At 64.1% G+C, this 56,894-nt stretch carries 52 protein-coding genes, 1 tRNA gene, 2 rRNA genes and 4 pseudogenes (2 of these 59 running past the window's edge); 19 read left to right on the forward strand and 40 right to left on the reverse strand.

Annotated features, from left to right (window positions below; all coding sequences use genetic code 11):
* From AC3D24_RS14605 to AC3D24_RS14620, 4 genes and pseudogenes are all read left to right on the forward strand, one after another.
* Positions 1–1,301, forward strand: a 23S ribosomal RNA gene (locus AC3D24_RS14605); it begins 1,495 nt to the left of the window's first position.
* Between the two features lie 217 nt (positions 1,302–1,518).
* A 5S ribosomal RNA gene (gene rrf / locus AC3D24_RS14610) occupies positions 1,519–1,633 on the forward strand.
* A gap of 83 nt (positions 1,634–1,716) precedes the next feature.
* Positions 1,717–1,793 (forward strand) — tRNA-Met (locus AC3D24_RS14615).
* 194 nt (positions 1,794–1,987) lie between these two features.
* Positions 1,988–2,155 (forward strand): annotated as a pseudogene (locus AC3D24_RS14620) (IS3 family transposase); the annotation flags it as partial.
* A 178-nt stretch (positions 2,156–2,333) separates the two neighbouring features.
* Here the strand turns inward: AC3D24_RS14620 and AC3D24_RS14625 are convergent.
* From AC3D24_RS14625 to AC3D24_RS14670, 10 genes are all read right to left on the reverse strand, one after another.
* Positions 2,334–3,032 (reverse strand): YoaK family protein, encoded by a 699-nt coding sequence (locus AC3D24_RS14625; protein ID WP_489031724.1) that lies wholly within the window; start codon positions 3,030–3,032, stop codon positions 2,334–2,336.
* Positions 3,033–3,077: 45 nt separating this feature from the next.
* Entirely contained in the window at positions 3,078–4,424 is a 1,347-nt protein-coding gene (locus AC3D24_RS14630; RefSeq protein ID WP_489031726.1) for an alginate export family protein, read from the reverse strand.
* Complete coding sequence (locus tag AC3D24_RS14635) at positions 4,417–4,845, reverse strand: DoxX family protein (protein WP_489031728.1); 429 nt, start codon at positions 4,843–4,845, stop codon at positions 4,417–4,419. Before AC3D24_RS14635 ends, AC3D24_RS14630 begins: the two co-directional genes overlap by 8 nt.
* Positions 4,842–5,741 (reverse strand): glyoxalase, encoded by a 900-nt coding sequence (locus tag AC3D24_RS14640; protein ID WP_489031731.1) that lies wholly within the window; start codon positions 5,739–5,741, stop codon positions 4,842–4,844. The genes AC3D24_RS14635 and AC3D24_RS14640 overlap by 4 nt, the downstream gene beginning before the upstream one ends.
* A 20-nt stretch (positions 5,742–5,761) precedes the next feature.
* A complete protein-coding gene (locus AC3D24_RS14645; RefSeq protein ID WP_489033170.1) occupies positions 5,762–7,606 on the reverse strand; it encodes an amidohydrolase in 1,845 nt (614 codons plus the stop codon).
* 80 nt (positions 7,607–7,686) lie between these two features.
* The gene (locus tag AC3D24_RS14650; RefSeq protein ID WP_107955928.1) at positions 7,687–7,938 is read right to left on the reverse strand and encodes a XapX domain-containing protein; all 252 of its coding nucleotides are present in this window, start codon (positions 7,936–7,938) and stop codon (positions 7,687–7,689) included.
* Between the two features lie 4 nt (positions 7,939–7,942).
* Positions 7,943–8,614 carry a hydrolase gene (locus AC3D24_RS14655; RefSeq protein ID WP_489031733.1) on the reverse strand — a complete coding sequence of 224 codons (672 nt, stop codon included), beginning with the start codon at positions 8,612–8,614 and terminating at the stop codon, positions 7,943–7,945.
* Between the two features lie 24 nt (positions 8,615–8,638).
* The gene (locus AC3D24_RS14660; protein ID WP_489031735.1) at positions 8,639–9,169 is read right to left on the reverse strand and encodes a helix-turn-helix domain-containing protein; all 531 of its coding nucleotides are present in this window, start codon (positions 9,167–9,169) and stop codon (positions 8,639–8,641) included.
* 117 nt (positions 9,170–9,286) lie between these two features.
* Entirely contained in the window at positions 9,287–9,889 is a 603-nt protein-coding gene (locus AC3D24_RS14665; RefSeq protein ID WP_489031737.1) for a response regulator, read from the reverse strand.
* Positions 9,890–9,993: 104 nt separating this feature from the next.
* Positions 9,994–10,587, reverse strand: a complete 594-nt coding sequence (locus AC3D24_RS14670) for a M17 family peptidase N-terminal domain-containing protein (RefSeq protein ID WP_489031739.1) — start codon at positions 10,585–10,587, stop codon at positions 9,994–9,996.
* A gap of 226 nt (positions 10,588–10,813) precedes the next feature.
* Here AC3D24_RS14670 and AC3D24_RS14675 point away from each other — a divergent pair, with 226 nt between their 5' ends.
* A complete protein-coding gene (locus AC3D24_RS14675) occupies positions 10,814–13,825 on the forward strand; it encodes a sensor histidine kinase (protein ID WP_489031741.1) in 3,012 nt (1,003 codons plus the stop codon).
* A gap of 46 nt (positions 13,826–13,871) precedes the next feature.
* On the opposite strand, the gene AC3D24_RS14680 is transcribed toward AC3D24_RS14675, so the two are convergent.
* Both AC3D24_RS14680 and AC3D24_RS14685 read right to left on the reverse strand, forming a co-directional pair.
* On the reverse strand, positions 13,872–14,714 hold the full coding sequence (locus tag AC3D24_RS14680) for an alpha/beta fold hydrolase (protein ID WP_489031743.1): 843 nt from the start codon (positions 14,712–14,714) through the stop codon (positions 13,872–13,874).
* Positions 14,715–14,883: 169 nt separating this feature from the next.
* Positions 14,884–15,666, reverse strand: a complete 783-nt coding sequence (locus AC3D24_RS14685; RefSeq protein ID WP_489031745.1) for an alpha/beta fold hydrolase — start codon at positions 15,664–15,666, stop codon at positions 14,884–14,886.
* 184 nt (positions 15,667–15,850) lie between these two features.
* Here AC3D24_RS14685 and AC3D24_RS14690 point away from each other — a divergent pair, with 184 nt between their 5' ends.
* Positions 15,851–16,447: a TMEM175 family protein gene (locus AC3D24_RS14690; RefSeq protein ID WP_353444099.1), complete on the forward strand. Its 597-nt coding sequence runs from the start codon at positions 15,851–15,853 to the stop codon at positions 16,445–16,447.
* Between the two features lie 9 nt (positions 16,448–16,456).
* Here AC3D24_RS14690 and AC3D24_RS14695 read toward each other — a convergent pair whose 3' ends face one another.
* From AC3D24_RS14695 to AC3D24_RS14740, 10 genes and pseudogenes are all read right to left on the reverse strand, one after another.
* Positions 16,457–16,723 (reverse strand): hypothetical protein, encoded by a 267-nt coding sequence (locus AC3D24_RS14695; RefSeq protein ID WP_489031747.1) that lies wholly within the window; start codon positions 16,721–16,723, stop codon positions 16,457–16,459.
* A gap of 377 nt (positions 16,724–17,100) precedes the next feature.
* The gene (gene hemA, locus AC3D24_RS14700; protein ID WP_489031749.1) at positions 17,101–18,177 is read right to left on the reverse strand and encodes a 5-aminolevulinate synthase; all 1,077 of its coding nucleotides are present in this window, start codon (positions 18,175–18,177) and stop codon (positions 17,101–17,103) included.
* Between the two features lie 37 nt (positions 18,178–18,214).
* Positions 18,215–18,601: pseudogene (locus tag AC3D24_RS14705) on the reverse strand (isochorismatase family protein); the annotation flags it as partial.
* 40 nt (positions 18,602–18,641) lie between these two features.
* Positions 18,642–18,785, reverse strand: a complete 144-nt coding sequence (locus tag AC3D24_RS14710) for a hypothetical protein (protein ID WP_489031751.1) — start codon at positions 18,783–18,785, stop codon at positions 18,642–18,644.
* A gap of 228 nt (positions 18,786–19,013) precedes the next feature.
* The gene (locus AC3D24_RS14715; protein ID WP_489031753.1) at positions 19,014–19,844 is read right to left on the reverse strand and encodes an alpha/beta fold hydrolase; all 831 of its coding nucleotides are present in this window, start codon (positions 19,842–19,844) and stop codon (positions 19,014–19,016) included.
* Entirely contained in the window at positions 19,841–20,827 is a 987-nt protein-coding gene (locus AC3D24_RS14720; protein ID WP_489031755.1) for a fatty acid desaturase family protein, read from the reverse strand. The genes AC3D24_RS14715 and AC3D24_RS14720 overlap by 4 nt, the downstream gene beginning before the upstream one ends.
* Positions 20,828–20,895: 68 nt before the next feature.
* Positions 20,896–21,558 carry a 2-dehydro-3-deoxy-6-phosphogalactonate aldolase gene (locus AC3D24_RS14725; RefSeq protein ID WP_489031757.1) on the reverse strand — a complete coding sequence of 221 codons (663 nt, stop codon included), beginning with the start codon at positions 21,556–21,558 and terminating at the stop codon, positions 20,896–20,898.
* A gap of 52 nt (positions 21,559–21,610) precedes the next feature.
* Positions 21,611–21,733, reverse strand: a complete 123-nt coding sequence (locus AC3D24_RS14730; RefSeq protein WP_489031759.1) for a DUF2474 domain-containing protein — start codon at positions 21,731–21,733, stop codon at positions 21,611–21,613.
* Positions 21,733–22,734: a cytochrome d ubiquinol oxidase subunit II gene (gene cydB, locus AC3D24_RS14735; protein ID WP_489031761.1), complete on the reverse strand. Its 1,002-nt coding sequence runs from the start codon at positions 22,732–22,734 to the stop codon at positions 21,733–21,735. Before cydB ends, AC3D24_RS14730 begins: the two co-directional genes overlap by 1 nt.
* A 5-nt stretch (positions 22,735–22,739) precedes the next feature.
* Positions 22,740–24,131, reverse strand: coding sequence for a cytochrome ubiquinol oxidase subunit I (locus AC3D24_RS14740; protein ID WP_489031763.1), 1,392 nt, complete (start codon positions 24,129–24,131; stop codon positions 22,740–22,742).
* Positions 24,132–24,439: 308 nt separating this feature from the next.
* Here AC3D24_RS14740 and AC3D24_RS14745 point away from each other — a divergent pair, with 308 nt between their 5' ends.
* Together AC3D24_RS14745 and AC3D24_RS14750 are read left to right on the forward strand one after the other, a co-directional pair.
* Positions 24,440–24,991, forward strand: coding sequence for a DUF983 domain-containing protein (locus AC3D24_RS14745; protein WP_489031765.1), 552 nt, complete (start codon positions 24,440–24,442; stop codon positions 24,989–24,991).
* A gap of 135 nt (positions 24,992–25,126) precedes the next feature.
* Positions 25,127–25,558, forward strand: coding sequence for a DsrE family protein (locus AC3D24_RS14750; RefSeq protein WP_489031767.1), 432 nt, complete (start codon positions 25,127–25,129; stop codon positions 25,556–25,558).
* A gap of 38 nt (positions 25,559–25,596) precedes the next feature.
* On the opposite strand, the pseudogene AC3D24_RS14755 reads toward AC3D24_RS14750, so the two are convergent.
* From AC3D24_RS14755 to AC3D24_RS14785, 7 genes and pseudogenes are all read right to left on the reverse strand, one after another.
* Positions 25,597–26,207, reverse strand: a pseudogene (locus AC3D24_RS14755) (pirin family protein); the annotation flags it as partial.
* Between the two features lie 295 nt (positions 26,208–26,502).
* The gene (locus tag AC3D24_RS14760) at positions 26,503–27,078 is read right to left on the reverse strand and encodes an NADPH-dependent FMN reductase (RefSeq protein ID WP_489031769.1); all 576 of its coding nucleotides are present in this window, start codon (positions 27,076–27,078) and stop codon (positions 26,503–26,505) included.
* Between the two features lie 76 nt (positions 27,079–27,154).
* Entirely contained in the window at positions 27,155–28,024 is an 870-nt protein-coding gene (locus AC3D24_RS14765) for an SDR family oxidoreductase (protein ID WP_489031771.1), read from the reverse strand.
* 198 nt (positions 28,025–28,222) lie between these two features.
* Entirely contained in the window at positions 28,223–28,807 is a 585-nt protein-coding gene (locus AC3D24_RS14770; protein ID WP_489031773.1) for an MBL fold metallo-hydrolase, read from the reverse strand.
* Between the two features lie 24 nt (positions 28,808–28,831).
* Positions 28,832–29,137 (reverse strand): hypothetical protein, encoded by a 306-nt coding sequence (locus tag AC3D24_RS14775; RefSeq protein WP_489031775.1) that lies wholly within the window; start codon positions 29,135–29,137, stop codon positions 28,832–28,834.
* A gap of 254 nt (positions 29,138–29,391) precedes the next feature.
* On the reverse strand, positions 29,392–30,219 hold the full coding sequence (locus tag AC3D24_RS14780; protein ID WP_489031777.1) for an alpha/beta fold hydrolase: 828 nt from the start codon (positions 30,217–30,219) through the stop codon (positions 29,392–29,394).
* Between the two features lie 267 nt (positions 30,220–30,486).
* Positions 30,487–31,383 carry a helix-turn-helix domain-containing protein gene (locus AC3D24_RS14785; protein ID WP_489031779.1) on the reverse strand — a complete coding sequence of 299 codons (897 nt, stop codon included), beginning with the start codon at positions 31,381–31,383 and terminating at the stop codon, positions 30,487–30,489.
* Between the two features lie 388 nt (positions 31,384–31,771).
* Here AC3D24_RS14785 and AC3D24_RS14790 point away from each other — a divergent pair, with 388 nt between their 5' ends.
* Positions 31,772–33,187 (forward strand): aminotransferase-like domain-containing protein, encoded by a 1,416-nt coding sequence (locus AC3D24_RS14790; protein WP_489031781.1) that lies wholly within the window; start codon positions 31,772–31,774, stop codon positions 33,185–33,187.
* Between the two features lie 63 nt (positions 33,188–33,250).
* Here the strand turns inward: AC3D24_RS14790 and AC3D24_RS14795 are convergent.
* The 7 genes and pseudogenes from AC3D24_RS14795 to AC3D24_RS14825 all read right to left on the reverse strand — a co-directional run.
* Positions 33,251–33,550: pseudogene (locus AC3D24_RS14795) on the reverse strand (transposase); the annotation flags it as partial.
* Positions 33,551–33,580: 30 nt separating this feature from the next.
* Entirely contained in the window at positions 33,581–34,522 is a 942-nt protein-coding gene (locus tag AC3D24_RS14800) for a bifunctional helix-turn-helix transcriptional regulator/GNAT family N-acetyltransferase (RefSeq protein WP_489031782.1), read from the reverse strand.
* A 529-nt stretch (positions 34,523–35,051) separates the two neighbouring features.
* A complete protein-coding gene (locus tag AC3D24_RS14805) occupies positions 35,052–35,930 on the reverse strand; it encodes a hypothetical protein (protein ID WP_489031784.1) in 879 nt (292 codons plus the stop codon).
* Between the two features lie 61 nt (positions 35,931–35,991).
* Positions 35,992–36,177: a hypothetical protein gene (locus AC3D24_RS14810; protein ID WP_489031785.1), complete on the reverse strand. Its 186-nt coding sequence runs from the start codon at positions 36,175–36,177 to the stop codon at positions 35,992–35,994.
* Entirely contained in the window at positions 36,174–37,703 is a 1,530-nt protein-coding gene (locus AC3D24_RS14815; RefSeq protein ID WP_489031787.1) for a PAS domain S-box protein, read from the reverse strand. The genes AC3D24_RS14810 and AC3D24_RS14815 overlap by 4 nt, the downstream gene beginning before the upstream one ends.
* Before the next feature lie 4 nt (positions 37,704–37,707).
* Complete coding sequence (locus tag AC3D24_RS14820) at positions 37,708–38,073, reverse strand: CsbD family protein (RefSeq protein WP_489031789.1); 366 nt, start codon at positions 38,071–38,073, stop codon at positions 37,708–37,710.
* A 37-nt stretch (positions 38,074–38,110) separates the two neighbouring features.
* Positions 38,111–38,440 carry a hypothetical protein gene (locus AC3D24_RS14825; protein ID WP_489031791.1) on the reverse strand — a complete coding sequence of 110 codons (330 nt, stop codon included), beginning with the start codon at positions 38,438–38,440 and terminating at the stop codon, positions 38,111–38,113.
* A 339-nt stretch (positions 38,441–38,779) separates the two neighbouring features.
* Here AC3D24_RS14825 and rsgA point away from each other — a divergent pair, with 339 nt between their 5' ends.
* From rsgA to AC3D24_RS14840, 3 genes are all read left to right on the forward strand, one after another.
* Entirely contained in the window at positions 38,780–39,778 is a 999-nt protein-coding gene (gene rsgA / locus AC3D24_RS14830) for a ribosome small subunit-dependent GTPase A (RefSeq protein WP_489031792.1), read from the forward strand.
* Between the two features lie 33 nt (positions 39,779–39,811).
* A complete protein-coding gene (locus AC3D24_RS14835; RefSeq protein WP_489031793.1) occupies positions 39,812–40,489 on the forward strand; it encodes a spermidine synthase in 678 nt (225 codons plus the stop codon).
* Between the two features lie 70 nt (positions 40,490–40,559).
* The gene (locus AC3D24_RS14840) at positions 40,560–41,327 is read left to right on the forward strand and encodes a ThuA domain-containing protein (protein ID WP_489031795.1); all 768 of its coding nucleotides are present in this window, start codon (positions 40,560–40,562) and stop codon (positions 41,325–41,327) included.
* 16 nt (positions 41,328–41,343) lie between these two features.
* Here AC3D24_RS14840 and AC3D24_RS14845 read toward each other — a convergent pair whose 3' ends face one another.
* Both AC3D24_RS14845 and AC3D24_RS14850 read right to left on the reverse strand, forming a co-directional pair.
* Positions 41,344–42,657, reverse strand: a complete 1,314-nt coding sequence (locus AC3D24_RS14845) for a metal-dependent hydrolase family protein (protein WP_489031797.1) — start codon at positions 42,655–42,657, stop codon at positions 41,344–41,346.
* A 104-nt stretch (positions 42,658–42,761) separates the two neighbouring features.
* Positions 42,762–43,295: a hypothetical protein gene (locus tag AC3D24_RS14850; protein ID WP_489031799.1), complete on the reverse strand. Its 534-nt coding sequence runs from the start codon at positions 43,293–43,295 to the stop codon at positions 42,762–42,764.
* 227 nt (positions 43,296–43,522) lie between these two features.
* Here AC3D24_RS14850 and AC3D24_RS14855 point away from each other — a divergent pair, with 227 nt between their 5' ends.
* On the forward strand, positions 43,523–46,762 hold the full coding sequence (locus tag AC3D24_RS14855; RefSeq protein WP_489031801.1) for a TonB-dependent receptor domain-containing protein: 3,240 nt from the start codon (positions 43,523–43,525) through the stop codon (positions 46,760–46,762).
* A gap of 190 nt (positions 46,763–46,952) precedes the next feature.
* On the opposite strand, the gene AC3D24_RS14860 is transcribed toward AC3D24_RS14855, so the two are convergent.
* Entirely contained in the window at positions 46,953–48,014 is a 1,062-nt protein-coding gene (locus tag AC3D24_RS14860) for a hypothetical protein (RefSeq protein ID WP_489031803.1), read from the reverse strand.
* Between the two features lie 129 nt (positions 48,015–48,143).
* On the opposite strand from AC3D24_RS14860, the gene AC3D24_RS14865 reads away from it, so the two are divergent.
* Together AC3D24_RS14865 and AC3D24_RS14870 are read left to right on the forward strand one after the other, a co-directional pair.
* Positions 48,144–48,401 carry a hypothetical protein gene (locus AC3D24_RS14865; protein ID WP_489031804.1) on the forward strand — a complete coding sequence of 86 codons (258 nt, stop codon included), beginning with the start codon at positions 48,144–48,146 and terminating at the stop codon, positions 48,399–48,401.
* Positions 48,402–48,419: 18 nt separating this feature from the next.
* Entirely contained in the window at positions 48,420–49,709 is a 1,290-nt protein-coding gene (locus AC3D24_RS14870) for an aspartyl/asparaginyl beta-hydroxylase domain-containing protein (RefSeq protein ID WP_489031806.1), read from the forward strand.
* Between the two features lie 75 nt (positions 49,710–49,784).
* On the opposite strand, the gene AC3D24_RS14875 is transcribed toward AC3D24_RS14870, so the two are convergent.
* Positions 49,785–50,963: an aspartyl/asparaginyl beta-hydroxylase domain-containing protein gene (locus AC3D24_RS14875; protein ID WP_489031807.1), complete on the reverse strand. Its 1,179-nt coding sequence runs from the start codon at positions 50,961–50,963 to the stop codon at positions 49,785–49,787.
* A gap of 223 nt (positions 50,964–51,186) precedes the next feature.
* Here AC3D24_RS14875 and AC3D24_RS14880 point away from each other — a divergent pair, with 223 nt between their 5' ends.
* The 4 genes from AC3D24_RS14880 to AC3D24_RS14895 form a co-directional block, all read left to right on the forward strand.
* Positions 51,187–51,519 carry a hypothetical protein gene (locus AC3D24_RS14880; RefSeq protein ID WP_489031809.1) on the forward strand — a complete coding sequence of 111 codons (333 nt, stop codon included), beginning with the start codon at positions 51,187–51,189 and terminating at the stop codon, positions 51,517–51,519.
* A 126-nt stretch (positions 51,520–51,645) separates the two neighbouring features.
* Positions 51,646–54,480 carry a M16 family metallopeptidase gene (locus AC3D24_RS14885; RefSeq protein WP_489031810.1) on the forward strand — a complete coding sequence of 945 codons (2,835 nt, stop codon included), beginning with the start codon at positions 51,646–51,648 and terminating at the stop codon, positions 54,478–54,480.
* A gap of 17 nt (positions 54,481–54,497) precedes the next feature.
* Positions 54,498–54,797, forward strand: a complete 300-nt coding sequence (locus AC3D24_RS14890) for a hypothetical protein (protein ID WP_489031812.1) — start codon at positions 54,498–54,500, stop codon at positions 54,795–54,797.
* A gap of 232 nt (positions 54,798–55,029) precedes the next feature.
* Positions 55,030–56,894 carry the 5' portion of a CocE/NonD family hydrolase gene (locus AC3D24_RS14895; protein ID WP_489031814.1) on the forward strand. Its footprint extends 43 nt past the window's final position, so 1,865 of the gene's 1,908 nt are visible here — the first part of the coding sequence; its start codon is at positions 55,030–55,032; the stop codon falls past the right edge of the window.

The following is a 56,894-nucleotide window of genomic DNA, read 5'->3' on the forward strand; positions in this document are numbered from 1 at the left end:
CTTCGAAATGGTTCCAGGAAATAGCCCCACCGTATAGACCGTACCCGAAACCGACACAGGTGGTCAGGTAGAGTATACCAAGGCGCTTGAGAGAAGTGTCCTGAAGGAACTCGGCAAATTGCCTCCGTACCTTCGGAAGAAGGAGGCCCTCACTATGCGCAAGCACTTTGAGGGGGCACAGGCCAGGGGGTAGCGACTGTTTAGCAAAAACACAGGGCTCTGCTAAGTCGGCTTCAAGACGACGTATAGGGCCTGACGCCTGCCCGGTGCCTGAAGGTTAAGTGGAGGGGTGCAAGCTCTGAAATGAAGCCCAGGTAAACGGCGGCCGTAACTATAACGGTCCTAAGGTAGCGAAATTCCTTGTCGGGTAAGTTCCGACCTGCACGAATGGCGTAACGACTTCCCCACTGTCTCCAGGACATGCTCAGCGAAATTGAATTCTCCGTGAAGATGCGGAGTACCCGCGGTTAGACGGAAAGACCCCGTGCACCTTTACTGCAGCTTCAGAGTGGCATTAGGAAGAAACTGTGTAGCATAGGTGGGAGGCTTTGAAGCATCGGCGCCAGCTGATGTGGAGCCATAGGTGAAATACCACCCTGTTTGTTTCTGATGTCTAACCTCGTTCCGTAAGCCGGAACAGGGACCCTCTGTGGCGGGTAGTTTGACTGGGGCGGTCGCCTCCTAAAGAGTAACGGAGGCGCGCAATGGTGGGCTCAGGACGGTCGGAAACCGTCTGTTAGAGTGCAATGGCATAAGCCCGCCTGACTGCGAGACTGACAAGTCGAGCAGAGACGAAAGTCGGTCATAGTGATCCGGTGGTCCCTCGTGGAAGGGCCATCGCTCAACGGATAAAAGGTACGCCGGGGATAACAGGCTGATAACCCCCAAGAGCTCATATCGACGGGGTTGTTTGGCACCTCGATGTCGGCTCATCACATCCTGGGGCTGGAGCAGGTCCCAAGGGTTTGGCTGTTCGCCAATTAAAGTGGTACGTGAGCTGGGTTCAGAACGTCGCGAGACAGTTTGGTCCCTATCTGCCGTGGGCGTCGAAATTTGAGAGGAGTTGACCCTAGTACGAGAGGACCGGGTTGAACATACCTCTGGTGTACCAGTCGTTCCGCCAGGAGCGCAGCTGGGTAGCTATGTATGGACGGGATAACCGCTGAAAGCATCTAAGCGGGAAGCCTCCCTCGAGATAAGATTTCATAGAGCCGTCGGAGACCACGACGTTGATAGATCGGATGTAGAAGTGCGGTAACGCATGGAGCTAACCGATACTAATTGCTCTATTCGCGCTTGAGAGTCTCACACCATCAATGACAACACTGGGCAACCAGCTAGCCATCAGATGCGTGCGGATGATTAAGACGACGCCAGATTGCCAATCCCCTCGCCGTCGAGGGATTGGTCACAAATACCACTAACCTTGCACGGTATCGATTTTAAGCCCCCTCACCGCGAAAGCGGTGACGGGGTACCCAAAGCATTCCCCAACGTATCGTCGCACCGGCTCCATTGCCTGGTGGCTATAGCGTCGGTGTCCCACCCGATCCCATTCCGAACTCGGCCGTGAAACCCGACTGCGCCAATGGTACTATCGCTCAAGCGATGGAAGAGTAGGTCGTCGCCAGGCATTGAAGCCCGTGCGACAATACGTACAAGGAACGCTAAAACCCATTCACCATGTCATCTACCCTCAGTCCCTAACAGGACCGTCGCGGGGTGGAGCAGCCCGGTAGCTCGTCAGGCTCATAACCTGAAGGTCACAGGTTCAAATCCTGTCCCCGCAACCACCTTGATTTGCAACACCTCCTTGGTCACCACCGCGGGGGCTTTTTGCGTTTCCACTCCAGCACATAGCGACAGCACCGAGGCGAACTCGCCATGAACCGCCCCGGGTTTGTCGGAGGATCCAACTCCCGACAAGGTGGAGCCACAACGAGCAAGACGACGAACAAGTTTGCGCCCGAGGTCCGCGAGAGGGCGGTATCGCCATGGACCCTGGCGATCTTTCGAAGCGGTGGAATACGCGGCCCTCGAATGGGTCGACTGGTTCAACCATCGCCGGCTGCTGGAGCCCATCGGCAACATCCCGCCCGCCGAAGCCGAAGATCAGTATTATGCTGCTGCGGACAACATCGATATGGCAGCATGACTCACAACCCAAGGCCTTCGGTAGACCGGGGCGGTTCAACCTATGACCTGGACGCACAACGTCTAAACCTCATTGTCATCTGTGTTCGTGATGCGCGTACCGGATCGGTACTGCCTAAAGGCGTCCGGCAGCAAAGCGGATATAACAATATTTGGAAAATGCCGCGTCGACACAGCGTTCATCGGGTCGAAGATACTGCTTCCAGACGATGGGCGAAGGCCAGCGTTCCGAACAACACCACGGCCCCGGCGAGGGCGAGCGGCGCGTAGAGACCGACATGCACGAGCAGTCCTGCGCCCAGCGCCGCGCCGGCAAAGATTGCGATGACGGCGCCCACGCGTCGCCTCCAGTTCGTACTCGTTCCACCGGCGGCGCGCGAGTCTGCGCCGAGCCCCGTCAGTGTCAGAGTGAGCACCGTTGTCGTGAGGTCCGCTACCTTGAGTTGCCGGATGGTGGCGTTGCGATATCCCATCGCGATTCCCGTCAGGCCGATGATCAGGTAGAGCCGCGCCTCGGGCGATTGGGTGGCTAAGTCGAACCCCAGTGCCACTGTCGCGGCGGCCCAGAGCAGTGCGGTTTCCACGACGGCCGCTGTCAGGAGCCAGCGTCGTTCCGATCCTCCTGCATGGACCTTGCCGGTCCGTCCGCCGACGAGCGCGCCGATCATGAAGCTCGTCAGCGCGGCCACGAAGGGCAGGATCTTGAATCCCGGTGCGCCCGATGCCGCAAAGCCCAGGAACACGACGTTCCCGGTCATGTTGGCCGTGAAGACCTTGCCGAGACCGAGCACGCTGGCCGCGTCGACGAGGCCCGTCGTGACGGAAAGCAGGAGTAGCAGCGGCACGCGGGGGTCGGTGGGTGTAGTGGTGGTGGCCATGTCGATCTCCAGGATCCGTGTTCGTGCGAGAAGGAGGCGGTTTGGTCAGAACCGGAAATTGCTCTCGAGACCGAGCATGCCGATCGTCTTCCCGGAGCCCGTGTCGTCGATGAAGCGGCCGGCGTCGAAGGCGGACAGCGATGTCGAGAGTTCCAGTTCCGGCGTTGCCTGCCAGGCCAGCGTCGCCTCGATCTCCTTGCCGATGAAGCGTGCCCTGGACGTGCCCGGCGCGCGCAGGAGATTGCCGGGAACGTCGTAGACGCCGTCGGCGCGCGCGTATCGCCAGTAGGCCATGCCGCTGATGCTGGCGGAGACGCGCGGCGTTACGGTCATCGCCAGGCGCGGGTTCACGCTGACGATGTTCGACGGGCCTACCGGCGACAGCTCGCCGAAATATTTGCCTTTTGGAAACAGGGCATTGAACGTGCCGAGCGTGTGGTCACCGCTGCGGCGGTCACCGCTGACGATATTGAACCGCATGACGGCATCCGGTGCAAAGGGGGCGTTGGGGAAGGTCAGTCCGACCTCGGTACCGAGCGTCCATGCACCGATTCTATTGCCGGCGAAGCGCCCGAACTGCGCGACGCCTTCGATATTCCAGTGCCAGTCGCCGGCGGTTCCGAACGATCGCGCGCCGATGCTGTGACGCAGTTCGCGCCCGGTGCGTTCGCCGAACGCGGCTCGAGCATTGCGGTAGCCGAGATAATAGATGTCGAGACCGCGAAACGTGGCGTAGGCGCCCCAGAGCGACTTGCTGCGGGAGCGCGTGTCGTCGAACGACTTCGGACCCGGCTGTACCGGACGCACCGCCAGCAAGCTGACGGTTGCCGCCCCGATCCGGACGATGCCCCGCGCGCCGTCGAAGGCCAGTGGCACGTTCGGGCCGTAACGGGTGCCGACGAGGCGTTCGGTGCCGAGTGAGAGCATCTGGCGCCCGGCGCGGAAGGTCACCGGGCCAATTTCGACATCCGCAAACCCCTGGAGCAGGTCCACACGCGTCTGATCGATGGGGCTGGCGGACGGTGCGACGCCTGCCGCATAGGCGATAATCGGCTGGACGAACGCGCGCGCTTTTCCGACATGCAGGTCGGCGTAGGGGACGACGCGAGTCCAGAGGTACCCGTCGTCGGGCGCATCCGCATCGCCCCACAAATTATTGTGGTACTTCTCGTTGCGCAGGCGGAATTCGACCCCGGTGGTGAGATAGGCGTCCGCCGTTACCGGAATGTATTTGAACGAGCCCGTCCAGTGCTCCGTTCGTTCGGCTGGATCTGCGAGCGTCGTCCAATCCTCGTCGTAGCGGGTGATGGTCAACGTCGGCGGCTGCCACGCCTCGGTCTGCGCTGCCGCCGGGGCTGCCGACGCCAACCCCAGCAGCACGAGCTTACGCACGTCTCGCTTCCATCTCCGCGATCATAGCTGCGAGGACGAATCCGCCGGTCAGGCCGAGATGTTCGAAGAAGGCGTTCGTGGCCATGAAATGCTCCTGGCCGGCTGGCATCGCCCAGAACGCGTTGGCCGTGATGGCGGCGAACAGCGTGAAGACGCCGAGCATGCCTGCGCCGAGCCAGACGAACCGTCCGGACAGGATCAGCAGCGGGCCGACGATCTCGACCGCGATCGTCAGTGCCGCCCACAAAGCGGGCGGGTGCATGCCGAAATGCGCCTGCTCGGCGACCGCGGCGGTCCAGTCGCTCGCCTTTACGATCCCGCCGAGGAGATAGGCGCCAACGAGGGCGAGGCGGGCGAGGAAGCCGGTCCAGTGCCAGTCGAGAACGGCTCCGACGAAACGCGGCGCGGGCGCCGTGGTCATCGTGCGATCGGCGAATGGATCTCAGCGATGTAGCCGCCGGGGAAGCGAACGATCGCCGACTGCCGGTCGCTTTCGGCATGCGGCTCGACCAGCGTTTCGACGCCGACCGCTTTCGCCTTGGCCAGCGTGTCCTGAAGCTTGCCCACCTCATAGCCGGTCACGTCGCGACCATAAGGCCAGGGGAGCTGGTTGTCCGATACCATCACGGTCGTCTTGCCGTAGCCGGATGCGACGCGAATACGGCGATTGTGCGTGCCGGGCCGGCCGATGTCATTGCCATCTGCCGCCTGGTCGTCGGCGATGATCTTGCCGTGCGCGAAGCCGGTCCAGCTCTTCACGAAGGCGTCCGCGGCGTCGGGCGTGAGGTAGACGCGGTTCTCGGGCACGGTGGTCAGCGCGGGATAGTTCGGCTTGGTGGTGTGCCAGTAGATCTGCATGCCGACTCCGCCCGGCCATTGGACGACAGCATCGCGCCCGATCGGATCGGGGAACGTCGTTATGGTGCGGGTCGCGCCGTGGCTGACGGCGGCCGCGACGGCCGCGTCGATGTCGGTGACGAGATAGCCGTTGCGCTCGCTGCCGAACGGAAACGGAATCGGCGTGGTGAAGCCGAATACCGAGATCGATCCGGCGGGGGTAAGCACGAGTTGCGAGAAGGTCTTGCTGGTCGTCGGCGTGACCTGGAATGCGCCCTTCTTCGTGCTCGTGCCGCCGAACGTCGCGGTCAGGCTGGCGACGAAGCGGTCGAAGTCCTCCGGCGCGACGTAGACATGGGTTGTGTCGTATTGCGGGCCGACCGAATAGTCGGCGGAGGTCGGCGCGTCGCGTGCGAGGCCGGGCGCGGAGGGCGACATGCCGAGCAAGGCTACGGCGATGAGCAGGTTCGTTCGTGTCATTCTCAGTCTCCCCATCATGATCAGACTGCCCAGCAGCCACAGCCGAACGAGCCCCAGAAGCTCTGCACATCGGCGACCGGCACCTCGCGGCCGAGGGCGGCGGCATGGTCGTGGCCGTGGACCGAGCAGCCGCTCGCGCAGCCGCATGCGGCAGCGAGCTTGGCGGAGGCTTCGGGCGTGCGGTGGTAGCCGCCGAACGTCGCGACCGGCGACCAGTCGGGCATCGGCTTGGGCAGCGTCGGCGCTAGCGGCGCATAGTCGCCTTCGCCGAACACCACCTTGCCGCCGAGCAGCGTCAGGACGGACCGCAGGTGTGGGATGTCTGTCTCGGGAACGGTCAGGTAATCGCCCGACAGCACGGCGAGATCGGCGAGTTGCCCGACCTTGATCCGGCCCTTCTTGCCGACCTCGTTCGAGAACCAGGTGTTCTCGTGCGTCCACATCGCGAGCGCCTTCTCGCGGCTGACGCGGTTGGCACCGGGGTAGAGGCCGAGGCCGCCCACGGTCCTGCCGGTCACCAGCCAGTTGAGCGACACCCACGGATTGTAGCTGGCGACGCGCGTCGCATCGGTGCCCGCGCCGACATGGATACCGGCTGCAAGCATCTTGGCGATCGGCGGGGTGCACTCGGCGGCTTTTGCGCCGTAGCGTTCGACGAAATACTCGCCTTGGTACGCCATGCGGTGCTGCACCGCGATGCCGCCGCCGAGCGCTGCGATCCGATCGATGTTGCGGTCGGTGATCGTCTCGGCATGGTCGAAGAACCAGTTGATCCCGTCGAACGGAATGTCCTTCGCGACCTTCTCGTACACGTCGAGGGCGCGGCCGATCGTCTGGTCGTAGGTCGCGTGCAGCCGCCACGGCCATTTATGCTCGGCCAGCAGCCGGATGACGGGTTCGAGATCGCCCTCCATGCTCGGCGGCATGTCGGGGCGCTCGACGCGGAAATCTTCGAAGTCGGCGGCGGAGTAGACGAGCATCTCGCCGGCGCCGTTGTGGCGGTACGTGTCGTCGCCCTGGCCGGGCGTGACCTGCTTCACCCAGCCCTGGAAGTCTGCGAGTTCCTCCTTCGGCTTTTGCGTGAACAAATTGTAGCTGATGCGCAGGGTCAGCTGATCGTCGGCGTGGAGCTTCTCGATGATCTCGTAGTCGTCGGGATAGTTCTGGAAGCCGCCACCGGCATCGATCACGCCGGTGACCCCGAGCGAGTTCATCTCGCGCATGAAATGGCGGGTGGAGTTGAGCTGGTACTCGGGCGGCAGCTTGGGACCCTTGGCGAGCGTCGAATAGAGGATCGTCGCATTGGGATGCGCGAGCAGCAGCCCGGTCGGATTGCCCGCCGCATCGCGGACGATCTCGCCGCCTGGCGGGTTGGGCGTGTCCTTGCCGTAGCCGACGACGCGCAACGCCGCAGCATTGAGCAGCGCGCGGTCGTAGAGGTGGAGGATGAACACCGGCGTATCGGGCGCGACCGCGTTCAGTTCGGCGATCGTCGGCAGGCGCTTCTCGGCAAACTGGTGTTCGGTGAAGCCGCCGACGACGCGCACCCATTGCGGCGCAGGGGTTTTGTCGACCTGTCGCTTGAGCATCGCCATCGCGTCGGCGAGGCTCGGTACGCCGTCCCATCGCAGTTCGAGGTTATAGTTCAGGCCGCCGCGGATGATGTGCATGTGGCTGTCGATCAGGCCGGGAATGAGGCGCCGGCCGCCTGCGTCGATGACGGTCGCGTCCGGCGCGGCGGCGCGCACGTCAGCCTCGGAGCCGACCGCGAGGAACTTGCCGTCGCGGATCGCCACGGCCTGCGCCTCCGGGTTCTCGCGGTCGAGCGTCGTCACCTTGGCGTTGACGAGTATCAGGTCGGACATGATGGGGCTCCGGTTGCCGGCAAGCAGCGGGGCAAGCGTCGCCGCCGCCCCGCCGAGGATCGTGGTTCGTCTGTCGAAGATCACGCCGCGTCGTCGTGGTGGTGGCCGGGCAGCATCCCGAACACGTGGTCGGTGCAGGCCGCCCGGATCGCAGCGGCCTTCTCGCGGCTCGCCCACAGGCTTTTCGCGAGCGGCACCGCCTGCTCGCCGAGCAATATGCCGGCGAGCCCGATCAGCGCGATCGTCGGCGGGGCCGGCGACCGCACCTTCAGCAACGCATAGATCACGCCGACGAACAGGCCGGCGGCGAGCGAGATCAGGTACGGCCGCACGGGATCAGTGCCCGCCTTCGGACGCGCCGAACATCGTCTTGGCGTAGGTGATGCCGAGCCCGTAGGCGCCGGCGAATTTCCGCGCGATGCCGGTGACCGCGTCGTAGGTTTCGGTCCGCGCCCAGTCGCGCTGCAACTCGAGCAGATACTGCACCGAGGTCATCGGCACCGCGCCCAGCTGGATCATCCGCTGTACCGCGCGCTCATGCGCCTCGACCGACACGTCGCCGCACGCGTCGCTGATGAAATACGCCTCGAAGCCCTGGTCGATCGCCGAGGCGACCGGGCCGACGATGCAGACCCCAGTCCACAGCCCTGCGAACACGATCCGCGTCTTGCCGATCCGGTTGACCTCGTCGATCACCGCGGCGTCTTCCCAGCTGTTCATCGAAGTGCGGTCGAGCAGCGGCTCGCCGGGGAACGCGTCGGTGATCTCGCTGAACATCGGCCCCGAAAAGCTGTCCACGGCGACCGTCGTCAGGATCGTCGGCACGTCGAACACCGCTGCCGCATGGCTGATGAGTGCTGCATTATTGCGCAGCAATTCGGTCGCGATCGACTTGGTGGCGAACGCCATCTGCGACTGGAAATCGATCAGCACGAGCGTATGATCGGTCGGCGAGATCAGCGATGCGCCGGGCGTGGCGGTGGCAGTGATGGCGGCGGTGATGGTCATGATAGTCTCCCGTTAGAAAAAAGGTCAGCGCGCCTGCCAGGTGCGGCGCCAGATCAGCGGGGTCGCACCGACCACGCGGCGGAACAGCCGGGTCAGATGCGCCTGGTCGGTCAGCCCGCAGGCGTAGGCGATGTGGCTGAGCGTATCGTCGGTCTGCAGCATCAGCGTCTGCGCGCGGCGGACGCGCTGGCGGATCAGGAAGGCGTGCGGCGTTTCGCCCGTCGTCACCTTGAACGCGCGGCAGAAATGCCCGGTGCTGAGCCGCGCGACCTCGGCGAGTGCGTCGACCCCGATCGTCGCGCCCAGATACGCATCGATATGCTGGACGACGTTGCGTAATTGCCATGCGGCAAGCCCGCCTTTGACCGGCTTGGCCTTCGGCGGCGGGCAGCTGGTGCCATCGTCGGCGAACATTGCCGCGAGCCGTTCCAGATAATGCCGCGCGACCTGCGGATTGTGATCGAGCGTGCTGACCGCATTCGCCACGAGGCTGGCGGCCACCGTCGGCACGAACCCGCGCGGCAGTGCGGTCGCGGGAGGAAGAATATGCAGCATCGCCTCGGTCTCCGTCGCAGTCTGTACGAAGGAGCATAAGGGATGCGGATCGATCGCCTGCGCCCCGGTCGGGGCGGCGTGTGCCCCCTCTTTAGAGGCGGATGATGTCGCCCGAGATCAGAGCGCGATGATCCCGCGCTTGGCGGCGATCGTCACCGCGTGCGTGCGATCCGACGCGCCGAGTTTCGCGAAGATCAGTTTCATATGGCCCTTCACGGTTTCCTCGGAGACGGCGAGCTTGGCGGCGATCTGCTTGTTCGAATTGCCCGACGCGGCCAGCGACAGCACGCCGATCTCGCGCTCGGTCAGCGCATCCTCGATCACGTGGAAGGCGATACTCGACGCCACCTGCGCATTCAGATGCTTGCCGCCAGCATGGACCGAGCGGATCGTGTCGAGCAACTCCTTGCGCAGCGTGTTCTTGAGCAGATAGCCGGCCGCCCCTGCGCGGAGCGCGCGCAGCGCCTGCGCATCGCCCGAATAGGTCGTCAGCACAACGATCCGCGCGTGCGGCCAGTTGCTCCGCATCGCCGCGATCGTGTCGACGCCGCCGATCCCCGGCATCTGCAGATCCATGAGGACGATGTCGGGGAGATGCGTCGGGTAGAGCGCGAGCGCCTGTTCGCCGGACTCGGCCTCTGCGACCACCGCCAGATCGTCCTGCGTTTCGATCACCGCCTTCACCCCTTCGCGCAGGAAGGGATGATCGTCGACGATCATGATCCGGATCCGGGGGGAGGGCGGCAATTCAGGCTTTCGGGCTGGCGGGTAGGAGAGCGGCGACCCTGCGCCGCGACTGGCGGACATGGCAAGCGGCTGCTGCGTCACCGCGCAGCGAGCCGGTCGAAGCCGGTGCGGAAGACCTCGACCACCGTCTCGAACCGTCCCGCGCCGACGCAGAACACCCACCGTGACAAAGCCCGGGATGGGCCGTCTGTCAGCGCGTCGAACAGACCGGCAAGCATCGCATCGGGCGTGCCGGCCAGGCCGTCCGGATCGAGGCCGCTGTCGAGCAGGCTCGGCGCGAACGCCGCCGAGCTCGCCTCGATGCGGATCGTTTCGCGCGCCGCCGTTGCCACCGCCTGTCGCATCGTCGCGGGCGTCCATGTCGCAGGATCGCCAAGTCCGATCGCAAGCACGGTGATCGCGTGGATCGGTGGCGCCGGCGCCGACAAGGTCAGCACGTCGCCTGTTTCCGCGCGAAAAATGCCGTCGGCGCGCAACCGGGTTATGGCGCCGCCCAAGGCCGTGTCGAGATTGCCCAGTCCACCGCCTGGGCGCGTCCGGCCGATCTCGTGCGTGAAGACGCCCGCGCTGGCGACCATCACCTCGACGCTCACCGCATCGCGGGGCGCGACGTCGATGCGGACACCGCGCCACACGCCGATCATCGCCGCGTCGTCGGTCCGACCGTCCATCCGCGGCATCCTGTTCTCCCGTCGATCCGGTGCGGACCTATGTCATTGATATCACGAGCTTGGCGCAGGATCGTGGACAGGGGCGACCCAATTTGGACAATCGTGACATTTGCGCTCACGTATCTCAGCCAGCAGCGCGACCAAATCTCGTATGACCTGACGCAATGCGATCGAGCCTTGCATTTGTTCGTTCCGCAAGCGCAACGTCGATTATCATCAGCTCTGCTTGGGTATCTTCCGCTTGATCGCGCATAACAGCCTTCGACGCTTCGAGCGCGGCAGAGCGATCGCCCGTGACCTGTTGTGTATCCTGTTTGGCATCCTGTGCTGCGTCATGGTGGTCGGCCGCGCCGCCGCACTTGAGCCGACGCGGAGCATCGCGCAGATGCGCCATTCGCGCTGGACGCTGGGCGACGGTGCGCCCGGCAACATTCGTGCGATCGTGCAGGGACGCGATGGCTATCTGTGGCTTGGGACCGCGACGGGGCTGTACCGGTTCGACGGCATCGTTTTCGAGCGGATCGTCCCCGTCGACCAGGATCGCTATCGCTCGCCGCAGGTCACCGCGCTGCTTGCGGCGCGCAATGGCGACATCTGGGTAGGGTACGACTTTGGCGGTATCTCCGTCGTTCGCGGCGGTGTGCTGAAGGATGCGAACCCCTGGGCACCGACCGGCGGCGTGAACACTATCGTCGAGGGGCAGGACGGCGCGGTCTGGGTCGCGGGCGATTCGATGGGAAAGCTGGTTCTCAGTCGGCTGCTGAGAGGGAAATGGACCGCGTTCGGCGCCGGGCGGGGCGTTCCCGCGAGTGAGACAGGCGATATCCTGAGCACGCCCGGCGGCATCTATTTGTCGCTCATGCCGCGGATGCTTCGCCTCGAACCGGGTAGCGATCGCTTCGAGGATACCGGGATAGCGATCACAGGCGCGACGTCGCTCGCGCCGGACCGTCACGGCGTCGTTTGGCGGCGAAGCGGTACGCAGATCCTGCCGCTCGATCGCACCGCGCGCGCGTATCGGATCGGCACGGCCACCACGCCTTATGTCGTCGAGCGCATGATCTTCGACCATGACGGCAATCTTTGGATCGCAGGTCAGGATTCGGGGCTCGGTCGATTGTCCGCGGCCGCGTTTCAACCCGCTTCGGCAACCGGCCGGGTCGAGCTGTTCACCGAAAAGCAGGGCCTGACCGCCGCCTTGACGACGGCGCTTCTGGAAGATCGCGAGGGCAATATCTGGGTCGGGACGGAATCCGGGCTCGATCGGTTCGCGCCTAGCAACGTCGCTCAGCCTGCGCAGACCGAGGCGATCGTGTCCGGCTTCGTGGGCAGCGCGTCCTCGCGCAATCTGTTCGTCGCTGGCCTCTCAGGCGTATACCGCATCGGCCGATCTGGGGGGCCCGTACTCGTCTTTCCGCAACCCGACATCGGCGTGTTGTGCGGCGACGATCGGCGGCTGCTGGTCGTCGGCATGCAGGGAAAATATCTGCTCGATCTGGATTCTGCAGGTAGCCTCGCCAAGGTGACGCCTGTCCTTGGGCCGATGTCGATCACCTGCACGATGGATAAGGCGGGTGTCTTCTGGGCGGGTTTCGAACAGATCTACCGTCTGGTCGGGCGCCGGTTGCAGCCGGTGGCCAAGCCAAGCGGTACGCCCGCCGGATCGATCCACCGCGTCCGGTCGGACGGGGCGGGGGGCGTCCTGTTCGGACGGATCGGGCAAGGGGTGTCCCGCCTGCGTGATGGTGTCGAAACGCTGCTGTGGCGGAGCAAGGATCAGGTGACCGGCAGGACCGCGACCTGGGTGCCGAGCGGTCACGGACTGCTCGTCGTCGGCGATCAGGGTCTCGCACGGTATGACGGAAAGCGTCTCCAGTCGCTGCGCGACCGGACCTATCCGTTTCTCGCTGGACTGACCGGGCTGCTCCAGACGGCGGACGGATCGACCTGGACGATCGGCGCGGACGGTATCGTCCGGATGCCGACGTCGTCCGTGGAGGCCGCGTTCGCGCATCCCGGAATTCCGATCCCGCACGAGCGGTTCGGGTATCAGGAAGATTTCCGCGCGCGCTCGAACATGGTCGAGGCGAACGACATCGCGCAGGATGCCGCGGGGCGGCTGTGGTTCGCGACCAACAAGGGGCTGGCGATGATCGACCCGCGGCATCTGTCGCGAAACCGGTTGCCGCCGACGGTGCAGATCCGTTCGCTCGATGCTGGTGGCGCTGCGCCGACCACCGGTAATAAGCCGATCGCGTTTGCCGCCGGTACCGATCATGTCCGGATCGCCTATACCGCGCTCAGCCTCACCAATGCGACCGCGAACCGGTTCCGCTACCGGATCGACGGGATCGACCGCGACTGGATCGACGCCGGCACCGCGCGCGAGGCGCTGTATACCCACCTCGGCCCCGGCACATACCGGTTCCAGGTCATCGCCGCCAACAACGACGGCGTCTGGAACCGCGAGGGCACGGCGCTGACGTTCACGATCGCGCCGCGGTTCTACCAGACCTATGCGTTCATGGCGCTCTGCATGGTGGGTGCACTGATCCTGATATGGCTGCTGTATCGTCGCCGCGTTCGCGCAATCGCCGACCGCACGCGCGGGCGGTTCGAGGTTCAGCTGGCGGAGCGCGAGCGGATCGCCCGCGAACTCCACGATACGTTGCTGCAAGGGTTCCAGGGGCTGATGCTGCGCTTCCAGTCGGTCGTCGAACTGCTGCCGCGTGGCGACCGCGCTCGCGCGAGCCTCGAAACCGTGCTGGAGCGCGCCGACGACGTGTTGCTCGACGGCCGCGACCGGGTCCGGTCGCTGCGCGAAAACATGGAGCCGGTGGCGTTGCCCGCATTGCTGTCCGCAATCGCCGAGGATGTCGTCCCACCGCCGCTGACGTGGAATGTGGCGGTGGACGGCACCCTGCAACCGGTCTGCGCACCGGTCGCGGACGAGGTCGCGCAGATCGTGCGAGAGGCGCTTGCGAATGCCGTGCGTCATGCGGGTGCGAACCGGCTGATCGTCGCGATCCGATCAACCTCTGACAAGCTCGTCGTCAGCGTGTCTGACGACGGTATCGGCCTCCCGCCCGACGTTCGCGAGGCGGGGCATCGACCGGGGCATTATGGCCTGATCGGCATGCGCGAACGCGCCGTCGCGCTAGGCGGCACGCTGGCGGTGCATGCCGAGACCGGCACCGAGATCAAAGTGACGATCCCGGCGCGCGTCGCCTATCGCTGAACGGGAGGGCGACGACCGCCACCCTCCCGCATCAGTCATCGAGCGCTCAGCTCTTCACGAACGCGAGCAGGTCCGGATTGATGACGTCCGCGTGCGTCGTCAGCATCCCGTGCGGATACCCTTTGTAGATCTTCAGCGTGGCGTTCTTCAGCAGCTTGGCCTGCAGCACCGCGGCGTTTTCATACGGCACGATCTGGTCGTCGTCGCCCTGCAGGACGAGCGTCGGCACGGTGATCGCCTTCAGATCCGCAGTCTGATCGGTCTCGGAGAACGCCTTGATCCCGTCGTACTGCGCGAGTGCACCGTCCATCATGCCCTGGCGCCACCAATTGTCGACGACCCCCTGCGAGAGCTTTTCGGTTGGGCGGTTGAAGCCGTAGAAAGGCCCCGAGGCGAGATCGAGGTAGAATTGCGCGCGGTTGTCGGCGAGCGCCTTGCGCAGGCCATCGAACACCGACATCGGCAGGCCGCCCGGATTGCTTTCAGTCTTGAGCATCATTGGCGGTACCGCGCTGACCAGCACCATCTTGGCGACGCGACCCTGTGGCTGGCCGAATTTCGCGACATAGCGCGCGACTTCGCCGCCGCCGGTCGAGTGGCCGATATGCACTGCATTCCTCAGGTCGAGATGCTCGGCGACCGCAGAGGCATCGGCGGCATAATGATCCATGTCGTTGCCGGTATCGGCCTGCGACGATCGGCCATGCCCGCGGCGATCATGCGCGACGACGCGGAAGCCCTCGGCGAGGAAGAACAGCATCTGCGTGTCCCAGTCGTCCGACGACAGCGGCCAGCCATGGTGGAACACGATCGGCTGCGCGGCCTTCGGACCCCAGTCCTTGTAGAAGATGTCGACGCCGTCCTTGGTCTTGATGAATCCGCTGCTCATTCTCGGTACTCCGTCTGGATGGGGAAAGGGGGAGGCGATTGCCGTCGCCGGCAGCAAGCTGGCCGCCGCCGCGGCGGTTGCGGCGCCGATGACGACGGTTCGCCGGGAGATTTCTCGCATCATGTCTGGCATCGGAATGTCCTGATCGCTTCCGGGTATGGCATCGCGGCTATTGCGCGGTGGCGGCCTCTTCGATGAGCGCGGTGACGGCCTTCGGATTGGACGTCATCACGACATGCGAGGCACCGGCGACGACGACAGTCTTCCTGGACCCCGCGCGCTCCGCCATGAAGGCCTGCACGGCGGGCGGAATGTTCAGGTCGGCGCTGCCGTAGATGAACCAGGACGGGATCGTCTTCCACGACGGCGTCACCGCCGTCTCGTTCAGCGCGGCCTCGGCGACCGGGCGCTGCGTCGCGGCCATCAGCGTGGCCTGCGCGGCGGGCACGTCCGCGGCGAACTGATGCGCGAACTTGTCGCGCTGGATGTAGAGATCCTTGGTCCCGTCGGGCAGCACGACCGGCGGCGCCAGCGCGGCGCCCAGCGTGGCACCGGGAAACTTGCCGGTCAGCGCGATCGCGCTCTCGCCGGTATCCGGCGCGAACGCCGCGACATAGACCAGCGCCTTGACGTTGCCCGCGTGCGCTGCTGCTTCGGTGATGACGGGCCCGCCATAGGAATGCCCGACCAGCACCACCGGCGTCGTCACCGCGTTGACCACACCCGCGACCGACGCGGCATCGCTGGCCACGCCGCGCAACGGGTTCGACGCGGCGATCACGGTATAGCCGTCCGCGCGCAACCGCTCGATCACCCCGTTCCACGACCCGGACTCCGCAAACGCGCCGTGGACGAGGACGATCGTCGGCCGCGGCGTCTGCTGGGCGTCGGCGCTGGCCAAAGGGGCGAGCATCGCCGTGACCGTCGCAAGGCAAGCGATCCAGATTTTCATGTGCGTATATCCCAAAGGCAGGCGTCCGCTCGTCAATGCGCGCCGATCCCGCACCATTATTGTCGAACCGAAACGAAATTTGCGGATAACCGACATATTCCGCCGCGGGTGACGGCCGCCGCTGGGACGTGCGACAATTGCCCTGCTATGCTGCCTCGACAACCATTATCGGCACGGAGCGAGTATGAGCGGACGTCGAATGGGGCCGGGACGGCTAGAGGCGTTCACCGACGGCGTCGTCGCGATCATCATCACGATCATGGTGCTGGAACTGAAGGTTCCCGAGACCGGCGATCTCCACGGTTTGGCCGGAAGCGCCCCCGTCCTGCTCGCCTATCTGCTGAGCTTCGTGAACGTCGGGCTCTACTGGAACAATCATCACCACATGTTCCACGCGGTCGATCGGATCGACGGGCGCGTGTTGTGGGCGAACCTGTTCCTGCTGTTCTGGCTCAGCCTGGTGCCTTTCGTGATCCGCTGGCTCGACGAAAGCCAGTTCGCGGCGGGTGCGACTGCCGCCTACGGGATCGTCCTCGGGCTCGCCGCGATCGGCTATACGCTGACCGAACGCGCGATCATCGCCTGCAACGGAAAGACCTCCGCAGTCGCCCGCGCGATCGGCTCGGACTGGAAGGGTTGGGGGAGCATCGCGCTCTATACGCTGGCGGTGCCGCTGGCGTTCGTCAGCCGCTGGATCGCGATCGGGCTGTACGTATCCGTCATCGCGCTGTGGCTGATTCCGGACCGCCGGATCATCCGCGTGCTCGACGCCGCCGACTGACGCGCATGCTCAGCCGCCCGAGGCCTGTACGAACGCGCGCAGGCGGGGAACCACGAAATCGAGGAAGGTGCGCACCCGGCGTGGCAGTTCGCGCGCGCCGACCGACAGCGCGTGGACGCTTTCGGTATCGCCGCGGAGGGACCGGGGAGGATTGCCCGCGATAGGCCCGGGAATGTTGCGCATCCGGATGTCGACGCGAGGCGGCTGGCGCTCCGGTATGGCGGGATCGACCCTGGCCCCGATATAGATGCCATCGCGAGCTACGTTCGCGAACATTCTGGGTTGCCGCAATGTACGAATACGCTCTCCCTCCAGAGGGGCTCGCGGCAGTCCCGTCTCGAGAACGCAGCGGTCGACGGGCGTATCGCCCCGCGCATCGAGGCGTTCGGCGATGGCGTCGAGGAGCGCCGTACGAACTTATGGGGCCGTTTCACGAAACTCGTCGAACACGTCTGAGGCCAACGCGCACGCCCGATCGAGATCTGTCGACGTCGCGCCGCCAAGATCGGCTCAAGTGGATGGCCCGTGCTCGGATTGATCGCCGAGAGGTTGCCACCTGCGCCTGTCACGGCTTGGCCGCCGATGAGCATGCTTCCAGTGATTGTCCCCGAAGCGCCCAGGTTGTTCGTTGCAACGGGTCCTCTTGCGCGAGCCTAGGCGGCTCGGGCCAGTTCTGAGCAGTTCGTCCGTGCCTCCACCAACGCCGTAACGAGCGCTTGAATGTCACTTTCGCTATGGGCGGGCGTAGGCGTGATCCGCAGCCGTTCCTGACCGACCGCAACTGTTGGATAGTTGATCGGTTGAACGTAGATGTGATGCCGATCAAGCAAGTATTCGCTCATCGCTCTGCAAAGATGCGCGTCGCCGACCAGCACCGGGACGAGGTGACTCTGCGTGTGGCTGAGGGTGAATCCAGCAGCGCGCAGCAGGTTCTTCAACCGCGTTGCGTTTGCTTGCTGGCGTTCTCGCAACGTTGAATCCGTCTTCAATTGGCGGATCGCGGCAAGGGCGCCGGCTGCGAGATGAGGACAGAGCGAAGTGGTGAAAATAAAGCTATCCGCAAAGCTACGGATCACGTCGATCAGCAGCGCAGGTCCTGCGACATAGCCGCCCATCACGCCGAAAGCCTTGGCGAGCGTCCCTTCGATCAGGGTGATCCGATCGCCGACGCCATCACGCTGCGCAATTCCGCCTCCCTTCGCGCCGTACATGCCGACGGCATGGACTTCATCGAGGTAGGTGAGGGCGCCATAGCGCTCGGCGAGGTCGCAGATGGCCGCAATCGGCGCGATATCGCCGTCCATCGAGTAAACGCTTTCGAATGCGATAATCTTGGGGCGGTCGGAAGCAACCGATGTGAGCTGTCGCTCAAGATCAGCGACGTCATTATGCTTGAAGATGAAGCGCTCGGCACCTGAACGTCGGATCCCCTCGATCATCGAATTGTGATTCAGTGCATCGGAGAATATGGCGCAGGCCGGAAGCAGTTTCCCCAATGTGCCGAGACTGGCGAGGTTGGATATCCATCCCGACGTGAAGATCAGGGAAGCCTCCTTGTCGTGCAAATCTGCCAGTTCCGCCTCAAGCGCGACATGGTGGCGGTTGGTGCCCGAAATGTTGCGCGTGCCCCCCGCACCAGCGCCGGACGCTGCGATGGTTTCGTGCATAGCCGCTAGCACCGCCGGATCCTGACCCATCCCGAGATAATCGTTGCTGCACCAGACGGTCACCTCCTTGGCCCCGGTCGGACCGTGCCAAAGCGCCTTGGGAAACCGGTCCGACGATACAGACGCTGGTCCACAGACCGGCGAACACGATACGGCCGTTGCCGATCCGGTTTACTTCGGCGACGACCTGATCGTCCTCCCAACTGTTCATCGACGTACGTTCGATCACCGGATGGCCGGGAAACGCTTCGTGCAGTTCGTCGAACATCGGCCCGGAGAAGGTCTTCTCGGCAACGGTGGTCAGGATCGTCGACACACCAAAAGTAACTGCAGCCTGACCGACGAGCGCAGCGTTGTTTCGTAGCAACTCGATGGTGATAGACTTCGTTGCAAAGGCCATCTGCGACTGAAAATCGATGATGACCAGCGTATGGTTGATCGGCGTAAGCAACGAAACGGCGGGCGTTGTGGTGGCGATTGCAGTCATCATATGTTCCTTGATTTCTTGGTCGGGATCAGCTGACATCTCAGGCACCTTGATAGATGATTGCTTCGAACAGCCTTCCATTGATGATCGAACGGCTCAATTTTCCGTCGACAATCGCGCGCAGCGTGCGATCGCCGATTGTTAGAATGTCGTGCGGAGTGTTATCCGACTTGTGACGGAACATGTTCTCCGCTCCGGAAAAGAGCTTCGACGATTGTGCCGCCGCTAATCACCTATCGTGCTCACCCGATCGCGGATCGAACATCGGTGCTGTTTCTGGAACAGTACTGCTTATTAATTGCCCGGAGCGATACCCGCGGTGCCACAACCCTGGGCGTGCGCCGACGTGTCGATCGAACAACCGGCCGAAATGGCTAAGGTCGTAAGTCCGCACGAATAATGGCGATATCGTCTAACAGAACGTTGGTTTGTAACCGCCTGCAGGACGGCTTGGGCCTTCGGGGTCGCCTGATAGGAAGGCAGCGGCGATCTCGTTGAAGGCGACGGGATTCTCAAGATACGGCAAATGACCGCAATCGACCATTCGAACGATGAGGCTGTCCTGAAGCCGATGGTTGAGATCACGGGCGCAATAGGCTGGAACGAAGGCGTCTTTTTCCCCACGAACGATCAGCACCGGACACGCGATCTGCGCGAGCTCAGGACCTTGTTCGTATTCGACCAGCTCCGCGAAGATGCGACGGATATGCGTGGGATCGATCATCGCAAGAGAGTTCATGAACCCGCGGACGATCGCAGGACGGTCCGAGACGCCCATCCGCTCGAGAAGCTGCTGCGCCCATTCGATCATCCCGCCCGGCTCGCCAAGCAAGTCGTAGAGAGCGAGCCGACTTACCTTGTCCGCCGGTTCGAGATGCACGAATGCGTTGACGACGATGATCCGCTCGACCCGGGCCGGGCGCCGGGACGTCAACGCGAGCCCGGCACGGGCCCCCTTCGAAAGACCGCACAGCGCTGCGGAATCAATCTCCAGATGATCGAGCAGCGCCTCGATGACTTTCCAATATTCCCCGAAGCCGACATCGCGCCCCGAGGACCGGCCATGACCGGGGAAATCCAGCGACAGCACCAGATGTTCTCGCTTCAGCACGGTTCGCTGGGGCAGCCAGTTGTTCGCGTTGCCGCCTAGACCATGCAGCAGAACCAGCGGCGGCCCCGCGCCCTCGGCTATGAAGTTTATGGTCTCGCCATTCCAACGGAAGTCGGTGAGTGGCGCCCTCATACCGCTGATCCGCCGGAGGCGCGGACGAGCCGGAGCAATGCGGACGCAAGTCCCCGATGATCGGCGCGTTCGAAACCTGAGCCGGGGGGAAGCGCGGAGGTCAATCGACGGTGCGCTTCGCCGAGCCGGTGATAGGGGATTCCCGGCAGGAGGTGGTGCAGAGCATGATAGCGCAGGCCGACGGGCGCCCAAAGCTCGGGTAGCCATCCCGGGGGCGGCACGTTCACGCTGTCGAGATACTGCTCGGTCACGCTGAGCGGCTTGCCGTCACTCTCCCACAGGTGGGCCGCCAGAGTCCGTATCTGGTTCAGCACGGCGATCCCGGACAGGACCGCGGCGCCTGTCAGGAGAACGCGGAGTGGGATCAGCCCGGCGATCGCGCCAGCAAGCACGGCGATGGCCCACGCGCTGGCCGCGCTTTCAAGCAACATCCACTGCCGCCGCTGCTGCCCCCGAGGGGGCTCGCGCCGGAAAGCGGGATTGATCGTCAATGCGGAGAAACGTTCGACCAATATTCGACGCAGCGGCGGCACGATCGCGGACAGCGGCGCCAACAGCGCAAACCTAACAATCAACAGCAACGGCGCGAAGCTGGCCATGGCCACGGACATGGGCAGCGTCCAAGGAGACATGGCCGCTAGCCTCAGATATTCGGGATCCTCCGCAGTCCCGTACCGTGTCCGCGCATGGTGGAGGTTATGCACCCCGTCGTAGAGGAACGACGGCGTGAGCAACGGGATACCGATCAACAGGTTCCAGGCCAGCGCGAAGCCGCGAACAGCGCCGCTCTTCAAATGGCAGAGTTCGTGGATGAAGCTCTCTGCGCGGTAGAGCGCCAGAATCGAGACTGCACCGGCAAGCAGTCTGACCCAGACCGCAAGGTCGCTGCACGCCGTCGCCAGCGCGAGATAGCCGAGACCGGCCGAACCCAAGAGGTCGAGCCAGAAGATCGCAGGTCGAGGCGCACCGAGTGACAACGTCAAGCGCGCCGCGATTTGGACGAGGGTCTCTTCCCGGACAGCAGAAACGTCCCGCCCAATCTGGACTGCACTCATCGCCCGTGAACGCCGTTCCAAGCCGCAATGAAGGTGTCCGCGCGCCTACGCGTGTCGGCGAACGACGCCCCACGCGCATACAAAGCCGAGCCGAGCCCGAAGCCCGACGCCCCTGCCGCAACATAGTCTTTCATCGTCGTGGGCTCGATGCCGCCCGTCGGGCAAAGCAGAGTGTCGCCCATCACCGTCCGCCATGCCCGCAAGGTCGAGGGCGCCAGCGTATCCGCAGGAAATATCTTCAAGCCGTCGGCACCGGCATCGATCGCCGCGAAGCCCTCCGTCGGCGTTGCCACCCCGGGCATGGCATGGAGCGCCAGCGCCTTGGCGGCGCGGATCAATGCAACGTCTCCATGCGGCGTGACCATCAGGCGCCCCCCGCAATCGACGAGTTCGCGAAGCTGCGAAACAGTACGGACCGTCCCCGCCCCAACGACGATGTCAGGACCGACCCGTTTGACCAGCCGCGCGATGCTCGCGAAGGCGTCGGGCGATGTCAGCGGCACTTCAATCAGGCGGAACCCGGCTTCGACCAGGAGATCGCCCGTCGCGTCGATCTCGGCTGGCGTGATGCCGCGTAGAATCGCGATCAGCGGCAACGCCTTCATTGCCGCTTCGAACGCGTTCGCTACCGTGTCAGCGTCTTTGAGAATGGTCGTCACAGGGAGATCCGATCTTCTATCGTGTTGGGTAATGCGGCCTGGGGTCGAAAGCTCACGCGTGGAGCCAGAACCGGATGACGAGCGACACAGCGCCGAGGCCAAGCACGCTACCCAGCCAGATCAGCATCATCCAGGCGACCCGTCGCCAACGGGGAAGTGTTTGGGGAACAGGCATCAGTGATAGCCCGCCACGCCTGCTTTGCCGCGAAACACCCAATAGGCCCACGCGGTATAAGCGATGATGATGGGGATTATGGCGACCGTCCCGACCAGCAGGAACGTCAGGCTGCCGTCCGGCGCCGCGGCGTCCCATATCGTTACCGCGCGGGGCACGACATAGGGGAATATGCTGATCCCAAGCCCGGCAAAGCCCAATGCGAACATCGCCAGCGTGAGCAGGAAGGGTGCCCGCTCGTGTCCACGTGCGAGACTGCAGAAGAACAAGACCGCCGTGACGATCACGAGCAGCGGCACCTGCGCCGTCAGCAGCACACCCGGAAAGGCGAACCACCGCCGCCAGTAGTCGAACGCGAGCAGCGGCGTCGCCGCGCTGACGGCAGCTATTGCAATCAGCATTGCGATGCCGAGCCGGAACGCCATCCGGCGCGCATGCAACTGCGCAGCGCCCTCGGTTTTTCCAATCAGCCAGGACGCTCCGAGCAGCGCGTAGCCGGTGAGCAGCGCCACACCAGTCAGGACACTGAACGGCGTCAGCCAGTCCAGCCACCCGCCGCCATAGCCGCGCCCAACGACATGTATGCCCTGTAGCACCGCTCCCAGCATCATGCCCTGGGCCAGCGTCGCCACGACCGACCCTGCACAGAAGGCGATATCCCACACGGCGCGATGCCGCGGATCGCGCCAACGGAACTCGAACGCCACGCCGCGGAACACGAGGCCAAGTAGCATCGCTATGACCAGGGGATAGGTCGCAGGCAGGATGATGGCGTAAGCCAATGGAAAGGCCGCCATCAGCCCGCCGCCACCCAGTACGAGCCACGTCTCGTTTCCATCCCACACCGGCGCGATCGAATTCATCGCCTGGTCGCGCTCGTCCCCGATCGCGAAGCCAGGGAAGAGGATGCCGATGCCGAGGTCGAAGCCGTCCATCACGACGTAGGCGAATATGGAAAAGGCCAGGATGGCAGCCCATGTCGCGGCAAGATCGAGGTTCATCGACGTCACTCCAGGCCAGCGGCGGGAACGAGCCCGGCCGCCCGTTGCGGAATATGGGCCGGCTCGCTCTCATGGGCGTGCGGAGCGTGTGCCATCAGCCGCAACAGGTAGTAGGTTCCGGCACCGAACACCGCGAAATAGACGACAACGAAAGCCAGCAGCGACGCCGCGACAGCCGGTGCCCCCAGCGGGGAGCGTGACTGTGCGGTGAGCAGGAAGCCGTAGACGGTATAAGGTTGCCGCCCGACCTCCGTCGTCACCCAGCCGGCCAGCACGGCGACGAACCCGGTCGGCCCCATCGTAACCGCAGCGCGGTGCAACCACCGCGTGTCATAAAGCCGATGACGCAGGCGTGCCCAAAGCCCCCATGCAGCCAGCGCCAACATCGCCATCCCGAGCCCGACCATGAGGCGGAAGGACCAGAAGATGATCGGTACCGGTGGCCATTTCGAGCGTGGATAATCCTTGAGTCCAGCGAGTGGCGCGTTCGGCGCATGCTTCAGGATGAGCGAGCCGAGTTGGGGAATCTCGACCTTGTAGTAGACCTTGGCGTCCTTCTGGCTGGGGATGCCGAACAGGATCAGCGGAGCGCCATCGGGACTGGGCTCGAAATCCCCCTCCATCGCGAGAATCTTCGGCGTCTGATGCTCGAGAGTGTTCAGCCCATGCATGTCGCCTGCGACTATCTGCAGGGGGGCGGCGATCGCGATCATGCCCATCGCCATCGAGAACATCTTGCGGGCTCCGGGGTTTTCCCTGTCGCGCAACAAGTGCCACGCCCCGACCGCGGCGGCGACCAGCGAAGTCGTTAGAAACGCGGCGATCACGACATGCACCAAGCGATACGGGAAGCTCGGATTGAAGATGATCGGAAGCCACGAACCCGCGGGCATGAACTGCCCTTTGGCATTGATCACGAACCCCGCCGGCGTATGCATCCAGCTGTTAGCTGCCGTGATCCAGGTCGCCGAGATCAGCGTTCCGAGCGCTACCATGCACGTGGCGAAGAAGTGCAGCCTCTTGCCGACTTTGCTGATCCCGAACAGCATGACGCCGAGAAAGCCCGCCTCCAGGAAGAAGGCGGTAAGCACCTCGTACGCCATGAGCGGTCCGACGATCGGTCCGGCCTTGTCCGAAAAGACGGCCCAGTTCGTTCCGAACTGATAGGACATGACGATGCCCGAGACGACGCCCATCCCGAACGTCACCGCGAAGATTTTGAGCCAGTAGCGATACAGGTTGGCGTAAACGCCCTTCCCCGTCTTTAGCCAAAGGCCTTCCAGCACCATCAAGTAGCTAGCCAAACCGATGGAAAAGGCGGGAAAGACGAAATGGAACGAGATGGTGAACGCGAACTGCGCGCGCGCCAACGTGAGTGCGTCGAAGCCGAAATCCATGACGGTTCTCCGACCAGATGGAAGCGTCGGCGACGCCTGTTGTATGGCCTAAGAGCTACATGCACCTGACGCATAAGCCATGCAATAGGACAGTTTGTCCTGCTTGCGGAATGCTCGTGCTCGGCAGCTAGCGAACTGACGATCCGAGCTTTCAAATGTTCGAGCACGGCCGACCAGTGAATTTCGGCTTCGGCTATTGCATGCGTCCTCCCTTGACAATGCATGGACCTGCAAGCATACATAAAAGCGACATTGCATTCTGCCTTATGGGGCTGGCGTGTGCGGTGGGTAACCCCGGAGTGGCCAAAATGCTCGAAACCGATCCCGCCGTTGACGTGCCGCCGATGGTTTATCCCATGGTGAACTCGTTGCGGGAGGGCTTACGCGGTCGCGGCCCGCGTTGCGGCAAAGGACAATTGTTCGACGGCTTTCTGGAATTGCACAGTGAGTGCTCAAATTGCGGACTCAGTTATGCTTTTGCCGACCTCGCCGATGGCCCCGCCTTGATCGTAATCTGCTTCGGTTGCATTCCCGCGGTTTCTCTGGCGATCGGTTTGCAGATCGCATTCTCGCCGCCCTTTTCATCGGCGCTCGAGCAAGGCTTCGACGTCTACGTCATCGCAGATGCCTGCGGCGACGTATCGGACGAGGCCCACGAGCGCGCCATCCAGCGCATGATCCAGCTTGGCGCCCGGCCGATGACCGCCGTGCAGTATCTGCTCGAGCTGCAGCGCGACTGGGCGCGCGCCGCGACCTATGAAGCGACGACGGCAATCGCCCGGAAACTGGGCGGCGCCTACGGCTTGGGCGTGACCTACGCCAAGACGATGTTCGGAGGTTCCAAGGCCCGACACGGCTGAGGACGGGTCGCCGGAGCGGCGCCCTCGCTCCCGAACCCGCTTCGGCGACTTATAAATTGTCCGTCGGACCGTTTTTCATCAGGCTCGCGTCGACGCCGCAGCGATAGCTGCCCAACCTATCAAAGGACAATCAGAATGGAAAACACCGAACTTCGCATCGATATTCCGGTCACGCTGACCGACTTGAAAATCGTCTTCAGCATCAGTGCGCTCGCATTCGAGGGCGATCTGCCCGCGCCGCTCTTCCATCTCAATCTCATCACCGGCGACGTCGCCGACTGGGGTGCGACGTCGGACGTCATCGCCGTCTTCCATACGAACGCGGGGCACGTCGCGTTGCACGACGAGGCGTATAACAGCGACCGCAACATCTCCACCGGAAACCCATATAAGGGCTTGGTGGCCGACCTCATTGAGCGCGGCGTGGGTATCGAACTCTGTGGCGCGACGGCAAAAGCCCATGGCTGGGTCAATTCCGATCTGCTCCCAGACATCAAGGTCAACACCGATGCGATGGCCCGGACGTCCCAGCTGGTCCAGCTGGGGTTCGTCAAGATCTCGGAGTGATTGCGGCTTCAGGGCTATGTCCTAAAGCATAGCCTGGCGTCACCCTCGACCGCACCGGTCGCGGGCACCAGATACCCGCGCCGGTTCTTGCCAAGCGGGTATTCCGCCGTCTCGCCGGCTTTCGGCGTGGCACCGACGACGCGCGCATCGGTACGGATCGGCAGCGCGTCGTCGTCATTGTCGAAGCCGGATGCCAGCGTCACGAAGCGGCCTGAGCGCGCGCCCTTTGGAAAGGGACGCGCGCCCCAGGTCGGCTTCCCACCCGTGCGGGTCGGCTGAAGCCATATCTGGAAGATCTTCGTAGGGACGTCTTCCTTGTTATACTCCGCATGCGCGATGCCTGTACCCGCCGACATCACCTGGACGTCGCCCGCTTCTGTCCGGCCAGATTGCCGAGATTGTCCTCGTGCGTGATCGCGCCTTCACGGACATAGGTAATGATCTCCATGTCGCGGTGCGGGTGCGGCGGAAAGCCGGACTGCGGCGCGATCGTGTCGTCATTCCACACGCGCAGGTTGCCCCAGCTTTCCCGCTTAGGATCATGATAACTCGCGAACGAGAAGTGGTGCTTGGCGTCTAGCCAGCCATGGTTGCCACCGCCGAGTGATGCTGTCGTGTCTCCTTGTTTGAGAAGCGCTGCAAAAGGCAGCGTGCCGAACGGACCTGCCCGGCGGTCGGCGGGTTCGTGGTTAAGCGCATCAGCACGTGGTGATCGACGACCAGCCGCGGCGTGTTCTTTGCGCAAACGAAACAACGGACGGTCTCGAGCGTGTCCGGCTGCTTGCTGCTGCACGAAGAACAGAACTGGCTAGACGTGAATGATCTTGCAGCCCGCATCTGCGCTCGGATGCGGGCGCGAAATTATCCAGCCTGGGCTCCAGTGACGCGCGCTGAGCGTCGAATCCTTCTTTCCCGCGACTCCGTATCTACCGCTGACTGTGATGCTACCGCGCTGCAGACGCCAGAGCGGTCAGCTGCTGAGCTATCAAGCCTGCGGTGGCTTCGTCGATGATTTCGCCCGTCTCGGGATCGATCTTGTTCGTCATGCCGCCCACCATGATCTCCGGCCTATTCAGAACGTTTGCATCGAGAAAGACCATGACTTGGCGGAGGTGATATTGCGCGCGCGCGCCGCCAATCATGCCTGGCGAGCCGGTCTGGATCGCAACGGGCTTGCCGGCGAGTGGCTGGGGCGTCACCCGCGATAACCAATCAAGCGCGTTTTTAAGAGCGCCGGGAAAGGAGTAATTATACTCGGGCGTCACGATGATCACCCCGTCCGCGGATCGAATGGCGTCAGCCATCGCCAGCACAGCGGGCGGGAAGCCGTCGGCTTGGAGATCGGCGTCATAATGAGACAATTCTCCGATCGAACCGAGCGCGGCGACCGTGACGCCGTCCGGCGCAAGCGAGGGAAGGGCGCCGGCGAGCGCCGCATGGTAGCTCCCCTTCCGCAGGCTGCCGAGCAGGGTGACAAAGTGGAGTGGCTTAGGGTGGGTCATGTGTTGGTCGCCTTCCATTGGGAGTTCCCAGCTAGGTCGATCCGTCTTTTCGCCGGCAGCGCTGGACCGGCCCGCCTTCGATTAAGGTCGGAATTCAGCTGAAGATGCTCTGATGCGCTGCATCCCCCTGCGGCTTCGAAAGAGCGAAGCGGCCACGGACAAATGCTTCGTACTGTTCCTCCGAGGTTTGACGGCGCGCGTCCAAGATGGGTTGAACGTCATCGGTGGGAGCGTAACGCAGGCGGTCCAAGCCATCGGTTACGGCCTCGAAGACGCACGAAGCGACTTTTCGGACAGCATCGGGGTCAGCAGCTCCCGCCATGCTGCCATAGACCTGGGAAATATGCTCGAGAAACGGGTAATAGTCGGCGTGGATCGGCACGACGCTGCCCTCCGCGCCCGAGCGTGCGACGAAGCCGGTGCTAGGCGCGCCGCCCGGCTCGATCAGCTTCACCCGTATTCCTAGCGCTGCCAGTTCATACCACAACGCCTCCGAAAAGCCCTCGAGCGCGAACTTCGAAGCGCTGTAAACGGACGCCATCGGCGCGCCAAAGACACCGGCTCCCGAGCTAAGATTTACGATCGTACCTGAACGCTGGTCGCGAAAATGCGGCAGGATTGCGCGCGTGACGTCCATCATCCCGAACAGGTTCACGTCGAACTGTCGCTGTATCGCCTCGCGCGGTGTGCCTTCGAAGATAGAGAACAAGCCATAGCCCGCATTGTTGACGACTGCGTCGATGATCCCGAACCGATCAAGACCAGCGGTGATTGCCGGTTCAATCGAACTGTTATCTTCGACGTCCAGTCGGGTTACCAGGATCGCTTCGCTGGATGCCAGATCGCCAGCCTTTGAAGTATCGCGCATGGTGGCGATGACATTCCAGCCACGCTCGCAAAATAGCAGGGCAGACGCTTTCCCAAATCCCGACGAGCAACCGGTGATAAGAACTGTTTTTGCCACGGTGGGCTCCTGATGGAATGCGTGAAATAATTAACCGACATCAGTTTACCGTCAGACATGAGGCGGCTTGACCTGCCGCGATCGGTCGATGGTCAGCCAGTCGCTAGCACGACCAGTAACGGCGCATCGAAACTGCACCAGAACTAGGGTCCACGACGTCATCGCAAACCATTAATGGTAGCGATTCCTTCAGGCGTTTCAGACGCCGCGATAGACGAGCGCCGTGAACAGCTTGCCGCTGATGACCGATCGTCCCCATTTAGCATCGAGGTCTTTGGTTGGCGTAGCTGCCTGTGCCTGGGCCAATGTAAGGCCCTTGCGCTTGAGGGCCGCCACACGGTTGCGGATCGTCACCAGCATGTCGCGAAAGGAGATCTGCGATTTAAGATCGCCGACCGGGCCGTGGCCTGGCACGATGATGGTGTGGGCCGTCGACATTGCGATGTTCGCGTTGGCCGCGGCGATCGCGCCGTTGATGCTGCCACCGGTAACATAATCAATGAACGGATATTGCCCGTTCCAGAATGTGTCGCCGGTCGACAGGACATCAGCGTTGACGAAATAGACCGACATGTCGCCGTCGGTATGTCCGTGCTTGTAGTGCCGAATGCGGATCGTCTCACCATTCTCACGCAACGTGCGGTCGCCGGTGATCACGATGTCGGGCAAGGCGGCCTTTGGCTTGGGCCTGAACGTGTTTTCCCATTCGACGACGCGCACGGTCTGCTGCAAGCGCTGCACCGCGACCCGGTCGGCGATGATGCTGGCGCCCTGCGCACGCACCCAGCCATTCCCGTCGGCGTGATCCTAGTGCCAATGGGTGTCGACCGCAAGCCGGATTTTGCCCGGACCGATCGCTTCAAGGCTTGTCAGGATCATCGATTTCGACACAGCAATGCCGGTGTCCACGAGGAAGAAGCCGTTTCGGCCCGGTAGCGCGGTGATGTTGCCGCCTGACCCTTCCAGCATGGCGATGCCGCCACGCAGCCGATGCGTCTTGATCGGGCCGGCTTTTGCCGCCGCGTTGATATCCGAATAGGGACTGGCGAAAGCGGCCGCTCCGAGCATAGCTGCGGCAACCACGACGAAGGGTAGCGAGCGAAGAGCGCGCATGACGAATTCCTTTAATTGAATAATCGAGAAATTAGGGTGCAGTGCCTATTTTACGGCGCGTGCGGCGTCTTCGATCACTTTGGGCCGGCTGTCTGGATGTTCATGTTGTCGATGACCGGCGTGCCGGTTTCGTGGGTCAGGTTGGTGGGCGGCTTGGCGTTGGTCATGGCTTTGCTCCCACAGCACCGGGGCGCTGTGTCCAGGTCTGGACGGTAGCCGGGGCGAGCGGAGCCAATGCCCGCTCGCCCCGCTGACTAGCTGCGAATGAACGCCAGGATGTCGGGGTTCAGCACGTCGGCATGGATTGTCGCCATGCCGTGCGGATAGCCGGGATAAGTATTGATCGAACCGTTCTTGAGCAGCTTGACCGCCATCCGCCCGGTCGTGTCGATCGGGCAGATCTGATCGTCCTCGCCGTGCAGGATCAGCACGGGTTGATCGATAGATTGAAGGTCGGCGGTGAAATCGGTGTCGGCGAACGCGGTGATGCAGTCATATTGCGCCTTGATGTCGCCGACCATCGCCTGCCGCATCCAGTTTTCGGAGACCGCAGGCAACACCTTCGCACCCGCACGGTTGAAGCCGTAGAACGGCCCGGTCGCAAAACCGTTATAGAAGTCCGCGCGGTTCGCTGCGGTGCCCGCGCGGATGCCGTCGATCGCCTCGGGTGGAACGCCGTTGGGGTTGGTCGCTGAGCGCGACAACCGTGGCGGGATCGCGCCGATCAACACCGCCTTGGCGACGCGGCCGCCACTGCCGTATTTCGCGACATAGCGGATCGCCTCGCCACCGCCGGTCGAGTGGCCGATGTGGATCGCATCGCGCACGCCGAGATGCGCTGTGACCGCTGCGACGTCGGCAGCATAGGTGTCCATGTCGTTCCCCATCGACGCGGGGCTGGACCGGCCATGACCGCGGCGGTCATGCGCGATGACGCGAAAGCCTCTGGCCGAGAAATACATCATCTGCGCATCCCAATCGTCGCCGCTGAGCGGCCAACCGTGATGAAAAACGATCGGCTGACCGGTGCCCCACTCCTTGTAGAAGATCTGGGTGCCGTCCTTGACTGTGATGGTGGTCATGGGTGTCTCTCCTGAGGATTTCGGGTGGACGCGTCTGGCGGCGGCGATGGCTGGCTGCGCCAGGACCATGCCAGCGACAGCGGTGGCGCCCAGCAAGATGTCGCGACGTGAGCCGATCATGGTTGCTGCAGTGGTTTGCTCGGCGTCGTCTGGCATGGTCTCGGCTCCGAAAGGATTTTACGACGATCATGCCGTCGCCAATCTCCTATCGGTCTCACCCCAGTGGGGATCGAACATCAGCGCTGTTTCTGGAACAGTACTGCTGTTTTAATTATTGGAGCGATGCGCGCGCTGCCACGAGCCGGGGGGAGTGCCGACTTGGCGTGCAAATAACCGGCCGAGATGGCTTTGATCGGCGAAGCCACATGAGATTGCTATTTCGGCCAAGGAAACATCGGTGTGTCGAAGCATGTCTTTCGCGCGCTCGACGCGATGTTGTTGAAGCCAAGCAAACGGCGATAGGCCGGTAGATACCTTGAACGCACGTGAGAAATGACTGGGTGACAACGCGCAATGCAGCGCCAGGTCGGTCAGCGAGATATTCGTGCCGAGGTCGTCTCCAAGCGCTTCTTTTGCTCGGCGAACTTGCCATGGCGCTAGCCCGCCGCCGCGTGTCCGCTGCAACGTCATCCCACCGTAGCGCGTCGCGACGTGAGACAACAACGTCAGCATGAGATGTTCGCGCACGAGACGATGATGTGCATCGGGGTGGGAAAGCAGATGGAGAATGCTGTGATGTACACCCGTCAGCACCGAGTCGTGATTAGGATCCTTGGCTTGCGTAGAAATCCAGTCAATTGGTGGCACATCGTTGGCGTCCGCAAGCGCAACAAGGGCAGGTCGCGGAATATGTATTAGAAGAAAATCAACGCATGCATCGATGTGGGCCAGGGTATTGGCGTGTAATGCGAATATCCTAAAAGTTGATTTCTCTTCGGCGGATCTTTGTTTGTGCCGACCGTCGTTCCACACGTCGTAGCTGGGCAGGTCGCTAAGCTGGTATGCAATCACAAAGGCGTCTTCAGCTTCAGAGGATAAATGAATCTTGTTACCCAAATCTACCGAGCTGACCTGGCTGATGACCATATTCGACCCGCCGATGCTAGTCACTAGCGATCGGATATATCCTTTGAAGGGGTTTATGTATACCGGTTGATCGCTCATCAGCTAATATTCCCGATGACTGCTTTTACCAATAGTAGGAGGCAAAAACAATTTATTGCCAAGTCGATATTGCTATCAACCAACTAACGCGAACAGAACTGTGTAGCGTACCCGAGCCGCTTGCTCGATATGCTACGGCCCAAATCGAGCGCTTCGACGAGCGCGCCGCGCGCGCCGTTCAGCCGCTGCGCAAGTTGGGCGACCTGCCAAACAGAGCGAACTTGCCATTGCGCGGGCAGCGTATGCAGGCCCGCGTTGACGCGGCAGGCCCTTGGTCGGGTGTGGGGACGCTTCCGGAGAGCGGTCGATGCTGAGCATTTGTGCAACTCCGGGGTTGTCCATTGCTTCAGCAAACCGCATAGTAGCCACTGCAATGTCGCATTTATGTATGGCCATTCATGCCATGCAATGTCAAGAGAAAACCATGCAAACCTGGACCCCCGATCTCACCGAGCTGTCCGGCCCGAAATATTTAGCGATCGCCGCGGCACTTTCGCGCGACATTGCGCGCGGCGTACTCCGCCCGGGGGACCGGCTGCCGCCGCAGCGTGTGCTGGCGGAGCAGTTGTCGATCGATCTGACGACGGTGACGAAGGCATATAATGAGGTTCGCCATGCCGGACTGATCGAAGGCGGCGGCCGTCGCGGCAGCTTTGTCAGTGATAGTGCGGCGGTTACGCCCGCATTGGAGTCGACGCCGGTCGATACAGGAATGAACCTTCCGCCGGAGCCTGAGGGGAGCACGCTCGCCCGGCGTTTACGCGAGGGGGTCGCCGAACTGCTGGCGCAACCGCACGGGTTAGCCATGTTGCAATATCAACCGAGTGGCGGCACGCCTGTGGATCGCGCTGCTGCGGCCGCTGCCTTGCGGAAGCGCGGTATCGCCGCCCCTGAAGATACGGTGCTGATCACCAGCGGGGGGCAGAATGCGCTTCACGCGATCGTCAGCGCTATCTTGCTGCGCGGCGACTCGGTCTGTGCCGGAGCTTATGCTTATCCAGGCTTTCTCTCGATTGCGCGTCGCTACGGGCTCAACATCATTCCGATCGCCACCGATCAAGAGGGTCTGCTACCAGATTCACTCGAGCGCGCATGTGTTGCAGGGGCCAAGGCGGTATATGTCGTGCCCGAGAACGACAATCCGACGACGGCGACTATGGGGATCGAGCGTCGCCGCGCGATCGCGGCTGTGGCCGAACGACACGGTCTGATCCTGATCGAAGACGACGCCTATGGTCAGCTTGCCGATGCGCCGCTGCCGTCACTTGCGACGTTGGCACCCGAACGGACCTGGCATATCGCCAGCGTGTCGAAGATCGTGTCGCCGGGTTTGCGCGTGGCGTGGCTGCGCGCGCCTTCCACGCGTCACGCGTGGCGGCTCGCTTCCGACCTGCACGAGACAACGGTGATGGCGCCGCCGCTGAACGCGGCGCTCGTCAGCCTGTGGCTGCGCAACGGTGGTTTTGCTGAACTGGTCGGTGAGGTGCGCGCTGAGTCGGTAGTGCGACAGGCGATCGCCGCACGAATTCTAGCCGAGCTGCCCTATGCGTCACAGCCTGCTGGCTATCACCTGTGGTTACCGCTTCCGCCGGGCGCCTCGTCTGCCGAGATCGTCAATGCGCTACGACCCGCTGGGCTGTCCGTCGTCCCCGCCGAAGCCTTTGCGGTAGACCCGTCGCGCGTCGAACCTGCCTTGCGGGTTTCGATAGGCGGCGGTCTTTCGCGCGAACGTTTGCAGCGTACACTCGGTCTGCTTGATGCGTTGATCGCGCATGCGCCCGGGAGGCGCGCGCCGATCATTTGAATACCCGGCACAGGATTTGTACGCCTCCTTTCAGTGCGCAACGCGCGAGATAACGCCATACATGAAGCCTGGGCTGTAAGACGGAAGGAGCAGGAGCCTGGCACCCGCGGCTTCGACGGCGGCACGTACGGCTGCCGCCTTATGGCTGGATAGGGTGTCGATGATGACGACGTTGCCGGGCGAAAGTTCGGGCACGAGGACGCGGGTCACGTAGGTAGTGAAGACTTCACCGTTCCTCGCTCGGTCGAGCACCCAGGGTGTGATCATGCCGGTGCAACTCAGACCCGCGACGAAAATAGTGGTTTTCCGGTGCCCGTGCGGCACGCCCGCCGGCAGTCGTTCGTGCCGCAGCGACATGCCATGTTCGTCGATGCATCAGGGGCACAACGACGATCAGACCGGCGGTACGTAGAGCATTGCGACGTTACACCGCTCATAGCGTTTGCCGAATTCCTCCATGATCTGGGTATCATGGCTAAACCCAAGCTTTTCATAAAGATGGATCGCTGCCGCGCTCTTGGCGTTGCTCAGCAGATAAAGCCGATCACATCCCAACGCATGAGCACGCGCGATGATCGCATGCAGCAGGAATTCGCCGACCTTCTTGCCGCGCGCGTCAGCCGACACGCCCATCTTGGTCAGTTCGAACTGACGCTCCCCCGTTCGCTGCAACGCGCACGTGCCCACGATACCAAGCTGCGGATCCTCGACGAACAAGATGTCGCCGCCCGGCTCGAGGATGCGCGCCCGCGGATTTTTGAGTACATCGATGTCGGTCGCCTCGAGCCGATACATATCGCCGATCCATTCGGCGTTGATACGGTAGAAATCCTCCGCCAACGCATCGCTGAACCGACGGATCGCCAAACCGCCGCTCGGCCGCTGTTCCAAGGGTTGCGAGGCTAGCGCACGCTCGGTCGCCTCGATCAGGCGGAGTAACGCAGGCGCATCGCACACCTCGTCCACAGCCGCACGCAACCGCGGCCACAGCACGGTATTGGCAAGATCCATGGCTTCGCGACCTTGACGGCTGAGTGCTACCGTCTTGTTACGCTGATCGCGCATGTCGCGACTAGTTTCGACCAACTTCATATCGATCAGCCGCGACAGGATCCTTGTGACTGCGGGTTGGCTGATACCAAGGACTCTTACAATTTCGCCGACCGTCATGGGGCCTTGGCGGTATAGCGCCGTCAGGAATGGCATCTGGCTGGGCTGCATGGGCAGGCCGCAATCGACCGCAATCTTCTCGGCGCCCGCCTGCAACCGCTCGGCCAACCGCTTCAGTCGGCTACCGAGCATCACCTGACCTTCGAGCGCCAATATATCCTGCATCACCGTCTCCTAATCTATAACGCAGTATATACCGCGTTATGTAAATGCAACGGTGAAGTGAATTGGCGCCGGGATGGACTTGCCGGGTGATACGTACCCGACAGATGCGCGAGTCTTGCAGAGCGGCTTGCGAGGGCGTCGAGCCGGGGGCGGCACCTCGCCGAGCGGCGCATGGCAACGACATGCGGTGTTGATCGTGGGCGAGGTGGAAAACGATGCCGCACCGATCCGATCGGAGGCACGCGGCATCTCGATCGCTGTGCCGACCGACTCCGGAATTGGTCCGTTACCGTTCCGAGCTTGCGGTACGAAGATGCCAAGTCGACGCGCGCGGCGCTATCGACATGCCAACGGGGTTTCGAGCGTTGCACATCGCGTGTTCTGAGCTGGGGAAAACATGAAGACGTGGTGGAAAAGACGTGGCGGATGAAGATCGTTTTCCCGCCACGGCTTGACCGGATCCACCGGTGATAGACCACCGGCGTAGATCAGGGCGCACCACCAACCCGGTGGTGCGCCCTGTTTTGTATCAGACCCGGCGACGGGCGGCGGCGGTGGCGCCGAAGCCTGCAGCGGCCGCGCCGATCAGCAGCGCGATCACCACCATGAACGACGTCCCGGCAGCGGCACCGGCAGCGGTGTCGGTAGCCGACTTCGCGGTCGCGATCGTCTTGTTCTTCGTCTCGACGAACTGCGCCTTGGCGCGCGTCACCTGGGCCTGCGCCTCGGGACGGCTGATCTTGCGCTGGGCGGCGACGATATCGACGATCCGGCTCTCGGCCTGTGCACCGTCCTGGCCACCACGGGCAAGTGCCGGCAGTTCCTTGGCGATTTCCTTCTGCGCCTGTTCCGGCGTCATCTGCGCGGGATCCGACGGCGCCGTCGACAGATAGGCTGAAGCCTCGTCACGCACGTCGGTCACGTCGACATTGGCGACGTCCGCGACCTTGGGGGCCGCTGCACCGATGCCGCTGCCGGCTGCGGTCGCGACCGAGCCGACGGTGCGGAAGGCGCCGCCGATGATCCCGCCGACGGCCGACGTCAGCAGATAGAGCGTGAGGATCAGCGTGACGCCCCATACGACGAGGCCGTGGACCAGGCCGTCGAAACGATCCTGCACGCCGGCAACGCGCGCTGCGGCATAGCCGCCCGCACCGAGCGCGATCACCGTGGTGATGATCCAGTAGATCCCGGCGCCGATGCCGAAACCGGTCGCGCCGGGCGTGGTGCCTTCGACGGGATCGACCAGGCTGAGGCCAATGCCGGTGCCGAGAATGCCCAGCACCAGCTGGACCGCGATCGCCAGCACGACGCCGGCAAAGATCGCGCCCCAGGATATGCGCGTCGGGGTCTTCGCATAGCGAATGTCATCGACCGGCAGACCGCCGGGCGTCAGATGGGTAGCCATAATCACTCCTGTTATTCGTAAGGTAAAATTGCTCTTCGTGACGAAGATCCGCGCGACGGCGTCAGTCCTTGCCGTCGCGATCGATGGGGGGATCGATAGGGTGTTCGGCTTTTGCCTGTCGGGCGCCGGCCTTGCTTTCGCTCAGGCCCTGCTTCTCGACGGCGGTGTTGCCGATGATCTTGCCGATCGCCTCCTGGACGGAGCCCTTGGCCTGACGGGCTCGACCGGTGTTCTTGTCGCTCGTCATGCTGCTACGTCCTTGAGAGGGCTGCCGGCACGATGCGGCATCGGCATCGAATCGCCGTCGAACCCGCGGGCGCGTGCCCAGGCCGCGGCGGCGTTGCGACGGTTGACGCCGATCTTGGCGTAGATGCGTGCGACGTGATTGCGCACGGTGTTGCCCGAGACGTCGAGCGTACGGGCAATCGACTTGTCGTCGAGTCCGCGACAGATGAGTGCCAGAACCTCGCGCTCGCGCTGGGTCAGCTGGTCCAGTCCGACGCCGGCCGGTTCCGCGTCGGGCGTACGGATCCGGGCGAGCTTGTCCATGATCGACCGGCTCAGCCAGCTGGTATCCTTCATCACCGCTTCGATCGCATTGACGAGCTCGCGTTCCGACGCCTTGCGGATGCTGATGTCGCGCATCGCCCACAGCACACAGGCCTCGTCGTCCAGCTGGATCGGTTCGGCCGAGACGATGCAGTCGAGGATGTGGCCGTCTTTCGTCCGAACCCGCACTTCGCGATCGCGGATCGGGTTGCCTGCCTCGATATCGGCTTCGATCGCCTCGCGCAGGGCAGGGGTCTCCCAAAGCTCGACATCGCCGAGCGGACGACCGATGATCTCCGAGGCATAGCCGGTCAGCCCGGTGAATGCCTCGTTGACGTCGCACAGGCGGTGGCCGTCCAGCGCGCCGATCGCCAGCGCGACGGGCGCCAGCGAGAAGGTCCGCATGAACCGCTCCTCGCTATGCCGAAGCGCGGTCTCGGCTTTGCGGCGCGGTTCCAGATCGGCGAAGGTGAACAGCATGCACGGCTGATCGCCGAGGTCGATCGGCTGGCCGGCGACGATGACGAGCTTCGTGCCGCCATCCGGCAAGCCGAGTTCGGCTTCCATCTGCGGAATGGTACGTCCCTCGGCGAGGCGTTCCTTGCCCAGCTCGCGTTTCTCGGCACGCTCCAGCACGTCGATATCGTAGACCGTACGCGACAGGACGGTCGCGCGATCGTGCCCGGTCATGTCGATAAAGCCCTGATTGACCTTCACGAAGCGAAGATCGCACAGGCGGCAGATCACGGCCGGCGCCGGGTTGGCGTTGAACGACTGTTCGAACCGGTCCTCTGCCTCGAACCGGGCCGAGACGTCCTGGATCACCATGACCAGGCATTCGGGTTCGTCCGCGTCGTTGGTCAGGACGAGGCTGCGGACCTGGTGGACCCAGCGGGGCTCCTCCTCCCCTGCGACCGCGACCTCGACGACGACTTCCGAAAACGCCTCGCCCGACACGACCCGCTCGATGGGATAGTCCGCATCGTTCAGCTTGTGGTTGTTGCGATAGCGCAGCTGGAAGCGCTGACGATACTCGTCGACATCGGCCCCGAGTTCCTCGACCGACGCGACCCCGTGCATCCCGAGCGCCGCATCATTGGCCCACAGGATGGTCTGATCGGGGTCGACCAGTATGACGCCTTCGTCGAGCCCCGCGATGATCTGGCGCAGATGGCGCAGATCGGCGGAGTCGCGCAGCGACTTGAGGGGCGGGGCCGATGCCACGCGATCAGTCGCGCTGGCCGTGGACGAGCCAGGCGATGCCATAGCCGACCGCCGCCGCACCGAGCGCCCACAGGATCGGTGCATCCTTGGCCGATGCCTGCGCGGACCGTGCACCACGCTTGGCGGCTTCCGCGGCGCGATCGGCGGCTTCGCGCGCATCGCTGCCGAGCTTGTCGGCGAGTTCCGGGGCGCCGTCGACCACGTCTTCGATCGCCGACCTGGCACGCCCGTACAAGTTCTGCGCGCCGCCAGCGACCTGATCGACGACGCCGTCGACCTGCCAATTGCGGCTGTTCACGGTATCGCCAACGGCCTTTTCGACCTTGCCACCGACATAGCGGGCACCGCCCTGGAATTCGTCTTTGTTCATTGGTTTATCCTGTTCGAAAGAGAAAATGGCGCGTTCGTTACGGCAGGACGCCGCAGCCAGCGCCGGCCTTGCCGACTTCCAGCGCGATCGCCGGATCGCGCAATTGCGTTGCCACCCGGACAAGGTCCGATGCGGTCAATACGCCGGGGCCCGTGTCGCCCTGCCGGTATGCCGCGGCGGCCTTGCCGAGACGCTGCAACTGACCGAGCGACAAGTTCGCCTGGAGACGTCCACCAACGCAATCGGCCCGTGCCGGGTCGAGGCCGTAGCGCTGCAACCCGGTCGAGATCCGGGTTGCCGGGGCGGCGCAACCGGCAAATGTCACGAGCAGGGCCATCAGCCCGCCCGTCGCAAACACGCGTTTCACAGATCATGGTCCACTTGCCGGCCGGTGCGTAAGTGCTACCGGACCGGACGCATAAACCGTGGGCCAAGCTCTTGGTTCCTGGTACTTTTGTCTAAAAAATACCCGAATATGTACTAGTCCGGGACAGATGTGGATGGCGGCCGACCTGGCGTAGCGCACCGCCTCAAGGGCAGATGCGTGGTTGGTGCCGACGCAAACGGAGGCGCGGTTTGGGGCGCCGTCGGACTTCGCCGACGCATTGCTTGCCAATCGTCGAAACTCATGTCAGCCGCTGGGAGCACGATACCCGACGCGACAGGCTATGGGTCGGGATGCCATGAAAGACGCTGCTGCCGCCTTATGATCGCGATCGACGAGACATTGCTCGAGCTAGGCTGGACGGCGCATTTCAGCGAGCAGGTGTCTGACGACGAGGCGGGGCATTGCCATCCGGTCCGCGTGATGTCCGTCCACCGCGGCCAGATCGCGGTATCCGGCGAGGGCGGGCAGCGTTTCGTCTCGCCCTATATCCCCGGAGCGCTGCCGTCGGACGATCATCCGACGGTGGGCGACTGGCTGCTGATCGACGATCATACCCTCGAGCCGATCCGTGTGCTGCGCCGGATGAACCTGTTCAAGCGGCGCTCGCCGGCCGATCCGCGCAAGGATCAGATGATCGCCGCCAATGTCGACACGGTGTTCCTGGTCGCCTCGTGCAACCAGGATTTCAGCATCGCTCGACTGGAGCGATACCTGGTGCTCGCACGTGAGGTGGGCGTGGACCCGGTGATCGTTCTCACGAAGATCGACCTGACCGACAGTCCCGAGACGTTCGTCGCGGCGGTGCACGGCATCGAGGCCGGATTGCACGTCGAGGCGATCGACGGTCGCGATCCCGCCAGCGTCGCGCACCTCGCGGCGTGGTGCGGCCGAGGCAAGACGGTGGCGTTTCTCGGCTCGTCCGGCGTTGGCAAATCGACGCTCGTCAACACGTTGCGGGGGTCGGAGAGCATCCTCACGCAGGCGATCCGCAAGGGCGATGCGACCGGGCGGCATACGACGACGGTACGCGAGATGCACCGGCTCAAGGAGGGCGGCTGGCTGCTCGACCTGCCGGGCATGCGCGAGTTGCAATTGTCCGATGCGTCGACCGGCATCGCGGAAGTATTCGACGATTTCGAACTGGCGGCGCAGGGCTGCAAGTTCTCGGACTGTTCGCATACCGTCGAGCCCGGCTGCGCGGTCCAGGCGGGGATCAAGGCTGGCACGCTGTCGCCCGAGCGGTTCGCTCGCTGGCGCAAGCTTGCGGCGGAAGAAAGCGCCAATGCCGCGCGTACGACCGGACGGCGGTCCCGCTAGTGCCGGCTCGGTATCGAGGGACGTGAGAGCACGATGACACCACGGGAATTGCTGGCCACCGCGATCGTGCCGGGCGGCGGCGAAGAGCTGCATCTCTACAGCCGCGGCGGCGACTTCATGATCCTGCTCGATCGCGCCGAGCTGATGAGCACGCGGATGACGGGATCGGAAGAGGCGCTCGCCGTCATCACCTGCGAACGACTGGGAAAGCGGCCGCGTCCTCATCTGCTGATCGGCGGATACGGCATGGGCTTCACGCTGCGCGCGGCGCTGGCGGCACTCGATCGGAACGCGCGGATCACGGTGGTCGAACTGGTGCCGGAGATCATCGCATGGGCGCGTGGGCCGATGGCGACGCTGATGGCGGGCTGCCTAGACGATCCGCGCGTGACGGTGGTGCAGGGCGATGTCGGCGCCGCGATTGCCGCGGCGTCGTCGACCTACGACGCGATTCTGCTGGACGTCGACAATGGTCCCGACGGGCTGACTCGGACCGACAACGACCGCCTCTATTCGGCGCGCGGGCTGGCCGCGGCGAAGCGGGCGCTCGCCCCCGGTGGCGTCCTGGCGATCTGGTCGGCAGCGCCGGATCCGGTGTTCGTCCGCCGCCTCGCCTCGTCGGGGTTCCGTACCGAAGAAGTCGTCGTGCGTGCGCGCAGCAACGGCAAGGGGCCGCGCCACGTGATCTGGTTCGCGACGTCGGCCGATTGACGCGCGCCGGGGGTATCCTCAGCGGCGCTTCGATCGCTATGACGAGCTTCAGTGACGCGAGGGGAACATGATGGCCGCGGCTTTGAAGGCGCTTCTCGCGATCGTTTTCCTGATGATCCCGTCGGCCAGCTTCGCCGAGGATCAATTCCAGGTCCTGGTAATCGCAACGCCCAGCAAATATCACTATGAGTATATTCCGGTCGCGCGCGACAGTCTCGAGCATCTCGCAAAGCTGCATGCGTTCCACGTAGAGTGGACCAGCGACCCTGCGGTGTTCGATGGCGATCTCACGCAATATGCGGCGGTGATGTTCCTCAATACCCCGGCGGAACAGCTGAGCGAGACGCAGCGTCGGCATTTCGAGGCGTATATGCGCGATGGCGGCAACGCCATGATCGTCCACCGCGCGGCGATCATCCCAAAGACCGACTGGCCGTGGTACGAAAGACTGGTCGGCCGCAGTTTCGTCAATCATCCGATGCTGCAGACCGGCGTCGTCACCGTCGTCGACAAGGACTTTCCCGCCACGTTCGGCCTGCCCGACCGCTGGATCTGGAGCGATGAATTCTACGTCACGAGCAATCCGTTCGCGGTCGTCATCGATACGGTGCTGACGGTGGACGAGACGAGCTATGATCCGACCCGGATTTGGCCGGGTCAGGTGGCGAAGCCGATGGGGAAGGACCACCCCGAAGCCTGGTATCATCGCTATGAAAAGGGGCGGGTCTTCGTCACGCTGCTCGGCCATGATGCGGAGGCGTACCGCGACGAACGCTATCTCCAGCACCTGCTGGGTGGCCTGTACTGGGCCGCGACGGGCCGAGGTCAGCGACGCTGACCCGGGCGCCGCGCGGTTAGATGCCGGCGGACGCGGTCTTGGCGATCTTGCCGCGGTGCATGACGAAATCGACGTGTTCGAGCCGCGTCACATCCTGCAGCGGCGAGCCCGTCACGGCGATGATGTCCGCGGTCTTGCCGGGTGCGAGCGTGCCGATGTCGTCGCGACCCAGCAGGTCGGCGGCGCCGATAGTGGCGGCGGCGATCGCCTGTGCCGGGGTCAGTCCGTTCTTCACCATCAGCGCGAACTCGGTCGCGTTGTCGCCGTGCTTCGACACACCTGTATCGGTCCCGAACGCGACCTTCACGCCGGCGGCATAGGCACGGCGGTGGCTGTCGGCCATTGCTGCAGCAGCGGCCTGGGCCTTGACGATCGTCGCAGGGGGCAGGGCGCCGCCACGCGCCTGGACGAGCGCGGCGACCGGCGCGATCTCGGTCGGTACCAGATACGCGCCCTTGGTCTTGAACAGCTTGATCGTATCCGCGTCGAGGAAGGTGCCGTGCTCGATCGAATCCACGCCGGCCTCCAGCGCCGCCCGCGTACCCTCGGCGGCATGGCTATGCGCGGCGACCTTGCGACCCAGCGTATGCGCAGTCTCGATGATCGCGCGCATTTCCTCCGGCGTCATCGCCCGGCCGAGCCCGCCGCTGACGTTCGAGAGCACGCCGCCGGTCGCCGCGAACTTGATGACGCGGGCGCCGAGCGCGACCTGCGCGCGCACCGCGCGGCGGCAGTCGTCGGGACCATCGCACAGGTTCACTTCCCTGGCATGCACCATGTCGGCGAACTCCTCGGCGAGCCCGTTGCCGCCGTCGCCATGCCCGCCGGTGACCGAGATCATCTCGCCCGCATTGGTGATGCTCGGCCCTTCGACCGTTCCTGCATCGATCGCATCGCGTAGTGCACGGATACCGCGCGGATCGCCGCCGAGATCGCGGACCGAGGTGAAGCCCGCGTTCAGCGTGGTGCGCGCGTTGGCGACCGCGGTCATCTCGTCGTCGAACCGGTCGCGGTTCAGCGCCTCCAGCCGCGCGCGCATCGGATCGCCGCCGATGCCCCACAGATGGACGTGCATGTCGACCAGCCCCGGCAGGACGAACGCGTTGCGCAGATCGACCAGTGCGGCGCCTTGCTCCGGAGCAACGAAACCGTCGCGCAACTCGGCGACCTTGCCATCGCGGACGATGATCGTCGTGTTGCCGCGCGGCGTCTGGCCGGGGCGGTCGAGCACGGTACCCGCCTGGATATAGGTGACGGTGACGGGTCTGGTCTGGGCCAGCGCCGGGGCCGCGACACATGCCGTCAGCCCGATCAAACATGCCTTTATCATCGGTCTCTCCCCCTGTTTGCGACCATGCTCGCCGAACCGCGGCGCCGCGGCAAGAGGGGATCGTCCAAGGCCGCAGCGCCCTGGTTCCCACCCCCCTACGGCGGCTACCGTTGCCGCTTGATCAGAATCGGGCGTTCACCCTTGATCGTCGCCTTGAACCCGCCAAAGCCCGATTGCTTGATCGTTATGGCCGTGCCCGGCCGCGGCATCAGGCTCAGCGGTTCGATCGTTTCCCACACCGTGCCGTTCGCCAATTGCAGCGAGAACCGCGCATAGGACGACGGCTTCACGCCAGTTATGGTCGTGACGACTTCGGTGACCTTCGTAACCCGGTCGGCCTCGCCGCCGCCGAGCGGATTGCGGGCGGCATCGCCGAGCCCGAACTGGCGACGCTTCTGCTCGATCACCTTTTCCCGGTCCAAGGCCAGCAGGCTGCCCGATTTGCGCGCGTTCGAAATCTGACGGGCGGCCGTGTCGAAGCACGCCAGTCGGGCCGAATCGGTTGGGATTGCCTGACATTCCGCGAGCGCATCCAACGTCTTGGACGTATCCGGGCGGCCCTGCCCCACCGCAGGGGCGCCCAGCAGCAGCAGGCATGCCACCGCGAGCGGCGCAGACGGAACACGAAAAGTCGGCACTCTATGCATGGGACGGCCTCAACGGGATGATCGAGCAGGTTTGTGTCCGCTCATTGGCTGAAATGATAGTATGTTGCGCGAATGTCACGCTGATGTTGCAAACGAAATATAAAAGGGCCGAATCGACGATATTCGTTGCAGTGCGAAACACGCGAGATAGACCAGCACCCAGAACCGAAGTTTATTCGGGACACTGCACGGCACAACGCCGGCAAAAAGGGGCCAATATGACATCTACTGCTCGCGCACATCTTCTCGCGACGACGCTGCTCATGGGAGCGGCAACGCTTGCCACGCCAGCCTTCGCGCAAGTCCAAGGCGACAATTCGGGGATCCGCGCCGGCGGTGCGACCGCGACCCAGGCGACCACGCCGGGCGCCAACGCCCAGGGCGAAGTCGGCATGACGTCGTCGGAAGCCGCGCCGGTCGAGGCGAACAGCCAGGGCGACATCGTCGTCACCGGCTCGCTGATCAAGAATCCCGCGCTGGTCGCCTCGGCACCGGTCCAGGTCATCGGCCAGGAGGAAATCAAGCTTCGTCAGTCGAACACCGCCGAGGAAATCCTTCGCAACCTGCCGGGCGCAGTGCCGAGCATCGGTTCGGCCGTGAACAACGGCAATGGCGGCGCATCCTATGTCGATCTTCGCGGGCTTGGCTCGTTCCGCAACGTCGTCCTGATCGACGGCAACCGAATCGTTCCCTCGGGCCTGCTCGGCCGGGTCGATCTCAACAACATTCCGCTCGCGCTCGTCGAGCGCGTCGATGCACTGACCGGTGGCGCAGCGACGACCTATGGCGCCGACGCGGTGTCGGGCGTCGTCAACTTCATTACGCGCTCCGACTTCTCGGGTCTCGACGCATCCGTATCGAACCAGATCACGGAGCGTGGTGACGGCGCCTATTTCCGCGGCGACATCACGATCGGCGCGAACTTCGATGACGGTCGCGGCAACGCGGTATTCTCGGTCGGCTATCAGCAGGCCGATCCGGTGTATCAGGGCGACCGTCCCCAGTCGTTCTTCGGTCTGAACTCGCTCGCTCCGAATAACCTGGCGCTGGCCGGTTCCGGCACGGCCGTTCCGGCCACGTTCTCGGGCACGCGCCCGATCGATCCGCTGACGGGCCTTCCCAGCACCAGCGCGACGGTCGTCAACGGCGGCAACCGACAGATCGATCCCGCCACCGGCCGCGCGGTCACCGCCTACGCGCCGTTCAACTTCAACCCGTACAACATCTTCCAGACGCCGTTCGAACGCTTCAACATGTACGGCGCGGCGCATTACGACGTGTCGGACACCGTCGAGGTCTACACCCGCGGCCTGTTCTCGAAGAACACCGTGAACACGATCATCGCGCCATCGGGTGCGTTCGGTATCCCGGTCGCGATCCCGCTGTCGAACCCGTATCTGCCGACTGCGTTGCGTCAGCAATATTGCGCGTTCGACGTCGATCCGCGTGCGACGATCTACCGTCCGCGCTTCTCGGTCGCAGAGTGCAACGCTGCAGCAACGGCGACGAGCGCTACCGACCCCAACTTCCGTGCGGTCGGTGTCAACAGCGCGGCGACCTTCGTCGCCGCCGACGTCAACAACGATGGCGTGATCTCGGCAGGGGAAGGCTTCAACAGCAACCCCGGCGTCACGCTGGCCCGCCGCACGACCGAGGTCGGTCCGCGCATCAGCAAGTATGTGACGACGATCTTCGATTATAAGGCCGGCGTACGCGTAAGCCTTACCGACGCGATCAAGCTCGACGTTTCGGGCGCCTATGGCGAGTCGGAGAACACCTCGACGCAGCAGGGCTATACGCTCAACTCGCGCTTTGCGTCGGCAGTCTACGCGACCAACACCGCAACCTGCCTGGGTGGCTCGCCGATTGCCGGTGCCGCTGCAATCAACGCGGGTACCGGTTGCGTTCCCGTCAACGTATTCGGGGCGGACGGCACCATCGCCTCCAACCAGGTTCCGTATCTGACGGCGGAATCGACGACGACGGTCCGCACCACGCTGGCGCAGGCCCGCGCGTTGCTGAACGGCGACGTGGGCTTCTCCAGCCCCTTCGCCAGCAACCCGATCGGCTTCGCGCTTGGTGGCGAGTATCGCAAGTATACCGCATCGCAGCGCGCGGACTCGCTGGCACAAGCGAATGACCTCGGCGGCGCGGGCGGTGCATCGCCGAACATCGACGGCGGCTATCAGGTCTCCGAGGCGTTCGGCGAAATCATCGCGCCGTTGATCGAAGACCGTCCGTTCTTTCAGTCGCTGTCGATCGAAGGCGGCATCCGGTACTCGCACTACAAGGTCGATTCACCGAACTCGCCGACTTTCAACACGACGACCTACAAGGGCGGCGGCAGCTGGGAGCCCGTCAACGGTGTGAAGTTCCGCGGGGTTTATCAGCGTGCGGTACGTGCGCCGAACATCTCCGAACTGTTCTCGCCGTTGAACACCGGCCTGACCAATCTCGCGACCGATCCGTGCGCGGGCGCATTGCCCACGACCAATGCCAACCTGCGCGCGGTCTGCCTCGCTCAGGGTGCACCGCTCGGCAGCATTGGCAGCATTGCCAATCCCACGTCGGCACAGGCCAACGTCACGTCGGGCGGCAATCTCGACTTGCGACCGGAAACGTCCGACTCGTACACGCTGGGCCTCGTGCTGCAGCCGCAGAGCCTCATTCCGGGCTTCTCGGTCAACGTCGACTATTACAACATCAAGGTGAAGGGTGCGATCACGACGCCGACTCCAGGCGACGTCATCTCGGCCTGCTTCGGTGCTGCGCCGTACACCAACGTCTCGGCAGCGGCTGCCAGCGATCCGGCCTGCACGACCATCCGCCGCAACTCGAACACCGGCACGCTCGACGGCCTCGCCGCCCTTGCGCCGGGCCTGTTTTCGCCATTGTCCAACCTAGGCAAGCTGAAGACCGACGGTATCGACCTTGGTGTCAATTACCGGCGTGATCTGGGCTTCACGCGCCTCAGCATGAGCTTCCAGGGCAATTGGACGAACAGCTCGAAGTTCCAGGCGACGCCGACCTCGCTGAACCGCGATTGCACCGGGTATTATTCGGTCAACTGCGCATCGATCCAGCCGGAGTTCTCGTGGAACACCCGTGCGACCTTCGGCTTCGATGGCGTGGATGTCTCGGTTCTGTGGCGCCACATCGACGGCGTTCGGTATGAGCCTGCTGCGGGTACGCTGTATTCGGGCGTGGTCACGCCGCTTGGTGGCGGCACCTACGATCTGAACCGGATTCCGGCGTACAACTACATCGATCTGTCGACGCGCGTAAACGTCGCGGAGAACTTCGATCTGACCATCACGGTGCAGAACCTGTTCGACAAGCAGCCGCCGTTCGTCGGCGCGACGGCAGGATCGACGTCGTACAACAGCGGCAACACCTATCCGTCGACCTACGACGCACTGGGCCGTCGCTTTGCCGTCGGCGCACGCGTCCACTTCTAGGATCGACGCGATCCGATCTCGGGGGCGGCTCTTCGGAGCCGCCCTTTTTTTATGTCCGGATCTTTGGGTCGGTCACGACCGATCGTGCCCCGTCAATATGCAGGACGCGGTGCAAACCCGACGCGTTCGCGTGCATTCGTCGTAGAGTATCGACGCGGTCCGCCACCTTGGACACAGCAACCGGCGACGCTCAGCCCAGCAGTGGCGCCGGCGGATCGAGCGCCACGCCCGCACCCCGCGCGACGGCTTCGGCCCAGATCAGAACCTTGTCGATCTCGTCCGCGTGCAGCGTCGCGCCGTCCACCTGTTCCCGCGTGCGATCGGTCGCGCGATAGGCATTGCCGTCCTTCGCATTGCGCGCAAACGCATCGCTGCCCGCCAATGCGTCGATCGTGACCGTATCGGCGGGCAGACCGTACAGCGTGCAGATCGCCGCCAGCGCGGCGCGTGGCGCGGCGAGTAGCGTCTCGCTCTGCAGCGACCGTACCCGCCCGGGAAAATTCCGAGCGAGCGCGGCGAACAGATCGGCCTGCGCGATCCAGCCGACCGCGGCGGCCTGGAGATCGGTCAGCCGGAAATAGTCCTCGGGCGCAAAGCCCAGGTCGACCATGCCGTCGGCCAATTGCTTGGCGAGCAGCTCGCGCACCCAGAGCCGCCCCCACATGCCCTTGCGCGCGATCGAGGTGAGGAACACGCGCAACGGCGCATATAGCAGCACAGCGCGAGCCTCGGGCCGGATCGTCAACATCGTCGGCGCCGATGCATTGACGACGTTCGACGGCTTGATGATTACCGCTTCGCCCGGGACGAACGCGCGCGCCAGCAGGCTGAGCGTGTCGTCCAGGACGGCGCCGATCTGCGCCGGGTTGCCGCCGCGATGCCGCCAGCCGACGAGGTCGTTGAGGATCATCGGCTCCCTCAGCGTCGAGGCGAAGCCGTCGCGATCGAGCGCCTGCGCCAGCAATGTCGAGCAGCAATAGGCCGAATGAAAGATGAAATGGACGGGATCGACCCGCGGGATCGCAGCAATTGCGGCGCGTCGTGGAACGACGAAGGGGGCTGTCGCAGTGGGGAGGAACTCATCGGTCAGGAATGTGGCGGCGCGGCGCATCGCTCGATCGGCGGCGACCATATGGACCGCGTCGCGACCTGGATCATAGCGATGCGCAAGCCAGCGGGGCTCCGCGATCCGTGCGATATCGCGCATCGTTCCGGGGTCGGCGGGGGCAGGGACGTTGGCCGATAGGGTCATGCCCACGGGATCGCATATCGCGTCCGAAATCGCCACCGACGACGCGGAGATCGGGTGGCGCAATTTTCGATTGTGCGCTGCGATGAATCGGCCATGATGCCGTCAAACCTGCAGATTGGGGAGTTTGCGATGACGAAGCGGATGACGATGGGACTTGCCTTGATCATGGTGGCGAGCCCGCTGTTCGCGCAGCAGCCGACCGCGACGGACGCAGCCAAGACGACGGCCAAGCCCGAACGGAAAATCTGCAAGCGATCGGCCCCGTCCGGGTCGTTGATCGAAACGCGGCGCGAATGCCATACGCGCGCCGAATGGGATCAGATTGCGCAGGCGGCGCGCGCGCAGGGCCAGGACATGGTCGATCGTGCTTCGCCGACCGGTCGATAGATCCCGGCGACACTCCTGATGACCAGTCATCCGGCGCCGCAGTTGGACGCGTTGCTGCGCGCCGCCGATGCTGCGCAGCGAGCGGGTAACCGGACGCAGGCGGATGCGGCGTTCCACCAAATCCTGTCGATCGCACCCGATCATCCGGTCGCGCTGAATGCGCTCGGGATGGCGGCCCTGGGGCACGACGACCGCGCCGCCGCCGAGTATTTCGCGCGCGCGGCGGCGGCCGATCCCGCGGCCGCGCCGCTCTGGATGAACCTGGCCAGCGCGTATCGCGGGCTCGGCGATGCCGCGGCGGAACGGACCGCGCTCGACCGCGCGCTCGCGCTCGACCAGCGCAACCTGATGGCGAACGTGCGGCTCGCCGAACTGCACGACCGCGTCGGTGACGCATCGGCGGCGACATTCCGCTGGGGTGGCGTCGCGACGATCGTCCAGTCTATGCCCGATCGATCGCCCGCGCTGGAGCAATTGCTCGCCCGCGCGTCGCAGCAGATCGCGTGGCGGACCCAGGCTCTTTCGGACGATGTCGACGCGGCGATGCAACCCTTGCGTGCCGCCGCCGATGGGGCGCAGCGACGGCGGTTCGATGCCTGTGTCGACGCGATGCTGGGGCGGCGCGCGATCCATGCGCCGGCACCGCACGGGCTGCACTTTCCGTTCCTGCCGGCCGACGAATTCTTCGCCCGCGAGCATTTCGCGTGGCTCGCCGATTTCGAGGCGGCGACGCCCGCGATCCGCGCCGAGCTGGACGCGCTTCTCGCCGATCCCGTACCGGCCTTCACACCCTATGTCGCGATGACGCCGGGTACGCCGCCGAACCAATGGAGCGCGCTCGATCGCTCGGACAAGTGGAGCGCGCGCTATCTGTGGCGCTATGGTGTCCGCGACGACGTGGTCTGCGCGGCGTGCCCCCGGACCGCGGCCCTGCTCGACACGCTGCCGCTCGCGGATATTCCCGGACGTGCGCCGACCGCGTTCTTCTCGATCCTGAAACCGGGCACGCATCTGCCGCCGCACACCGGGGTCAGCAACATTCGGTCGGTCGTCCACCTGCCGCTGATCGTGCCGGAGAAATGCGGGTTCCGGGTCGGCGGCGAAACCCGCACATGGCGGGTCGGCGAGGCGTTCGTGTTCGACGACACGATCGAGCACGAGGCCTGGAACGACAGCGACTCGATCCGCGCGGTCCTGATCGTCGACGTCTGGAATCCGTATCTCGGCGACGAGGAGAAGGGCATGCTGCGCCACCTGTTCGGTACGCTTGGCAGCAAGCTCGGCAACAGCGGAGAGATTGCCGACTGATCTGCCCAGCCCCGTGTGGTCAGCCCCGTGTGGTCAGCCCCGTGTCGTCAGCCCCGTGTCGTCAGCCCCACATAGTCAGCCCATGTCGAGCGCGGCACCCTGATAGGTATCGATCGCCTCAAAAATGTCCGTGAGCGCGGCGCGTTCGTCGGCGGTCAGCTCGGGCCGCCAGATTTCGAACAACAGGACGACGCGCGTCTCCTGGCCGCGGTTCCAGGCTTCGTGTTCGAACGAATCGTCGAAGATCAGCATCTCGCCGGCCTGCCAGTGCCGCGTCTCCGCGCCGACCCGAAGCGCGCATCCCTCGGGCGCGATCAGCGGAAGGTGGCAGATCAGCCGGGTATTGAGCATCCCGTGATGCGGCTGGATGTGCGTACCGGGCTTCAGCAGCGAGAAGATCGCCATGGGAGAGCGACCGGCGATCACCGGGATGGGCGCGTGCTCGAGCGCGGCCATCGTCTGCGGGCAGGACGTGGCATTGGGCTCGACCCGCTCGCCACCGCGCCACAGATGGAACGCGCTCCAGCTCGGATCGTCGAGCAGCGGATTCGCCGGCGCAGGCCGATCGGGGGTTGCATGCACATAGGGCGAAAAGCCCTGTTCGGACGCGATCACGGCGTCGAGTTCTGCGCGCATCGCGGTCGTCGCAGCCTCGATCGTCGCGACCCATGCGAACGCATCGCGCTCGAAAAACGCGCGCTGTGCGAGGCCCGGAAAATAGAACATCGTCGGCTGCTGCAGATAGAGCTCGCTGCGTCCGAGCAGCAGGTCGAGTGCCTGGCGCGTGCGATCGCCCGACACCCCCGCCGCCAGCCGCGTCCCCGCCAGCGCATCGTCCAGATGCGCGGCGAACCGCTTGGCGATATCCGCCAGGAACGTCTCCCCGGTCCGCAACATCGGCACCAGCACCGGCGGGATCGTCGTGCCCGGCAGCGCAGCGACGTTCAGCGCGGTCTGATAGAAGGATCGCGCCGCGCGATCGTCGCCGCGCCGTACCTTGAGCGCCGCCATCGTCAGCAACGCGGCGAGATGACGCGGTTCGGTCGCCAGGAACTGCACCAGCGCCGCGTCCGCCTCGTCGTCGCGGCCCAGCGACTGCGCGGCCTGGGCGATCAGGAACCATGGCGCAGGCATGCCCGGTGCGCCGTCCCGCAGGAGCGACAGGCGATCATAGGCCAGCGCCGGATTGCCGTTGCGCAGCGCGGCCATGCCGTCACGAGCGAGGGATTCGGCTTGGCTCCGGGTCAACTGCATCGCCGTCATTTACAGCGAAGCCGGCCGATGCGCAGCAAAATTGCCGGTCCGTCTACGGAGCCAGTAAATCCGCGGATCGGGACAGGTCCATATCCATGTCCATGGCGCGGAACCATTTGCCTGCCGCCGCGTCGACAGCGGCACGGCATATGCCGAGTTGAGACGGCGACCCTCGCCTTTCCTCGATCTCGGTGATAGCGTCGTCGTCTTCAGGAGATGGTACATGAAGATACTCATCGCTTCCGCATTACTGGTCTGTGGCGACGCGGCCTCCGCCCAGTTCGTCACCAATACCGCGCCCAATCTCAGCATTACGTCGACGGACCGATATTACGGCACGGCACCGGTCGATCCCAGCTATGGGCTAGGATATTCCGGCGTGACGCCGACGATGCGCCGCGAGCGTGAGGCGCGCGCCAGGTTGGTGGATGCGACGTTCCCGAACCTCCGCGCAGAGCTTGCCACCCGCAATCCACAACGGGCCCGGATGCTATACGCCAGAGCGGAAAAGCAGGCGATCTGGGCAAGGATCAAGGCGCGCCAGAGCATGGACTGATCGGCGACACCCGGTCAGTGGGTCACGTCGGCAACCAGGCGAGGCAGTGTCAGCAAAGCCTGTTGCTCAAAGATGGGTCGTGCGTATGCTGCGATGACATAATCTGACACGGGATCACGATCGCACATGATGTTCAACCGTACCGCGCTTGCCGGCGCCTCCGTTGCCGCGCTTGCGCTTTCCGTCGGTGCCCAGGCGCAGCAGCCGGCGCGCACCACCGCGGCCAAGCCCGCGCCGGTCGCAGATCTCGTCAAGTCGGTGGATATCCCGTATCAGCAGTTCACGCTGAAGAACGGCCTGCGCGTCGTCGTGCACACCGATCGCAAGGCGCCCGTCGTGGCGGTGTCGGTCTGGTATAATGTCGGGTCGAAGTTCGAGCCCAAGGGCAAGACGGGCTTCGCGCATCTGTTCGAGCATCTGATGTTCAACGGTTCCGAGAACGCACCCGGCGATTTCTTCGAGCCGCTGAAGCAGGTCGGCGCGACCGACTTCAACGGCACCACCTATTATGATCGCACCAATTATTTCGAGACGGTGCCGACCGCGGCGCTCGATCGGGCGCTGTTCCTGGAATCCGACCGCATGGGCTATCTAACCGGCGCGATCACGCAGGGCGTGCTCGACGAGCAGCGCGGCGTCGTCCAGAACGAGAAACGGCAGGGCGACAACCAACCCTACGGCCTGACCGAATACAAGATCACCGAGGGGTTGTTCCCCGCGACGCACCCTTACGGCCACACCACGATCGGCTCGATGGCGGATCTCGACGCCGCGTCGCTGCAGACGGTGAAGGACTGGTTCAAGGATCATTACGGCCCGAACAACGCAGTGCTGGTGCTCGCCGGCGACGTCGATGCCACCACCGGCAAGGCGCTCGCGGAAAAGTATTTCGGCGGCATCCCCAAGGGCGCCCAGAGCATCGTGCCGCCCGCGCCGATCCCGACCCTGCCGGCACCGGTCGCCGAAACGATCAAGGATCGTGTCGCCGCGGTCATGATCAGCCGCAACTGGGTGGTCCCCGGCCTGAACGACAAGGACGGCACCGCGCTCGACGTTGCGGCGGGCGTGCTCGGCGGCCTCGCCAGCAGCCGGTTCGATACCGCGCTGGTCAAGAAGGAGAAGCTGGTCACGCGCATCTCCGCCTCGAACAACAGCTTCAGCCAGCTCGGCATGTTCGAGATCCAGGCGATCGTCCGCGAGGGCGTCGATCCTGCGCTGGTGACCAGGCGGATCGACGAGATCCTTGCCGACTTCCTCAAGAACGGTCCGACCGCGGACGAAGTGAGCCGTGTCGCGACGACGACCGCGGCGCGGAAGATGGAGGGGCTGGAATCGGTCGGCGGCTTCGGCGGCAAGGCGGTGACGCTGGCCGAGGGCGCGCTATATTCGAACGATCCGGGCTTCTACAAGAAACAGCTGCTGCAACTCGCCGCGGAAACGCCGGCCAGCGTGCGTGCGGCGGCGGCCAAGTGGCTGTCGCGGCCGGCCTATTCGCTGACCGTCGTGCCCGGCGCGCGCGATGCCTATGCCAACGCGGCCGTACCGCCCAAGGTCGACGTACCGCCCGCGCCCGATGTGCCGTTCAAGGGTACGCGTGGCGCCTTGCCGGCGGTCGGCCAGGTGGCGGGCCTCAGCTTCCCGAAGGTCGAGCGCACGCGCCTGACCAACGGCATCGAGGTTGTCTACGCGCAACGTGACGCAGTGCCGGTGACGCAGGCGGTGCTCAGCTTCGATGCCGGCGTCGCGGCGGATGTCCCGACCAAGCTCGGCACGCAGAAGCTGACGCTGTCGATGATGGATGAGGGCACCGCGACGCGCGATTCGGTTGCGCTCGCCGAAGCCAAGGAACGGCTGGGCGCGGACATCGGTTCGGGTGCGTCGAACGACCGGACTTTCCTGTCGCTCCAGGTGCCGAGCGCGAACCTCGTGCCTGCGGTCGATCTGTTCGCCGATATCGCGCAGAATCCGGCGTTCGCCGATGCCGAGGTCGCGCGTGTCAAGAACCAGCAACTGGCGCAGATCGCGCAGGAGCTGACCAGTCCGCAGGGGCTGGCGACGCGCGTCCTGCCCAAGCTGCTTGGGCCGACCTCGCCCTATGCCAAGGCGCAGGGCAGTGGCGATCCGAAGGCGGTGGCGGCCCTTACCCGCGCCGACCTGATCGCGTTCCAGCAGGCGTGGCTGCGGTCCGACAAGGCGAAGATCTTCGTCGTCAGCGATCGTCCGCTCGACGAGGTGAAGGCGGCGCTCGATGCGCGGTTCGGGACGTGGAAGCCGACCGGCGCGGCGGGCGCGAAGGCGTTCCCGGCGAGCGTCACCCCGGCCGCCCCGAAGATCGTGCTGATCGACCGGCCCGACAGCCCGCAGTCGCTGATCGTCGCGGGCGTGCCGACCGGGCTGAAGGGCACGCAGGACCTGCTGCCGATCGCGACCGCGAACGATGCGCTCGGCGGCAGTTTCCTCGGGCGCGTCAACATGGACCTGCGCGAGACGAAGCATTGGTCCTACGGCGTCTCTGGGCGGTTCCAGCAGTCCGAATTTGCCGCGCCCTACGTCCTGTCGGCGCCGGTGCAGGCGGACCAGACCGGCCCCTCGATCGCCGCGCTGCGCACCGATATCGGTGCGTTCCTCGGCAAGGAACCGATGACGCAGGCCGAGTTCGACCGCGCGATCAACGGCGCGATCCGCTCGCTGTCGGGCAATTTCGAAACGTCGGATGCTGTGCTGGGCGCGATGCAGCAGAACGACCTGCTGAAGCGGCCCGACGATTACTACGCGACGATCACGCAGCGATACCAGGGGCTTAACCTGCCGCAACTCAATACGGCGATCCAGCAGGCGCTCGATCCCCGGAAGACAATCTGGGTCGTGGTGGGCGATGCGAAGACGGTGCGGCCGCAGCTTGACAGCATCGGCCTGCCGGTCGAGGTCATCCCCGCGGCGTCGGTTGCCGGCGCCAAGTAAATTCAGGAGAGAGTGCAATGGCAAACGTCGATGGCAGCTGGGATTGCGTGGTCAAATCGCCGCTGGGCGATCAGAAGATGACGCTGACCGTGAACAGCGCCGGTTCCACCTTCACCGGTGCGGTATCGGGCGCGATGGGCGGCATGGACGTCAACGGCGAGGTCGACGGCGACACGATCACCTGGAAGCAGAGCATGACCGTGCCGATGCCGATGACGCTCGACTGCAAGGCGACCGTCGAGGACGACGTCCTCAAGGGCAGCGTCGCGGCCGGCGCGTTCGGCAGCTTCCCGCTGACCGGCACGCGGACGGCGTAGCGGGGTAGTCGAAGAGCTTGACACCTGATCTGCGCGAGTCCCCGTCATCCCAGCGAAAGCTGGGATCTCGTGGAGAGGCCACCGGCATCCGCCAAGTGGAAGACCCCAGCGTTCGCTGGGGTGACGGTCTGCTGCACGCTGCGGTCTGAGCTACACTATGAGAGGGGCTCGTCTTTCCACACGGAAAGGCGGGCCTTTTTCTTTTTCAGTCCGGGAGGGAAGGAAGAAGAAGATGAATTCGATGCCTAGTCTGCTTGCCGCCTGCGCGATCGCCGCGCTCGCGACCACAACTCCTGCGACCGCGCAGAATTACGACGAACGCCCTGCCAAGATGGCGCCGCGCGACGTCGGCTACGACTATGTGCGCAAAGTCGTCGAGATCCCGATGCGCGACGGCGTCAAGCTGCATACTGTCATCATTGTGCCGAAGGGGGCGAAGGACGCCGGCATCCTGATGACGCGCACGCCCTATGATGCCGACGGCCAGACCAAGGTCGACAGCGGCACCTATGCAGGCATCCTCGAGCACGGCGATGGTGCTGGCGACGTGATCGCCGCGGCGGGCTATATCCGCGTGATCCAGGACGTCCGCGGCATGCACGCGTCGGAGGGCATCTACATGATGAACCCCGCGCGTGCCGGCACGGCCCAGAACCCGACCAAGACCGACGACTCCACCGACACCTACGACACGATCGACTGGCTGGTGAAGCACGTCCCCGAGTCGAACGGGCGCGTGGGGATCAGCGGGATCAGTTACGACGGCTTCCTGCCGCTGATGGCGCTGATCAATCCGCATCCGGCGCTCAAGGTGTCGGTGCCGATGAACCCGATGGTCGATGGCTGGCGCGGCGACGACTGGTTTCACAACGGTGCCTTCCGCGAAGGCATGATGCCGTACATCCTCGGCCAGGAAGCGACCAAGGATGCCGGTACGCCGTGGATCACCGACACCGCCGACGATTACGACTATTACCTCAAGGGCGGCTCGGCGGGGGCTATCGGCAAGGCGCAGGGGCTCGAACAACTCGGCTTCTGGCGCAAGATCACGCAGCATCCCGCCTACGATTCGTTCTGGTCGAGCCAGGCGATGGACACCGTGCTCGCCGGCCAGCCGTTGAAGGTGCCGACGCTGATCGTCGGTGGCCTGTGGGATCAGGAGGATATCTACGGCGCGCCTGCGGTCTACCGCGCGCTGGAGCCCAAGGACACGGCCAACGACATGGTCTATCTGTCGATGGGCCCCTGGTATCATGGCCAGGAGGTGCGCGACGGCAGTGCGCTGGGCGCGATCAAATGGGATGCCGACACCGCAAAATGGTGGCGCTGGCACGTCCTCGCGCCGTTCCTCGCGCATTACCTGAAGAGTGACCAGCCGGCGATGGACGTCGCGCCGGTGACGATGTTCCAGTCGGGCCGCAACGAGTGGCAGAAGCTCGACAAATGGCCGACCGCACAGACCGCGGGCACGCCGTTGTACCTCAAGCCCGGCGGCGCGCTCGGCTTCCAGGCGGCGGGCGGTGCCGCGACCACGGCGGACTATATCTCGGATCCGGCGGCCCCCGTCAGTTACCGGGTGCGCCCGACGCTGCCGACCTATGCGAGCGGATCGACCTGGAAACAGTGGCTGGTCGACGATCAGCGTGCGGTCTCGAGCCGTCCCGACGTGCTGACCTTCACCACGGAGGCGCTGACCAGCCCGACGACGATCGCCGGCGTGCCCGAGGTCAATCTTACCGCGGCGACCAGCGGCACCGACAGCGATTGGGTGGTGAAGCTGATCGACGTATATCCGGACGTGAACCCGGGCGAAAAGGCGATGGCGGGGTATCAGCTGTCGGTCGCGATGGATATTTTCCGCGGGCGCTACCGCGAGGATCTCGCCGTCGCCAAGCCGATCGCCGCGAACGTACCGCTCAAATACAAGTTCGCGCTGCCGACCACCAATCACGTGTTCCTGCCGGGGCACAAGATCATGGTGCAGGTGCAGTCGAGCTGGTTCCCGCTCTACGATCGCAATCCGCAGACCTTCGTCCCGAACATCTTCTTCGCAAGTCCAAAGGATTACGTGAAGGCAACGCAGAAAGTGACGGTCGC

The sequence above is a fragment of the Sphingomonas sp. SL1004 genome, assembly GCF_057815015.1.

What these genes read in the sequence shown, in the direction of transcription:
- AC3D24_RS14690 (WP_353444099.1), top strand. Translation starts at nt 15,851, where the DNA reads ATGAGCGGACGTCGAATGGGGCCGGGACGGCTAGAGGCGTTCACCGAC.
- AC3D24_RS14710 (WP_489031751.1), bottom strand. Translation starts at nt 18,785, where the DNA reads ATGTTCCGTCACAAGTCGGATAACACTCCGCACGACATTCTAACAATC.
- AC3D24_RS14785 (WP_489031779.1), bottom strand. Translation starts at nt 31,383, where the DNA reads ATGAGCGATCAACCGGTATACATAAACCCCTTCAAAGGATATATCCGA.
- AC3D24_RS14640 (WP_489031731.1), bottom strand. Translation starts at nt 5,741, where the DNA reads ATGACACGAACGAACCTGCTCATCGCCGTAGCCTTGCTCGGCATGTCG.
- AC3D24_RS14890 (WP_489031812.1), top strand. Translation starts at nt 54,498, where the DNA reads ATGGCAAACGTCGATGGCAGCTGGGATTGCGTGGTCAAATCGCCGCTG.
- AC3D24_RS14635 (WP_489031728.1), bottom strand. Translation starts at nt 4,845, where the DNA reads ATGACCACGGCGCCCGCGCCGCGTTTCGTCGGAGCCGTTCTCGACTGG.
- rsgA (WP_489031792.1), top strand. Translation starts at nt 38,780, where the DNA reads ATGATCGCGATCGACGAGACATTGCTCGAGCTAGGCTGGACGGCGCAT.
- AC3D24_RS14665 (WP_489031737.1), bottom strand. Translation starts at nt 9,889, where the DNA reads ATGATCGTCGACGATCATCCCTTCCTGCGCGAAGGGGTGAAGGCGGTG.
- AC3D24_RS14685 (WP_489031745.1), bottom strand. Translation starts at nt 15,666, where the DNA reads ATGAAAATCTGGATCGCTTGCCTTGCGACGGTCACGGCGATGCTCGCC.
- AC3D24_RS14695 (WP_489031747.1), bottom strand. Translation starts at nt 16,723, where the DNA reads ATGTTCGCGAACGTAGCTCGCGATGGCATCTATATCGGGGCCAGGGTC.
- AC3D24_RS14730 (WP_489031759.1), bottom strand. Translation starts at nt 21,733, where the DNA reads ATGCCTGTTCCCCAAACACTTCCCCGTTGGCGACGGGTCGCCTGGATG.
- AC3D24_RS14680 (WP_489031743.1), bottom strand. Translation starts at nt 14,714, where the DNA reads ATGAGCAGCGGATTCATCAAGACCAAGGACGGCGTCGACATCTTCTAC.
- AC3D24_RS14780 (WP_489031777.1), bottom strand. Translation starts at nt 30,219, where the DNA reads ATGACCACCATCACAGTCAAGGACGGCACCCAGATCTTCTACAAGGAG.
- AC3D24_RS14875 (WP_489031807.1), bottom strand. Translation starts at nt 50,963, where the DNA reads ATGCAGTTGACCCGGAGCCAAGCCGAATCCCTCGCTCGTGACGGCATG.
- AC3D24_RS14660 (WP_489031735.1), bottom strand. Translation starts at nt 9,169, where the DNA reads ATGCTGCATATTCTTCCTCCCGCGACCGCACTGCCGCGCGGGTTCGTG.
- AC3D24_RS14670 (WP_489031739.1), bottom strand. Translation starts at nt 10,587, where the DNA reads ATGGACGGTCGGACCGACGACGCGGCGATGATCGGCGTGTGGCGCGGT.
- AC3D24_RS14870 (WP_489031806.1), top strand. Translation starts at nt 48,420, where the DNA reads ATGACCAGTCATCCGGCGCCGCAGTTGGACGCGTTGCTGCGCGCCGCC.
- AC3D24_RS14840 (WP_489031795.1), top strand. Translation starts at nt 40,560, where the DNA reads ATGGCCGCGGCTTTGAAGGCGCTTCTCGCGATCGTTTTCCTGATGATC.
- AC3D24_RS14845 (WP_489031797.1), bottom strand. Translation starts at nt 42,657, where the DNA reads ATGATAAAGGCATGTTTGATCGGGCTGACGGCATGTGTCGCGGCCCCG.
- AC3D24_RS14760 (WP_489031769.1), bottom strand. Translation starts at nt 27,078, where the DNA reads ATGGAAGGCGACCAACACATGACCCACCCTAAGCCACTCCACTTTGTC.
- AC3D24_RS14750 (WP_489031767.1), top strand. Translation starts at nt 25,127, where the DNA reads ATGGAAAACACCGAACTTCGCATCGATATTCCGGTCACGCTGACCGAC.
- AC3D24_RS14655 (WP_489031733.1), bottom strand. Translation starts at nt 8,614, where the DNA reads ATGACCATCACCGCCGCCATCACTGCCACCGCCACGCCCGGCGCATCG.
- AC3D24_RS14745 (WP_489031765.1), top strand. Translation starts at nt 24,440, where the DNA reads ATGCTCGAAACCGATCCCGCCGTTGACGTGCCGCCGATGGTTTATCCC.
- AC3D24_RS14715 (WP_489031753.1), bottom strand. Translation starts at nt 19,844, where the DNA reads ATGAGGGCGCCACTCACCGACTTCCGTTGGAATGGCGAGACCATAAAC.
- AC3D24_RS14865 (WP_489031804.1), top strand. Translation starts at nt 48,144, where the DNA reads ATGACGAAGCGGATGACGATGGGACTTGCCTTGATCATGGTGGCGAGC.
- AC3D24_RS14740 (WP_489031763.1), bottom strand. Translation starts at nt 24,131, where the DNA reads ATGGATTTCGGCTTCGACGCACTCACGTTGGCGCGCGCGCAGTTCGCG.
- AC3D24_RS14805 (WP_489031784.1), bottom strand. Translation starts at nt 35,930, where the DNA reads ATGGCTACCCATCTGACGCCCGGCGGTCTGCCGGTCGATGACATTCGC.
- AC3D24_RS14860 (WP_489031803.1), bottom strand. Translation starts at nt 48,014, where the DNA reads ATGACCCTATCGGCCAACGTCCCTGCCCCCGCCGACCCCGGAACGATG.
- AC3D24_RS14790 (WP_489031781.1), top strand. Translation starts at nt 31,772, where the DNA reads ATGGCCATTCATGCCATGCAATGTCAAGAGAAAACCATGCAAACCTGG.
- AC3D24_RS14810 (WP_489031785.1), bottom strand. Translation starts at nt 36,177, where the DNA reads ATGACGAGCGACAAGAACACCGGTCGAGCCCGTCAGGCCAAGGGCTCC.
- AC3D24_RS14800 (WP_489031782.1), bottom strand. Translation starts at nt 34,522, where the DNA reads ATGCAGGATATATTGGCGCTCGAAGGTCAGGTGATGCTCGGTAGCCGA.
- AC3D24_RS14880 (WP_489031809.1), top strand. Translation starts at nt 51,187, where the DNA reads ATGAAGATACTCATCGCTTCCGCATTACTGGTCTGTGGCGACGCGGCC.
- AC3D24_RS14820 (WP_489031789.1), bottom strand. Translation starts at nt 38,073, where the DNA reads ATGAACAAAGACGAATTCCAGGGCGGTGCCCGCTATGTCGGTGGCAAG.
- AC3D24_RS14775 (WP_489031775.1), bottom strand. Translation starts at nt 29,137, where the DNA reads ATGCGCGCTCTTCGCTCGCTACCCTTCGTCGTGGTTGCCGCAGCTATG.
- AC3D24_RS14625 (WP_489031724.1), bottom strand. Translation starts at nt 3,032, where the DNA reads ATGGCCACCACCACTACACCCACCGACCCCCGCGTGCCGCTGCTACTC.
- AC3D24_RS14645 (WP_489033170.1), bottom strand. Translation starts at nt 7,606, where the DNA reads ATGTCCGACCTGATACTCGTCAACGCCAAGGTGACGACGCTCGACCGC.
- AC3D24_RS14855 (WP_489031801.1), top strand. Translation starts at nt 43,523, where the DNA reads ATGACATCTACTGCTCGCGCACATCTTCTCGCGACGACGCTGCTCATG.
- AC3D24_RS14835 (WP_489031793.1), top strand. Translation starts at nt 39,812, where the DNA reads ATGACACCACGGGAATTGCTGGCCACCGCGATCGTGCCGGGCGGCGGC.
- cydB (WP_489031761.1), bottom strand. Translation starts at nt 22,734, where the DNA reads ATGAACCTCGATCTTGCCGCGACATGGGCTGCCATCCTGGCCTTTTCC.
- AC3D24_RS14885 (WP_489031810.1), top strand. Translation starts at nt 51,646, where the DNA reads ATGATGTTCAACCGTACCGCGCTTGCCGGCGCCTCCGTTGCCGCGCTT.